The organism is Parapedobacter flavus, assembly GCF_035818675.1.
Lineage (GTDB): Bacteria > Bacteroidota > Bacteroidia > Sphingobacteriales > Sphingobacteriaceae > Parapedobacter > Parapedobacter flavus.
The window spans coordinates 115,344-173,014 of sequence record NZ_JAYKZZ010000011.1 but is presented as its reverse complement, the minus strand read 5'-3'; the positions used below and the strand labels follow the sequence as shown (position 1 = coordinate 173,014).

General features: G+C 51.1%; 32 protein-coding genes (2 of these 32 cut by a window edge). 4 read left to right on the top strand and 28 right to left on the bottom strand.

Going from position 1 to position 57,671, the window contains the following annotated elements; genetic code table 11:
- On the top strand, positions 1-35 hold the 3' portion of the coding sequence (locus U9S71_RS10485) for an RrF2 family transcriptional regulator (RefSeq protein ID WP_326327327.1). Its footprint begins 403 nt before the window's first position; 35 of the gene's 438 nt are visible here — the last part of the coding sequence; its start codon lies off the left edge, out of view; the stop codon is at positions 33-35.
- A 14-nt stretch (positions 36-49) separates the two neighbouring features.
- Here U9S71_RS10485 and U9S71_RS10480 read toward each other — a convergent pair whose 3' ends face one another.
- From U9S71_RS10480 to U9S71_RS10380, 21 genes are all read right to left on the bottom strand, one after another.
- Positions 50-1,537 carry a sodium:solute symporter gene (locus U9S71_RS10480; protein ID WP_326327326.1) on the bottom strand — a complete coding sequence of 496 codons (1,488 nt, stop codon included), beginning with the start codon at positions 1,535-1,537 and terminating at the stop codon, positions 50-52.
- 12 nt (positions 1,538-1,549) lie between these two features.
- Positions 1,550-2,365 (bottom strand): N-acetylmuramic acid 6-phosphate etherase, encoded by an 816-nt coding sequence (gene murQ, locus U9S71_RS10475; RefSeq protein ID WP_326327324.1) that lies wholly within the window; start codon positions 2,363-2,365, stop codon positions 1,550-1,552.
- Between the two features lie 177 nt (positions 2,366-2,542).
- Entirely contained in the window at positions 2,543-4,846 is a 2,304-nt protein-coding gene (locus U9S71_RS10470; protein WP_326327322.1) for a DUF6259 domain-containing protein, read from the bottom strand.
- A gap of 5 nt (positions 4,847-4,851) precedes the next feature.
- Positions 4,852-6,846, bottom strand: a complete 1,995-nt coding sequence (locus tag U9S71_RS10465) for a hypothetical protein (protein ID WP_326327320.1) — start codon at positions 6,844-6,846, stop codon at positions 4,852-4,854.
- Positions 6,843-8,546 carry a RagB/SusD family nutrient uptake outer membrane protein gene (locus U9S71_RS10460; RefSeq protein ID WP_326327319.1) on the bottom strand — a complete coding sequence of 568 codons (1,704 nt, stop codon included), beginning with the start codon at positions 8,544-8,546 and terminating at the stop codon, positions 6,843-6,845. The genes U9S71_RS10465 and U9S71_RS10460 overlap by 4 nt, the downstream gene beginning before the upstream one ends.
- Positions 8,547-8,564: 18 nt before the next feature.
- Positions 8,565-11,561 (bottom strand): SusC/RagA family TonB-linked outer membrane protein, encoded by a 2,997-nt coding sequence (locus U9S71_RS10455; protein WP_326327318.1) that lies wholly within the window; start codon positions 11,559-11,561, stop codon positions 8,565-8,567.
- Positions 11,562-11,840: 279 nt separating this feature from the next.
- Positions 11,841-12,647, bottom strand: a complete 807-nt coding sequence (gene murQ / locus U9S71_RS10450; RefSeq protein WP_326327317.1) for an N-acetylmuramic acid 6-phosphate etherase — start codon at positions 12,645-12,647, stop codon at positions 11,841-11,843.
- Between the two features lie 64 nt (positions 12,648-12,711).
- Complete coding sequence (locus U9S71_RS10445) at positions 12,712-16,332, bottom strand: glycoside hydrolase family 9 protein (RefSeq protein WP_326327316.1); 3,621 nt, start codon at positions 16,330-16,332, stop codon at positions 12,712-12,714.
- Positions 16,333-16,382: 50 nt separating this feature from the next.
- Positions 16,383-17,843 carry a glycoside hydrolase family 10-like protein gene (locus U9S71_RS10440; protein ID WP_326327314.1) on the bottom strand — a complete coding sequence of 487 codons (1,461 nt, stop codon included), beginning with the start codon at positions 17,841-17,843 and terminating at the stop codon, positions 16,383-16,385.
- 143 nt (positions 17,844-17,986) lie between these two features.
- On the bottom strand, positions 17,987-19,420 hold the full coding sequence (locus U9S71_RS10435) for a DUF4623 domain-containing protein (protein WP_326327312.1): 1,434 nt from the start codon (positions 19,418-19,420) through the stop codon (positions 17,987-17,989).
- A 35-nt stretch (positions 19,421-19,455) separates the two neighbouring features.
- On the bottom strand, positions 19,456-21,252 hold the full coding sequence (locus U9S71_RS10430; protein WP_326327311.1) for a RagB/SusD family nutrient uptake outer membrane protein: 1,797 nt from the start codon (positions 21,250-21,252) through the stop codon (positions 19,456-19,458).
- 17 nt (positions 21,253-21,269) lie between these two features.
- On the bottom strand, positions 21,270-24,737 hold the full coding sequence (locus U9S71_RS10425) for a SusC/RagA family TonB-linked outer membrane protein (protein ID WP_326327309.1): 3,468 nt from the start codon (positions 24,735-24,737) through the stop codon (positions 21,270-21,272).
- A gap of 79 nt (positions 24,738-24,816) precedes the next feature.
- Positions 24,817-26,064: an exo-beta-N-acetylmuramidase NamZ family protein gene (locus U9S71_RS10420; RefSeq protein WP_326327307.1), complete on the bottom strand. Its 1,248-nt coding sequence runs from the start codon at positions 26,062-26,064 to the stop codon at positions 24,817-24,819.
- 285 nt (positions 26,065-26,349) lie between these two features.
- On the bottom strand, positions 26,350-27,786 hold the full coding sequence (locus U9S71_RS10415; RefSeq protein WP_326327305.1) for a SusD/RagB family nutrient-binding outer membrane lipoprotein: 1,437 nt from the start codon (positions 27,784-27,786) through the stop codon (positions 26,350-26,352).
- A gap of 15 nt (positions 27,787-27,801) precedes the next feature.
- Positions 27,802-30,969 (bottom strand): SusC/RagA family TonB-linked outer membrane protein, encoded by a 3,168-nt coding sequence (locus U9S71_RS10410; protein ID WP_326327303.1) that lies wholly within the window; start codon positions 30,967-30,969, stop codon positions 27,802-27,804.
- Between the two features lie 210 nt (positions 30,970-31,179).
- Positions 31,180-33,585, bottom strand: a complete 2,406-nt coding sequence (locus U9S71_RS10405; RefSeq protein WP_326327302.1) for a serine hydrolase — start codon at positions 33,583-33,585, stop codon at positions 31,180-31,182.
- 17 nt (positions 33,586-33,602) lie between these two features.
- The gene (locus tag U9S71_RS10400; RefSeq protein WP_326327301.1) at positions 33,603-35,714 is read right to left on the bottom strand and encodes a S9 family peptidase; all 2,112 of its coding nucleotides are present in this window, start codon (positions 35,712-35,714) and stop codon (positions 33,603-33,605) included.
- A 21-nt stretch (positions 35,715-35,735) separates the two neighbouring features.
- Positions 35,736-37,283, bottom strand: a complete 1,548-nt coding sequence (locus U9S71_RS10395) for a glycoside hydrolase family 10-like protein (RefSeq protein WP_326327299.1) — start codon at positions 37,281-37,283, stop codon at positions 35,736-35,738.
- Between the two features lie 179 nt (positions 37,284-37,462).
- Positions 37,463-38,830: an NYN domain-containing protein gene (locus U9S71_RS10390; protein ID WP_326327297.1), complete on the bottom strand. Its 1,368-nt coding sequence runs from the start codon at positions 38,828-38,830 to the stop codon at positions 37,463-37,465.
- Positions 38,831-38,838: 8 nt separating this feature from the next.
- A complete protein-coding gene (locus U9S71_RS10385) occupies positions 38,839-39,873 on the bottom strand; it encodes a hypothetical protein (protein WP_326327296.1) in 1,035 nt (344 codons plus the stop codon).
- 186 nt (positions 39,874-40,059) lie between these two features.
- The gene (locus tag U9S71_RS10380; RefSeq protein WP_326327295.1) at positions 40,060-41,838 is read right to left on the bottom strand and encodes an N-acetylmuramoyl-L-alanine amidase; all 1,779 of its coding nucleotides are present in this window, start codon (positions 41,836-41,838) and stop codon (positions 40,060-40,062) included.
- A 72-nt stretch (positions 41,839-41,910) separates the two neighbouring features.
- Between U9S71_RS10380 and U9S71_RS10375 the strand changes: the two genes are divergently transcribed.
- The 3 genes from U9S71_RS10375 (at position 41,911) to U9S71_RS10365 (ending at position 46,879) form a co-directional block, all read left to right on the top strand.
- Positions 41,911-43,215: a UDP-N-acetylmuramoyl-tripeptide--D-alanyl-D-alanine ligase gene (locus U9S71_RS10375; protein WP_326327294.1), complete on the top strand. Its 1,305-nt coding sequence runs from the start codon at positions 41,911-41,913 to the stop codon at positions 43,213-43,215.
- A gap of 154 nt (positions 43,216-43,369) precedes the next feature.
- Positions 43,370-44,626: an efflux RND transporter periplasmic adaptor subunit gene (locus tag U9S71_RS10370; RefSeq protein WP_326327293.1), complete on the top strand. Its 1,257-nt coding sequence runs from the start codon at positions 43,370-43,372 to the stop codon at positions 44,624-44,626.
- Positions 44,627-44,746: 120 nt separating this feature from the next.
- Entirely contained in the window at positions 44,747-46,879 is a 2,133-nt protein-coding gene (locus U9S71_RS10365) for a glycoside hydrolase family 88 protein (RefSeq protein ID WP_326327292.1), read from the top strand.
- A gap of 19 nt (positions 46,880-46,898) precedes the next feature.
- Here the strand turns inward: U9S71_RS10365 and U9S71_RS10360 are convergent, their stop codons facing one another.
- The 7 genes from U9S71_RS10360 to U9S71_RS10330 all read right to left on the bottom strand — a co-directional run.
- Positions 46,899-47,981, bottom strand: coding sequence for a Gfo/Idh/MocA family protein (locus tag U9S71_RS10360; protein ID WP_326327290.1), 1,083 nt, complete (start codon positions 47,979-47,981; stop codon positions 46,899-46,901).
- Between the two features lie 45 nt (positions 47,982-48,026).
- On the bottom strand, positions 48,027-49,241 hold the full coding sequence (locus U9S71_RS10355) for a nucleoside permease (protein ID WP_326327287.1): 1,215 nt from the start codon (positions 49,239-49,241) through the stop codon (positions 48,027-48,029).
- 12 nt (positions 49,242-49,253) lie between these two features.
- Positions 49,254-51,923 (bottom strand): PQQ-dependent sugar dehydrogenase, encoded by a 2,670-nt coding sequence (locus tag U9S71_RS10350; RefSeq protein ID WP_326327286.1) that lies wholly within the window; start codon positions 51,921-51,923, stop codon positions 49,254-49,256.
- Between the two features lie 84 nt (positions 51,924-52,007).
- Entirely contained in the window at positions 52,008-53,723 is a 1,716-nt protein-coding gene (locus tag U9S71_RS10345) for an FAD-dependent oxidoreductase (protein WP_326327284.1), read from the bottom strand.
- A gap of 106 nt (positions 53,724-53,829) precedes the next feature.
- On the bottom strand, positions 53,830-55,950 hold the full coding sequence (locus U9S71_RS10340) for a hypothetical protein (RefSeq protein WP_326327283.1): 2,121 nt from the start codon (positions 55,948-55,950) through the stop codon (positions 53,830-53,832).
- Between the two features lie 15 nt (positions 55,951-55,965).
- The gene (locus U9S71_RS10335; protein WP_326327281.1) at positions 55,966-57,054 is read right to left on the bottom strand and encodes a DUF4855 domain-containing protein; all 1,089 of its coding nucleotides are present in this window, start codon (positions 57,052-57,054) and stop codon (positions 55,966-55,968) included.
- A 26-nt stretch (positions 57,055-57,080) separates the two neighbouring features.
- Positions 57,081-57,671 carry the 3' portion of a DUF4855 domain-containing protein gene (locus tag U9S71_RS10330; protein WP_326327280.1) on the bottom strand. 522 nt of this gene lie beyond the right edge of the window, so only the last 591 of its 1,113 coding nucleotides appear in the window; its start codon lies beyond the right edge, outside the window; the stop codon is at positions 57,081-57,083.

Sequence of the window (57,671 nt, the reverse complement as noted above, 5' to 3'; positions counted from 1 at the left end):
TCAACAAGGAGACCCGGCTATCCTTAGACGATTGAAGGCGCCCGCGATATTAGGCGGTGGCCTGTGGTGCAGGCTTGCCTAAAAATGAGGTGGCCCACAGCAACAATCCGGTAATCAACCCGTTGTAGATAATCAATTCAAAACCTACCGCATACGCCGTATAGGGTACGACCACGTACGTGTTGATCACATAGCACAGCAACGGCGACAGCACGCAGATGTAAGGCACCAGTCGATCCGCTACCGGCAGTTTGGTAAGGATACCGAAAGCGAAAAGCCCCAACAACGGCCCGTACGTGTAGCTGGCAGCGGTGAAAATCGCAGTAACCACCGAATCGTTGTTGATGACCCGGAACACCAAAATAACCAGCATCATCACAATCGAAAAGCCAAAATGTACGCGATTGCGCGTGCGCACCAGTGCACGGTCGTTGGGATTTTCCTTTTTATTGAAGTTGAGGAAATCGACACAGAACGATGTGGTCAGCGCGGTCAGTGCCGAATCGGTCGTGGCAAATGTAGCGGCGGTGAGCCCCATCATAAACACAATACCGGGTACAATGGCCAGATGGTGGAGGGCAATCTCCGGATATAGGTAATCGGGTGTGGGCATATTGGCCAAGTCTATCCCATTTTGGCCGGCATAGACATACAACAGCGCCCCTACCGAAAGGAAAAAAAGATTAATGACCACAAAAATACCCGTAAAGGTGAGCATATTTTTCTGCGCCTCGCCGATGGTTTTCATGCTCAGGTTCTTTTGCATCAGGTCTTGATCTAGACCGGTCATGGCCACCGTAACGAAGATACCACCGAGGAAATGCTTCCAAAAGTGGATGCGGTCGCCCAACAGGTCATCCCAAAAGAAAATTTTGGAGTAGCTGCTTTCCTTCACCGTTTCGATGGTTTCCACCAGACCCAGACCTAAGCTATCGGCCATGAAATAAATGGAGAGGATGACCGCCAGCACCAAAAAGAAGGTCTGCATCATGTCGGTAATGATGATGGTTTTAAGCCCGCCCTTATTGGTGTATAGCCAAATGAGCAGCAGGCACAGCGCAATGGTGACCGCAAACGGCACGTTCCATGCATCAAAAATAAACCACTGCAAAATGATGGCCACCAGGTAGAGGCGGAATGCCGAACCGATGGTGCGTGATATCAAGAAAATCATGGCCCCCGTCTTATAGCTCCGGTGGCCCAAACGTTCCTCCAGGTAGGTGTAGATGGAGGTGAGGTTCATCCGGTAGTATAGGGGCAGCAGCACATAGGCGATGATGATAAACCCCACCGCATTGCCGAGGATGAATTGGAAATAACCGAAATCGCTGTTACCCACGGCTCCCGGCACGGAGATGAATGTTACACCCGAGAGGGCCGTGCCGATCATGCCGAATGCCACCATGTACCACTTGGCACTGCGGTTGGCCACGAAGAACGTAGCGTTATCGGCCGACTTGCGCGACGTGAAGTAGGCCACGCCAAGTAGCAGGCAAAAATAAACCACCAAAAAAAGAAGGAGGACGGCAGGGGTCATGCTATAAGGGGTTTAATGGTCCGTCACGCGTGAGTGTTCAATGGCTTTACGTACGCTGCCGTGTTTTTCGAGTAAATCCGACGCGGTCTGCGCGTCGATACCGGTCTCCTCCATGATAATCCGGATGCCCCGGCTGAACAATTTGTTGTTGGTTAGTTGCATATCGACCATTTTATTTCCCTTTACGCGGCCCAGCTGAATCATCACCGTGGTGCTGAGCATATTAAGCACCAGCTTCTGGGCCGTGCCGGCTTTCATGCGGGTAGAGCCCGTTACGAACTCGGGGCCCACGATGACCTCAACGGGATAGGTAGCTGCCTCGGCGATGGACGAACCGGAGTTGCAGACGATACATCCCGTAACGAGACCCGCCGCGTTGGCTTGATTGAGGGCGCCCAGCACATAAGGTGTGCCTCCCGAAGCGGCGATGCCCACCACCACATCTTTACTATTGATGCCGTGTTCCTGCAGATCGATCCAAGCTTGTTCCACGTCGTCTTCCGCAAACTCCACCGCCTTGCGGATGGCGGTATCACCACCAGCAATAATGCCGATAATCCAGTCGTAGGGCACCCCAAATGTCGGCGGGCATTCCGACGCGTCGAGGATACCCAACCGGCCGCTGGTACCGGCACCAATATAAAACAACCGTCCACCCTCTTTCATCGAGGCCACAGTAGCCTCGATGAGGCGCTCAATCTGGGGGATAGCCCGTTGTACCGCCCCCGGCACCGTCTGGTCTTCGTTGTTAATGTTGACCAGTAACTCGCCTACTGTCATTTGGTCCAAATCCTGGTAATTTGATTCTTTCTCCGTCGTATTTGTCATCTCACTCTCATTGTATTTATAGTAATCGGCAACGGGTAACGGCGGTCCATAAACCATCCTGTCTTGCCATTGTCCGTTATTTCGCATTGGGTAACCAAAATGTCGATAAAGTAAAGAAAAAACGATTAGAAATCGGTTAAATTATTAAATCGGAATAGCATTATGTGGAACTATTATTCATCCCGTAGGCGACGCGGGTACAAACTCCACAAAACAAATTCCTCGCGGCGGCAGCGAAAACTTAATTTCCGAGCGCTTGCCGCCATACGCACCGAGCTTGCGCTTTCCGCTTTCATCATGTAGATAAATCGTACCGCTACTCCCTATGCTATATTCTTCCGCGTCTATTTCAAAATCCACCTCATAATCCGCCCTGCTGATACTAGCCAACGCTACTGCAACATTCCCTTCTTTTGATCGCCAGGCCGAAGCATACACCAAAGGGAACTCGTTTTCGAAACGGGTAACATTCCCACTGCGGCCAGCATAGATCGAAAGGCGAGATATTGCTATGTTTTCCGTTGGAATGTCGAGAGACGGTGACCGCAGGAATTCACCGAAAACAAAATAGTCCAACCCCGCTTGGCGGACATGAGCCAACCGTTCAAGGAAATCAATCTCGTCCTTCCGGATAGTATCCAAAAAGGGCTGGTAGTTGGCGATCATGGGTTGCATTCCCCAAACAAATGAACGTGCCTGCTCCATCAGGAACTGACTATTGAACTCGGGGTCCAATGGTGTTTCGGTATCGTCAGGAGCCTGGTCCTGGGGCCACTTCTCATCGTAAGGGGGGGTAAGCAACGACGAATAATTCCCGAAGGTGATGCCATACTCATGATAGACAGCCTGAAAAAGTGGAATCGTTTGCCAATGGTGTACCCCGGCGTAGCGTTCTTTACTCACTTGCAGTGCGAGAAACGCATCTAGGTGAGGCAACCAATTTTCTCCCACGCCTTCGCCGGCCAATGCCTGCGTGCCGCCTTTCGGAAAGTTGGCCCGTATCAAGTGATCTTTTTGTGCCACATGCTGCATCCAATAATTCCCGCCGCCTATGGCATGCCCATGAATGGGATCATAGCATCTCCTGTTGAGGCATATCTGGTCCATATAGACGCCCCCCAGCCCGTACTGGTTAACCGCGGTATCCACCAATGAGGCATATTTCTGCTTCCAGAAATCGGTTGCTTCACACATGTTGGTCAGCGCCTTTTTAGTGAAGATGTTATAAACATGGCTAAGCATGTTACCATCGATGTCTTTCGCGGCAAAGCGTTCGGCCCCTTCATCTACCCAACTTTGGGTCGAGGGGCCCCATTTCAGGGCATTCATATATACCAGCGCATTGATACCCTGTTGTTGCGCCTTGCTTACCGCTGCTTTAAAAACCTCATCGCCGTCTCGCGGTGGGAAATACTCCGGAAACGAATCATCGTAGGATTTGCCATGCCACCAATGCCACAACACGCTAACGCGACTATCGAGACGCTCGCTCAACGCTACGGCCGGCGGCAGTACATTCGCCGCACGCCCCCTATTCCACACCCAATAGCTGGTGTTTTGCACCCAATCGGGCACCTTTCCATTAACCAAGCGGCTATCCCTGCTCCAGTGCTGTTTTTCGGCCCAACGTTTGTATAGCTGGGCTGCTGTAAACCAATCGCCCTGAAACCCTCCGATTAAAAATGCATAAGGCGGCTCATAGGAGGACAAGTGCTTTTCATAGGAAGGATAGTTGTCCACCCCGTAAACCAGCATCCCCGTGGTGTCTTTCGATAAGGTAAATGTTTTGCTGTGCGCCAACGTATCATCACTGGCTAAATATATACCCGCGCCATGTGGGTTATATAAGGAGATAAATTGCATGGACATATGGCCGGGGTACTCCCATCCGAAACCGCTCCCGCCTGGTGTCATCGCCTCACGTGGTGATTTGAGCAGCGATCCCATCCAGTCTGGCACTGCCAGCTCTTCTTCATCTAAATCTGCTAAGCCGGCGATACGCGGAAAGGTTACTTTACGAATCAACGTTCCTTCGGTGCCATCCACCCGGATACGCCAGACCGACATCGCCGAATCTGGAATCAGATCAATAGAAGCCGTAACACGGAAATCTTTCGGAAGCCCTTCAAACCCAGCCCAGGTGAGCTCCAGTCCGGCCGCGGTTCGCGAGGTCGAGAAATTGGAAGCCGCACCTGCATCAATACGGCTGGATTTCTCCACTCCATCGATGATAATCTCCCAAGGCGATCCACTGGAGACGATGTTATCGACCAAGAACGATGCGCTATCTTTCACAGACGTCAATTCTTGGAGTTCGCCAGTGGTGCGCTCGAATGCCAACGTAAATTTACCGTTTGACAAACGTTCAACGTTTCCGTCAATCTGCGCGTAGCCGCCACGGATACCAACGAACGTTGCCATCAGTAAGAACGCGGAAAACAGCACCTTGCTTCGACACCCGGAATATACATAAAACATCATAACCATTACTTTAAGTCTTTCTGTACGAGTTTGAATAGCCTTGTTGAATTCGCATCCATGGCTACTTTAAAAGAATCCCCGTCGGTAATCACCGCGTCAGCAATCGGATCAATGATCGTGGCACTGAACGGCAAGTTAATTAACTTGTCACCGCCCGCCACGGAATGCAGGCATATCCATCCCCTTCCCGCGTATAGTACGTCTTTTCCGCCTTCCAGGTAACGGTGTACACCGGCTTTACCAAATAGGTCGCCGAGCTCCGATGCGCTCCATTGTATTTTAGCATCCATGTGGTCCACCCCATCGTCGGATTGGTATACCGTTGACTCATAGCCGTCGGTCCAGATCATCCATATGTCACGGCTCGCGGCTTCATCCAAAAAGGATCGCTCTTCCTCGGTCAGCGACAACAGTCCCAAATACCACACTACTTGATATCCACCATCTTTAACGGCATCCAGGTCTTCGCGCAAATACAGGTCATAAGGTACCCCCGTTTTGCCCAACGCGTACCGGTTATGGAGTAGACCTCCTGTAAGCGCACCAAATGAGGCATCCATCGCCCCTAACTTCTCGTCAACGACTACAGCCACCCGGGGTGCCATGGCCGGAAATGCTTCGTCAGGGTAGCGTTCGAAGAAGCGTTGTCCCGCGGCAAGGATATCTATCAACTTCGGATCACTAAACCAGCCACCCCACATATCAAACCACCAACCGCCGTAACCATACGCCAACATACGGCCGAGATTCTTCCACAGCAAGGCCTCCGATTCTTCCATCGAATCGGGACCTAACCATACGCCGTCTGTATAGGCATTTCCTTCTGGTTGGACATGCGGTGCACGGTCACGCAATAACGTCGTAATAGACGTACGCGTATCGTTTTCTGCCAACCACAGCTTGCCGTGCAACTGCACGGATTTAATTGCGGCGAAGGGTGCCCAATCCTCTCCGATCACCCTGTGGTAATCATTTGGGCTAGACAGGTAATCTAGGTCGGGGCACCGGAGTAATTTAGCCAATGCACCATGGCCGCGACGCAGGTCTCCCACAAAGTAATGGTAACCGTAAAATGCCCCCGTAAGCAGCCGGCCATTGCTCGCCTCCTTAACGATGCGACAGAAGTGCGCGATATGGTCAGCCATGTTTTCACCGTGAAAAACAAAGGTATCGAATACCTGGCCGGCAGTATCGGGGTGGCGCCACTGACGGGCTTTCGTCTTTCCGCTGATGTCGCCCAATTGGGCGCTATCAAACGTCACATCATCGCGGTTCCACGATTGCCTCAGTCGCGCCACATTGTCCATATAACGCGTCCGCAGCCATTCCCTGAAACGTTCAAGCCTTACGGAACTTTCATCATAAAACTCATCTTTGAAGTGGTACATCCACTCCTCGGTAAAGCCCCCTGCCACATGGATGCCCACGAGATGCTTTGCATAAGGTGATTGCTCTAGCCACTGCACCAGTTGAACAAGCACCTTGCTGGCATCATCCCTCCAAAGCGCGCTATACAAGCTCGTGCGGAACGTAGAACCATCGGGCTGTAGGCTTGCATGCTCGGGATGCGACGATTCCCACCACTCCGGTGCATCCAGGTGAATCCGGATAATTGCCAAGGCCTGTGGGTCTGCGGCAATGAGCTCTTCAAAATCGGCTATGATGCTGGTATAGTCCAACTCATCGTGCCCCACCCAAATGGGCGACCGGAACGGTTTGATACCCGAGACCGAATTGATACCCCGATCACCGAGATAGGCAGGAATATTGTATAAGTGTAGTCCAGCTTCCTCCATCTCCTCATAGAACTGGGATTCGCCAAGGTATGACATATAAGCGTACGGCGGATAGGGGGTGCCGTTTACAAATAGCGTAGGTACACCTTCCCTGTCTTTCACCTCTGCCCGCGGTAATTGCTCCCTAGAGCCAACACACTGCGCACAAAGCAAACCTATGAATAACCAAGCGATACGATAAACCATCTTTGTGTCGTCTGTCAATAATAACCGAGGTTTTGTTCCAGAACCGCATCTTTATTCGCTTCGATTTCCGAATAAGGGATCGGCCATAGCTTATGGTAATCCTGAATTTCATCCTTATTCACGGTGTTGTATTTGCGGACACGCTCCACCAATTTACCCGTACGTTGCAGGGTGATGCGTCGATGCTCCTCGTAGACCAGCTCCCTCGCTCGTTCATCCAGTATGTAATCCAATGTCACATCGCCCGCTGCCACAGGTGTGGCATTTGACCGCAGCCTTACTTCATTAATGTCATCGGCCGCATTTTGCTGGTCCCCCTTCCCTAGGTAGGCTTCAGCCCGCAGTAAATAGGTTTCCGCTAAACGCATCATATAGCGATCGCGGTATAAGGCACCTGCCGTGTTCTTAATCGTGTTTTGGCTTTTATCGATATATACGTCATCGGGGTGTTGCCCGGGGGTCGTGATTTTAGAGGGATGGGGATACCACCTCCACGGCTGTTCAATCAATGTCGAACCCGGATTTTCCACGGCACTTTTGCCGTACCACGCCGATGCCGGATTGGTATAGACCAAATCGCGCACAATGTTGTGCGGTGCATTCCGAATATCGTTGTCCCAGTCGCTCTCCCATAGATCATAAAGAAAAAAATCGGTGTTCATCATGAGCGAAACACCTGCACCGCCGGTATTATAGTCGGACATAGGAATACCGATAACGCCTTCTTCACCGTCGGGATCTCGGAGCGTCAACCAAGATGCGGGGCCTGCCACCCGTTCCAGGGTGTGCAAGTGCGCATAGCCACCGGCGGACGATAATACCCCCCCAGGTATATCCAATTCATACTGAATTACCCATAACGCTTCGCGATTACCACTGCTGCGATTCTGATTACCCGCGCGGAACAAGTCCCAGTAAACATCACCCGACTGTGTAAAATTCAAGAGACCATCCTGCGGGTTTTGCGTAGCCATACTACCAAAGCGTTGCTGCATCAAATCAGTATTGGGGTCATCAATTACTATAGAGGCAGCAGAAATGGCTTCGTCATACCTTTCCAAAGCGATATAGGTTTCTGCCAGCAATTGCTGTGCAACCAGATTAGACACCTTACCCTGCTCCACCTGGTCAATCGATGGTAAGTTATTCGCTGCTTCCGATGCATCGGAAACAATCTGTTCAAGAACCTCTGTTCGGGAAGCCCGTACGAAATCGGTCTTGGGAGCGGTGATTTCTTCTGTCACGAGTGGCACACCGCCCCAAAGATACACCAGGAAACGGTAGGCAAAGGCCCTAAAGAATTTTGCCTCCGCGGTGATCAGTATTTTTTCGTCATCTGAAAGCTTAGAGCTACCGATTCTCGAAATGATCGTATTGGCATTACTGACAATCTTGTACCAGCTCCTCCAATGCAACAAGACGTCCCCATTCGTGGGAACCAGAAAATTGGTGTGCCCTCCAAAACGGGCGGTAAGCTGATAACGGCCATCCTGAGCGATGTCGGTAGCGGTGAGGTAGGGCTTATATTCTGTAGCCCCGTAGCAGATCGTTCTTACCTTGGCGTACAAATCGGTCAGCCCTCGTTGATAATCATCATAGCTCACGAAGCTATTTTCTGGGCTATAAAAATCCAGTGGTTTTTCCTCTAAAATATCCTTACAGGAGAAGCATACCGAAAGGAAAGCGATACAAGAAAAGCAAACTAATATCTTTTTCATCAGAATAAATTTCTAAAATTATAAACTCAACTCGAGACCTGCATTAAACGATTTCATGACGGGATAAGCGTCGCTATTGATGCCTTGCCCGGTTTCCGGATCCCACCCGTCCCACTTCGTAAAGGTGAGCAGGTTTTTACCACTTACGATCAGCTTGAGGCCCCGAATACCTATTCGGTTAATCAGTGAACTATTAAATTGATAGGCAATCGAAATGTCCTGTAACCTCACAAAACTCCGGGCATAATAAGGGGTGGGATTAATTTGCGGCACATTCCATCCGGTTGCATATTTGCCGGTTGGATTGCTCACAGACCATAAATCATAGTTAAAGGTATTCAAATTGGCGAAATTCCCGGTCGATTCTACATTGGCCGGACTATTACCCCCAAGATAACCGTTCTTTCCCCCTTGGATGGCATTCACGAAAAATCGGAAAGTCACATTTTTATACGTTAATCCACTTTGTATACCGAATGTGTATGCCGGCTCGGTTTGCCCCAGGAAAACACGGTCGTCTGCCGTTATCCTCCCATCTTCGTTTTGATCGACAATACGATAATTACCTGGTTGGTAACCCGTCATCACGTCGTCGTTAAGCTGCCAAATGCCATCAATTTGGTAATGATATATAGCACCTATTGATTTTCCGATAAACAGTCCGCTACCCACTAAATCGTCTTCTTTTCCATCACCATCCTTGTCCTCACCCAATAGACTCATGATTTTATTGGTGTTGCGGCCGAAATTGAGGTTCACATCCCAAACCAAGTCATCGGTTTTTACCGGTGTGGTTGACAATATCACTTCAATTCCTTGATTTTTAAGTTTGCCGACATTACTTGAGATGTCCGAAAACCCAGTAATTTCTGGGATGATCACATTCCATAACAAATCGGTTGTTTCTGTATTGTAATAGTCTACGTTACCACCAACCCTGTTATTAAACAAGCTGAAATCCAAACCGATATTAATACCTCTTGTCTTCTCCCAACTCAAGTTATCGTTAGAAAGGGAGCCTATCGACTGTCCCATGGCCGTACCGGACCCGTCACCGAAGACATACTTGGATCCGTCACCTGTCGTTACCCGGGCAAGTGAGCTATAACGCGCCGTCATGTTGCCATTTACGCCATACGTTCCTCTTAATTTCAGGTACTCGAGGTGGGGAATGGCTATGAACGGCTCATTGGAAAGCACCCAGCTCGCACCCACAGAGGGGAATAGTGCAGATTTGTTATTTTTGGAGAACCCGCTGAAACCATCGTTGCGCAAAGTCGCGGTAAGCATATAGGTATTCCGGAAATTATAATTGACCCTCCCCATCTGATATAGGAACGTTTCGTTCCATGCTCCCGAATTTATACGTTGGATCTCCGCCTGTTGCAGGCTGTTATAGGAAAGCGAAATGTTTGACACGTTGGTTCCTTCGGCTCCTGTAGCCTCAAGCTGGTTTTTCCTATAACCGGCAACGAACGTAGCTGATATCCCATGATCGCCGAACCGGTTGTCGTAAGAAAGGATGTTATCGAAGGTCATGTCGTACCGCTGCTGGTTACTTTTTGATACCAATCCGGCCAAGTCCGCCCCGTACGGGCTGCTGTAATAATAGTTATCCAAGTAGAAATCGTTACCAAAATTCACCCGGTACTCAAGGCCCGGAACCTGATGGACCTTTACGATCCCGTAAAATGTTCCGTTCATCCGGGTTTTCACATCCTTATTATCCGCTTCCGAATCAATAAACGGGTTAATGATGTTGGTTGCGCCCGTCGGATAGATGATGTATTCCCCGTTTTCGTCACGCGGCCCTGCAAACGGACTGGTCAACCGCATGGTATACATATTCGGATAAATGCCCGAATAATCAGTAAATGTACCGAACGTGTTTGCTCCCACGGTCAACCAGTCGGCAAGTTCCGTACTCAGATTGATTCTTACCGAGTTTCGTTTATAGTTATCATTCCTAAGGAAGCCTTTCTGCTTCGTAAATCCTCCCGAAAGATAATAGGATGTTTTCTCCGTACCCCCATTTACCGTTAAGGCATGGTCTGTGATATACCCTGGGTTCGTTAATGCCCCCCACCAGTCGAAGTCGGTACCAGCCTCAATACCCCGCACATTTTCGGGGACGAGTTCCGTGTTTGAAAAATCCCAATCTGGGTTGGGCTGGGTATAATCCGGCGCCAAGTAGGAATTTTCGTAGTAGATATCCCTAATAATCTGCTTCTTTTCCTCAGCGTTGCGCAACCGCATGTCTACGGTCGGTGTTTGGGAAGCCAAATACGTCGAATAGCTGATTACCGGTTTATCTCCCTTCTTTCCGCCCTTGGTGGTAATCAGCATAACCCCATTCGCCGCCTGCGCTCCGTAAATGGCTTTACTGCTGGCATCTTTCAATATATTTACGGATTCAATATCCACGGGATTCAAGTCACCCAGTCTCCCGTTATAGATGATCCCATCCACCACGATCAGTACCGAGGTATTCCCATTAATGGTGTTCCTTCCCCGGATTTCGATGGCTGGCTCCGCTCCGGCCTGATTGGTTTGGCCGATTTGTAACCCAGGTACCGTTCCTTTTACAGATTGTAAAATATTGGTATTTGGCGCCTCCCGGAATGCCTCGATGTCAGCCGTCACAATAGCTCCTGTCAGGTCAGACTTCCTCATCGTACCGTAACCTACCACTACGACCTCTTCTAAGCTTTGGTCGCTAGGTATTAATGTGACGTTTAAGGTAGCCGTGCTGACAATGGCATCTTTAGACGTATAGCCTATCATCGTGAAACGGAGCGTGGCGCCCCCCTCGGCGGCAATGCTGTAATCACCACTTTCGTCGGTACTTGTTGCAACTTGGCTACCAACAACGGAGACGCTGACACCGGCTAATGGCCCTCCGTCTGCACCAGTCACCGTGCCGCGTACGGTTTGCTGCACCGCGGTGGCAACACCGAAGCTCCACAGCGGTATACTTAACACCATCATCATCGAAAATAATATCGACTTTCTCATTTTCTTTAAGCGTTTAATTAGTGAATGCTATCCATTAAGGATTTAAAAAAGTTAACTAATATCCCCTTGCTTAACTCCATCCAAAAAGCGAATTCGCTTTGTTAATGGAATGTTAAATAGGCACCAATGATAAGTATTATTTTTCGACAACATGCACGTTTATGCGTTTTTGTTACAAGAACACGAAAACAAGCCAATTCACGTTAACAAAATCGGCACTCAGACTGATTATTGATGTTTAAGTTAAAAGGAATCACAAAACTTATGCGTTTTTATGCGTTAACTCCCTGCTTGCTCGATTGCTTTCCGTACGCCCCCGTACTGCTCGAGCATATCCGAAGCGGTTTGTGGATCGACACCGATCTCTTCCATGATGATGCGGATACCCCGGCTAAATAGTTTGTTGTTGGTCAGTTGCATATCGACCATTTTATTTCCCTTTACGCGGCCCAGCTGAATCATCACCGTGGTGCTGAGCATATTGAGTACCAGCTTCTGGGCCGTGCCGGCTTTCATGCGGGTAGAGCCCGTCACGAACTCGGGGCCCACGATGACCTCAATGGGATAGGTAGCTGCCTCGGCGATGGACGAGCCGGCGTTGCAGACGACACACCCCGTAACGAGACCCGCCGCGTTGGCTTGTTTGAGAGCACCCAGCACATAGGGCGTACCCCCGGAAGCGGCGATGCCCACTACCACGTCCTTACTATTAATGCCGTGTTCCTGCAGATCGATCCAGGCTTGTTCCACATCGTCTTCCGCAAACTCCACGGCCTTGCGGATGGCGGTATCACCACCGGCAATGATGCCGATGATCCAGTCGTAGGGCACCCCAAATGTCGGCGGGCATTCCGATGCGTCGAGGATACCTAGCCGGCCGCTGGTACCGGCACCAATATAAAACAGCCGTCCACCCTCTTTCATCGAGGCCACAGTGGCTTCGATGAGGCGCTCAATCTGGGGGATAGCCCGTTGTACCGCCACTGCGACCGTTTGATCCTCGTTGTTGATGTTGACCAGTAACTCGCCTACTGTCATTTGGTCCAAATCCTGATAATTTGATTCTTTCTCCGTCGTATTTGTCATTTCGCTCTCGTTGTATTAATCGAAATCACGCGGCACATAACCCGCATACCCCGCCAGCAAGCAGCTACTGGTCAGGCTGCGCCTCCTCACGCGCCTGCTGCTCTTTAGCTGCCAACAGGTAAATCAGCGATGCCGTGCCATCCATGGTCGGTTCGTTGGTGCTGTAGTCACCATAGTCATCGTGGTACACCGCCAGGTCCGATTGGAACGGCGCATGCGCATCGGGCTTAGTGAGCCGGATGCCGATCAGATTGTTGAATATGCTGCCGAATACCGGGCCATCCACCAGCCCGCCGTCTATAGGGAAACTATCCAAGTGGGTGAAGGCCGAGTGCGGATCGGTGGGCGTATCGCCCCACGCCGGCAGGCCGTACACCATGCTCGTGCCCCAGGGGTTGCATCCGAAGAGCCAGTCGAAGTTGGCCTGCTCCAGCTGCGCATAGGTGTCGTCGTTTGCCAGCTCACGGTACCACTGGCACTGGATGGCGAAGGCCGTGGTGAGGTTGTTGCTGCACCAGATGAACGGCACGCCACGGTAGAAGGCGTTCTGCCCCGCACGCGCCCATACCTGTTCAATACCTTGGCGGTAGTAGGCAACCACCTCATCACGCCGGTTTCCTTCCAGGTGCTGGGCCAGCTCGCGGTGCCCCAAGTTGATGAACGGATACCACTGGTAATGTGCTGCCGTGTCGTTCGCCATCCACGGCGTTACGGGCTCCTGCTCCACATAGTGAAGGGCTTCATCCAGGAACCGATTGTTGCCCGTGACCTGCCACTGGGTGACCGCTGCCAGTGCCATATCATCCACCCAATTTTCCTCGGCATAGATGTAAGGTGACTTTACCGAGGCCGTCTGTGTAACGCCAAGTTTCTTGTTGGCAAAAGCATAGGCGGTGGTAGCCTTGTCGCGCAGCAGTTGGGCATAGGGCTGGTTTACCCGCTCGAAAACCGCACTGCCCAGATTGAAGGCACTCGTGAACTTGGCTGCGGTAGAACTGGTGCCTGTGGTATTGTTCATGAACTTGCCGCGCTGTTGCGGCTCGCCGCTCACAAAGTACACCGGCCGTTCGTAACCGCGGCCATAAAAATCGTCTTCGCCCGGCATGCGCATGCCAGCGTGATCCCTGTCGTCGGCAATCTGGTTGAACAGCAGTTGGGATTGCGGATGCATTTTCAGCAGCCAATCGAGCCCCCATTTGGCTTCATCGAGCACGTCGGCCACGTTGTTGCTGCCGTTCAGGCCATTAGCTTGCTTATGATCTTGGAACACCCCGGGAAAATCGCGGTAGGCAGCCAAGAGGTGATACGTAGCATTGGCCGAGGTAGTGGAATATTGCAAATAGTCGGATGCATCGTGCCAGCCACCGGCCACATCGATGTGTGTGCTATCGGGCAGGCCCGCGTCTGTAGCATAGAGCGTGAACCCATCGTGTGTATGGCAGCTATCCTGCAGGAACGGGTTGAACAGCGTGCGCTGCTGCCGCATGTAGCGAAGCGCGAAGTCGGCCGCACCGGCATACACATCGGCCGCGATGCGGAACTGGGGCGAGCGTGCGCCGTCCACCTCGAGGTAGTAAGTGCCCGTATCGGCATGAGCCGAAAAATCAAGCCGATAGGAGGTACGGAACGGTCCGTAGGCCCCAAAGTTCCTGCCCGTCCGAGCAGTATAAACGACATCGCCGGTCTGCGCATCGATGAGTGCAAACTTGCGGAAACGCTGCTTGCCTTTGCTGCCCAATACGGCGACCTTAATGCCTTGGGGCGTGTAGCCCAGCTGGTTGATGCGGATCCAGGCCCGTTCTTCGGGATCGCCATAGGCCAGGCAGACCACCTTTCCATCCATGGTGCTGGCCACCAGCCGCTGTTTGTTGAGCGGGAGCATGGGGTTCACCATGGCATTAGATAGCTTATACTGCCAGGCCACTGCCCCGCTGGCGGCATCGAGGCCGCTCACAAGGCCCGAATGGCTGGGTACGAATACCTGTCCGTCGTTAGCCGCAATAGCCGAGGGTGTAAGTTCGTAGGGAAGCTGTAGGGCCGATGTCCAATCGATCTGCATGGTGTCGGCCGTGGTAGAGACACCCAGCACCTGGCCGTCCATCGTTTTCACATACACGAGTTTTCCATCTTCCGATAAGCCCATGGACTCGCGGACGCGGATGCTATCGATTTTCTTGCGCCATACCTCCGCACCGGTGCGTGCATCGAGCGCGGTCATGTACCGGTCGGGTGCCACGATAAACACGCGGCCATTGGCCCCCACCGGGTAGCAGGCCGCCGGCGAGAGCATGCGACTGGAGGCGCCGTTGGACCATTCCCATTTCAGCCGGCCATCGGCCGGGTCTAGTGCGTAGAAACCGTTGCCCCACGAACCGAAATATAGCGTGTTATCATATAGTAGCGGTTTGCCTGACACATAGCCTTTTACAGCATCGAACGACCAGCGCAGTTGGCCCGACTTGATATCGATGGCGCGGAACACGCCGTCTGATGCGCCGATGTAGGCAACGCCTTTGTGTATTAACGGGGAGCCCAGCACGGCTTTGTCCGTAGCGTACTGCCACCGCTCGGCCCCTGTTTTGGCATCCAGTCCGTAGATGTGCCTGTCGGTGGAACCCACCACGACATAATCTCTCCATACGGCGGGGGTAGAGTACACCTTGCCACCGGTTTGGAAACTCCATACCTTACGGCCCGTCTGCACATCGAGCGCATAGACTTGGCCGGCAGTATTGGCGGTAATGACCAGTTGCTTATAAGTAGCGAGTCCGGCACCGATATCGCTATCATCTTGGAACGACCACACTTCACGCACAGCGGCATGCCGCGTATTCACGTCGTAGCTCGGTCGATGATAGTACCGGCGTTCCGTTTGGAAACGGTGGTTGACCAGGGGAATAGTTGCCCAAGCGGGCTGGGTACCTACGCCGGGATTGCGTTCCTGGTAAGTGGCTTGGCCGTTGCCGATGGTAACGATGTTGTAGCCACCTACGGTGTCTTTGGCCCGCAGGTTGGAGCGCCCCATGATACCGGGGATACCCTCGAAATCGTATTCATGGTTCTGGTGCCCGTGGCCACAGAAAAAGAGCTGCACATTGCGGGTCTTTACGCGGTCGAGTGCCTCGAACCAGTTGTTAAGCGAAGAGTCTTGCGGGTAGTGGTTTACATAAATGAGCGGCATATCCACGTCGGCGTTCGCGGCGAAGAGGGAATCCATCCACACCAGGTTTTCGCGGGGCACCTGCCCGGGGCTCATCCGCATATTGGGGCCCGAGTTGGTCCCTACGAAAAAGTACCCCTTATGCACGAAGGCGAAGGTTTCGCCGCCAAATACCTCGCGGAAGCTGTTGCCCCCGCTTTCGGACCAGTTGGTGTCGTGGTTGCCCGGAATGACATACCACGGAACGGTGAGGCTATCCAGGATTTGTTTAGCTAACCGCAGCTCGTCGTCCGAACCGAATTCGGTCACGTCGCCCGACAGGATGACGAAATCAAGGCCGGGGTTGGCATTGATGTCGGCTACCGTGCGCCGCAGGTCGTCCACGCCGGTGGCACCGCCCACATGCGTATCGGTCACATGCGCGAATTGGAAGGGCTGGGCATGCACGGCCAGTACCGTAAACAGCACCAGCACCTTCAACAGCGCTATCGGTTTTAACAGATAGGATCGTTTATAAGCCGTCATATGATACAATCACGCTACCACTCAATACAAAAAACTGAATAAAGGTATACTTATTCATATTCCACCACATCCGATGGTATACTTTCTTCATTATCTATGTTTATCGTCGATACACAATAATGCCCCGCTTTATCTAACGCTATATTCTCTTGTTCTGTTATGGCGTACACGATGCCTTGTTTTGTCAAATCCGAGAAATAATAAACCACCGATCTAACATTACCCGATGTACTCCATTTAAGTTCGTTACCGGTTATTGTGACGCCCGATACTGCCTGCGGAGCCGCCGAAACCGATCGCCCCACCATCGGAATTACCGCGGGATTAGCATAAAGCGTAGCTAACTTGTCTGTAATATTAATTTTATTCTCCAGTACGTAGCGAGCGCTATATAGGGCATTGCCCAACACTTTTTGATTGCGTCTGGTGAGCTCAAATTGCTTTTCCAGCTCGGCTGTCGACTGAAACGCCGCCGGCATCGACGGGTCTCCAAACTTATAATAACCGTGTCCCACCATTAATGTCGCTTCATAATGATATTGGGACCAATAATCAAGGTTCATCTGGAAATCATTATACGCATTCCCTATTTCTTGGTAAAGCTGCGGTATTACAATGTCGACCCAACCTTCCTTGCACCATTTGGTCACATCTGCAAAAACCGTATTGTAATTATAATCCCGATTAGGCGCTGGCGACACTGAAAACACGACCTCTGGCCGGGTCGCCACAATATGGTCATAGACCGCGTTGATTGCTTGGTCCACATTCCCCCGCCTGAAATCCTCGATGGTACTGTAGCTTGCGCCATATTGCGCGAAATCATCTTCGTCCGATACCATTTGGCCAGCGGAAGAAGCCGCCGGATAAAAATAATCGTCGAAGTGGATACCGTCTACAGGATATGAAGTAATCAGTTCGTTAACGATATCGACTAATCGTTCCCTCACCTCGGGTAAGGCAGGGTTGTATATCTGAATTTTTTCATGACTAACCACCCAGTCGGGGTTAACCGATTCATGAAGCGGTGGGTAAGACGTACTGGTGTTGGCCCGCGTCGCTATACGGTAAGGGTTCATCCAAGCATGGAATTCGATGCCCCGTGCATGAGCTTCACTGATCATGAATTCAAGAATATCGTAACCGGGGTTTTTTCCCCGTGTCCCTGTGATAGAAACACTCCATGGTTCGTATGACGACGTATAATACGCATCGCCCATCGCCTTCACCTGAAAAAATATTGCATTGATGTTCAGGTCCTCGAACCGATCAAGGTAGGCCATGTATTGCTGCTTCTGGCTGGCCGCGTTATAATCCCCGCGGGGCCAATCAAGTCCCCACGCTGTGGTAACCCATACCGCACGCATCTCCTTTTCGGGAAATAAAAGTTCGTCCTCCGGCTCCGGCGGCTCCGGCTCTGGCGTATCGATACCACCGGGATCCTTTTTACAACTGTTGAATAATAGCAGTAAAACCACGACTACACGTGTGCATAAATAAAATCGGCTCATTCGTTTACTTTTTTTTGACGCGCGCTCAACTTATCGTTTTCTCATACGTCTTTATTGCAAGATAGAAAACCGGATAGACGCGAAGGCCCTCCTCTCTCGATGAGGGGCGCATCTATCCAGTCATCGTTAATCCATACCCTGACCTAATCCTCAGCTTGCTTTTTACCGAATTCAACCAACGCAAAACCCGCATCTGCAGATGCGCTGTATAACATCAGCTTTTCATCATTTCCCTCACTATCCTTGGTCACATACCAATTGGTCTGTGTTGAAGGAGCAGAAACAGCAGCTCCCCCAATGGAATAGTGATATACATCATCGGCACCAGATTCATCGAAAATTTCCAATGCCTCTGCAATACTTTCACCAGCTGTAATATTATATACATAGAGAACGGTCGCGTCTGAACCCGAGCGCGCAGCGGTGGTCAAGATCAGGTACCTCTCGCCATTAAAGGTAATCACACGCGCATCAGACCCCCTATTAGGCACCACGGTACTACTTAACCGATAAGCTATTGCACCGCCATCGTTGGCGAGCATAACAGGAGCGTCATAGCCGGTAAAGATGTATTGGTCGGAATTACCGATCCGATTGTAAGACATGAACGATGAGACCCCTGTTTGGGAATCAAAAACAAACGGGTCCGAGACGCTCGTGTAGTTTGCTATTTTTAAACGCAATACTTTAGTGGCTGCATTGTCACCGAAAAAGATATAGCCGTTCCCGTTATTGTCTAAATTCACCGATAAATTGTCTCCGTGCCGTACACCCGCTCCAGCAATGCTCGCCACATTAATATTGGCTATTACCTCGGGTGCGGCGGCCGGATCGGTCCAATGATAGATTTTCAACGGCGACACTTGTCCACCAGATAAGCTGGCGATATAGGTGTGTCCATTAATTAATGCCCCACAATTTACAGGGTAGGTGCCGCCCGACACGCCTTCCAAATTCAGCGGAATGGGTTCAATCTTACCGTCTTTCAAATCCTGAACATCCAATAAATGTGATCCCCCTTCCGCTCGGGTTACAATAAGAACTCGTGATCCGTCAAACCCAGACCCGCGGGTCAGCAACGATTGAAATGTCGGGTAAATTGGCAGCCCCTCCGGGCTATTAGAAAAATCGAATATCATCGGGTTCTCGAAATCCGCACCAAAAACCGGCACGCGTAGTCGGATGTTGACCAAATATTCGCGATATCTCGGTCCATTGACGACTTTGATCACGAGGGTCCGCTGGGATTCGCCTTCATCAAAAGGAACAAGATACGACTCTTGGTCCAGCGTGGCACCTTGTGAACCTTCCATTTCGAAACGTATTGCTGAAAAATCCGTTTCGGGATCGATTCGCGGAAAGGATACCGTTTTTGTAAATTCATCGACGGTGCCCTCCAAAACCGTTGAGCCGTCTACACCGGCATTAAGGATTTTGATTGATGTCAATACCGTTTCTGCAGAAGACTCGATGTTTTCTGGAAAATCATCGGAACAGGCACTGAACGCCGTTAGTCCGACAATAACTGTCACCAGTTGCCAGGTTAAACCCTTTAATCCATTTTTTAATTGTTTCATAACATGATATCTTTTAGCATAAGCTTCTAAACGTTCTATTCTTGCGGCCAACCTTCCGTCTGTTTCAACTCATAACCCCGTGCTGCGTACTCATCCATCTGCACGCGACCTACCGGCGAAAGGTATGGGTTCACGTTGGAAAGGTTAAGATAGGGTAGCCGTCCGGCGTTACTTGTACTCCGGTAAAAGCCGACCATTTCCTCATCATTTGCCCCGTTGTATGGCGTGATTTCACCATCCACGGACACGACCGAAAGTGTATTCTTGATCATAGCCGGTAATTCCTCCGGAAAATCCACCCATGCTCCCGACAATAGATCCGGGTTGGCATCGGTATCCATGTAGTCCAATTTATGCCAACGCTCCAAGTCCGCTATACGAGACGACTCGAACGTGAACTCCATGCGCCGCTCCCGGCGGATTTCCCACAATAACGGCGACACACTCGCGTCTCGCTCAGGATCCTCAGGTAACGCGCTCAACGTTAATGGTGCTGTCTTTTGAACGCCTCTTTCAACCGCAACGGTTGCCAGCGGCCTGTCTCTAATTTTATTGATAGATTTGTCGATATCCTCTTGGGTCACGGCAGCACCGCCGACACTTGCCAACTCAGTTTTTGCCTCAATCCAATTCAACAACACCTCAGCATACCGCAGTACGGGATAATCGGTTACGTTGGTAGCACCCACAAAATCGGCAGGAAGTTTACCACCCGCTTCAACAATCGCTTCGACATCCCGCGGCAGGAATTTAACGATATATAACAATGAGCCCCTATTCGTTTGCCTAGGTTCCCTATGGAATGATGCCTCAAAACGGGAATCCCGTGTTTGGATCAAACTGGCTATATCAAACTCCTCGGCATCGGTTACCGAAGAGTTTTGCCAAGCTTCTCCATCGTGACAAATGAATGATTTAATCAAGTCGGTAGACGGGCCAAAGATCAGCGACTCGGTAAGGTTGCTGTTCGAAGCGATGGCATGCCGTACACCTACCGCCCCATCATAATGTCGATACAATATGCAATCCTTGTTTCCACTCAAATTCAGCGAGGTAAACAAGGTACGGTAGTCTGTTACGATATCATATCGCCCGCTCTCCATAACCAAATCGCCCGCCTCTACCGCCAATTCAAAGAATTTGCGCGCCTGTTCGTCATCGTTGTAATAATACTTTTGCCAAGTACCTTCGTACAGTGCTAAGCGGGAGACGACACCCGCAACTACGTAGCGGTTTACATACTGATCACCGTCATTTAAGCGTACGTTCTCAAGTGCATACCGGAAATCGTCGTAAACGGCGTTCATTACCTCGTTGCGCGGTGTACGGGGCTTATACAATTCATCCAGTTCAGTATCCGCCACCACATAGTCGTAATAAGGGACGTCTCCATACTGTTGTACAAGCTGTGCATAGCGGAACCCTCGAAAAAAGCGCCCTATACCCATCCAGTGGTTATATGCTTCCGTTTCCAGAACGCCCTCCATCTTGTTCTGAACACGGTCGATCATAATGTTAATCGATCGAACAAGCGAATAGCTCCAAATACCACTGTTCGGAACGGATCGGGTAAAATTGCTTTGGTTTCCCAGGCTCACGGCATCGTCACTAAATGTAAAGCCCATTAAAGCGGCGCCAGAATAACCGAAACCGGAATTGTACCCCACGAAGAAATCGGTGTAATACTTGTTTGCGTACATTCGCACATTTTCTTCATTTACCCAAGCGGTTTCGTCGGTAAAGTCTGTCAACGGCGGTCGATCCAAAAATTTGTCACATCCCATGTGGATCATGGCAAAAGATGCCGCCAAAATGATATGTTTGATTTTCATCTTGCTGTCTCTTGAAGTTATAAACCTATTTGTATCCCTACCGAAGCCGACTTAAACGTCGGGTTCGACGTCCCCGTTCGACCTAGGTTGTAATTACCATCCTCCCGTAGTATCGAGTGCCCACTGATTGTTTCAGGATCGATGGGGAGGCCTCGCAAATTATCAAACGTAAACATGTTCTCCAGGGAAACATAAATGCGCGCGTTGGCTAAATGAATGCTCCGCAGCAACCGTGAAGGCAACGTGTAACCCACCATGATGTTCTTAATCCTGAAATACGACATATCCAAAAGATATCGCGTTTGTGGTACCATTACGTAACCTGAGTTTGCTCCGCCCAGGTGCCACGCCCTGGGATAAAATGCATCCGTCCGGTCTTCCTTCCAAAAATCCTCCGCAATAGCCTGTGGCATGGCGCCGTCCTTCACATGAAAGCCAGGAATAGCTAATTGACCGCCGCCCCAGATGTCGCGCCTGCCAACTCCTTGGCAAAATACAGACACGTCTATACCTTTGTAATCGGCAGCAAGACGGAAACCATACTGATAGCGCGGCGTGGAATTACCGATTACCACACGATCCCCCGGATCACCGAATGTGTTTTTGCCCGGAGTGATGTATCCGTCACCATTGACATCAACAAATTTCACATCGCCCGGACTGATTAGCATCGTTTGATTGCCATCTTCAAAATAAGTTTGATAAACCGGGTTAGTGCCAACCTGCTGATTGGTCAATTTTGAAGTCCCCTCGAATACAATCCAAGTCTGCTCAAAATTCCCCTCCGAATCATACACGAAATCCTCTTTTTGATATAACCTATCCGTCACGTAGCCATAAACGTCCCCATATCTTTTCCCGGTGGTGAATGTATTATTAATATTCCTGTTCTCCCAGGGTGTCTGCCAGTCTGCTCCTTTGGTGATGATGGTAGTCGCATCCGAAATGTTGGCATTCACACTCAACCGCAATCCATTATCAAAACTATGGCTGTAATCGCCCTCCAGCTCCCAACCCCGCGTTCTTAAATTACCGAAGTTGCCCTGCGGGGCGTTTGCACCATATGTCGCCGGCAAATCGTCGCCCGGAATAATCATGTTTCGCGTATCACGTTGGAAAAGCTCTACCACAAGACCTAGCTGATTTCCGAAAAATCGCAGATCAGCACCGATATTAGCATGCTCAATATCCTGCCATCCAATACCTGCAGACACTGGATTAGGAGTCCCAATTTGGAAGAATTGCTCACCACTGCTGTTCAACCACGAATTCCTTGAGATACCCATTCTCGGTAAATAAAGTCCGTTATCAACCGACTGGTCACCAATGCGCCCCCACGATCCGCGGATTTTGGCAAAGCTCAACACCGGATCAACTGATTCCATAAACGATTCGTTCGACAACACCCAACCTCCTGAAAATGATGGATACCAGCGCCATCTCAGATCAGCAGGGAAAAGTGATGTGGCGTCATAACGCAGATTGCCTTCCAATAAATACTTATCATCAAACGCATAATTCGCCCGGCCAAAAAAACCAGCCTGCGCTTCCCAATCAGCGCCTCCACCTACGTCTGGCGTACCCACCGTGAAATCAAATTGCGGGTTGTCGAAATTGATCAGCTCGCTCCGCCTAGACCAATGGCTGTCCCAGTTGTATCCGACAATATTTGATCCCAACATAAACTTTAGTGCATGCTTGTCCTGGAGATTCAAGCGGTACGTCGAAAACGCGTTGATCGTGTGCTTTTGTGAGGAGAACGTGCTTTTATAGAAGTTACTCTGATCCTTATTGATATATTCCGTAATCGGAAAACGATAGCCGGGAACACCTCCTGAATCCGTTATATTCCCTTCCTCATCAACATAAACCCGGCTTCCTCCTTCGTCTACCCAAGGCTCCGGCGCATACCAATGGAACGCACCTTCAAACGTAGGCATCGAAGAAGTAAATGAGTTAATCTCCGTACTGTAGGTATAATCTGCCTGCAAATCCCAATTACTGGTAAAATCGATGGTCGTTCCCAGATTCAAATTTGTAAATCGCTCCTGATCGATCGCATCGTGGGCCTTTTTCGTATCGAAATAGGGGTCCCGAATGTCTTCTCCAAGTTCCTGAACACCTGTTGGGAATAATCGGCTCCAACGGTACAGATACAGCCATGGATCGGCACCAAAACCTGTTGCGGAATTGGGATAGCGTTTGGTGGCATCTGTATACATCGCCCGACCCCTCACTGTCATAAAGTCCGTAACTTTAGTAGATAAACTCAGTGTCGACGTGAACCGATTAAAATCGTCATGATTGGCTGGTTTCATCATGCCTTCCTGCCCGGTGTATCCAAGGCTTAAATTATAATCAGTGTCACCGCGTTTGCCCAGCAATCCAAGATTATGAATTTGGGAAAACGCATTGTCCTTGATCATCGTCTTTACCGGATCATAAATCCGCAATCCATATTTATCTACTCCATCGTAATACCAGTCACGGTTGTAGACCACCGGATCATTGTAATCCACAACACCGCCATATTTCTCCTGCCATTCCTTAATCTGCTCAAAACTTTCGCGGCTAATACGCCAGAATCCCCCTGCTGCAGTACCCGATTGATTCATATTCTCATGAGCCTCCAGCGTATATTCCAACCCGTCGATCCCTGCCACTTCAATATCCTTAAATGGAGATTGCCAGGATGAATTATTTGAATAAGTAATGTTGGTCACTTCAGATTTCGCCCCTTTTTTGGTGGTAATCAACACCACACCGAAGGCAGCCTTAGCCCCATAAATTGCGCTCGAAGCGGCATCTTTAAGAATGGTAATCGTTTCGATGTCATTGGGGTTAATCATTTGGATGCTGGGAATTTCAACATTATCGACCAAAATAAGTGGGTTTGCCGAACCTGCAATGGAGCCAATTTGCCCACGTATCCTGATGATCGGATTGGAGCCTACCTCACCGCTTGGAACGACCACGGATAACCCCGGCACAGCTCCCTGAAGACCGCGCCCCGCATCCGTTATAGGCCTGCTTCCCAATACTTCATCCACATTAACGGATGACACCGCTCCGGTTAAGTGCGATTTTTTCTGGGTACCATAACCTACCACAACGACCTCTTCCAAACTTCGGTCGCTGACTTCCAGAGTAATGTCCAGATTGCTGCCACTTACATTGATTTCCCTGCTCGTATAGCCAATCATCGTAAACCGTAGTTTACTCCCTGTAGAGGCCTCAATTGTATAATTGCCGTTTTCGTCCGTGCTGGTAGCCTCCTTCCCGCCTATCACAGACACACTTACACCCGGCAATGGTATGCCGTCCGCACCTGTCACCCTTCCTTGTACTGTCTGTTGGCTTGCTACTGTAGCTTTGCTTTCAACAGTTTTCGCAACAACGTCCGGGAATGCCGCTGCTCCGAAAGCAAAATTTCCAAAGCAAACGCCACCCGCAATCATTACCGCGAATCGTAGTAGTCTTCTCATAATGAACCTGTTTTAATCGTTAGTAAAATCCATTTTTTTGTTTCTATACGGTTAGTTGTTTGTCGCTATATTAGTTGAGTTATTCAAAATCAGGATACAACAAGTGCTGCTTACGCATGGTTTTGTACGTGGCCAAATCGGCAGCCCACGATTCGCGTATTTCGGCTTCGCTCTTCCCGGCAATGATCTGCTTACGCAGTTCGTCCGTACCGGCCAGTTTGTCGAAAAACTCGGGGCGCGAGAAGAACGTGTCTTTGAATGGCGCTTTCTTATAGAAATCAATGAGGTATTTGAGTGTAAAGGTCTGCTCTTGGGGGTCCAGTCCGCGGAAGTCGAGCCCATAACATTCATTACCCTGCTGCTCTACGTGGGCAGCCATGCCGGGGCGCGTGCCCGGCGTAAACGTGAAGTCGCCAAATACCGGATCAGGGTAGCCTAACACCTGGAAAGGCCAATCCGTGCCACGGCCCACGCTAATATCGGTACCCTCAAACAGGCACAACGACATGTATAGCCTTACCGACAGCTGGTTGGGCAGGCTGGGTGAAGGGATAACCGGCAGCTCGTAGGGCGTATTGTGGTCGTAGTTCTGCACGGTGATGACTTCGAGGTCGCACTGCGCACCGCCATCGAGCCAGCCTTCGCCATTGATCATCTTGGCCAGCTCGCCCACCGTGAGGCCATGGATCATCGCGATTTTATGGTAACTTACATTCGATTTGAACTTGTCGTCTTTCCGTACGGGCCCGTCTACCTGGTCGCCATTCGGGTTGGGGCGGTCCAACACAATCAATTTCGTTCCGTTGTTGGCACACAGCTGCATCACCCGGTGCATGGAGGTGATATAGGTATAAAACCGCGCCCCCACGTCTTGCAGATCAAACAGCATTACATCCACGGCAGCAACGATGGAGTCGGCCTTTTCGTTTTTGCCATACAGCGAATACAACGGCAGGCCGGTTTCCTCATCAACCTCGTTCGATACCTTCTCCCCGCGCTCAATTTTGCCCCGGAAGCCATGTTCAGGCGCAAAGGCAAACTGCAGGTCCACCCCTTTTTCAAGTAGCACATCCACCAGATGACGGTCGCCCACCACCGAGGTTTGGTTACCCATCATACCCACCTTCTTACCGGCAAGCAGCGGCAGGTAACGATCGAGCTGCTCGGCGCCGGTATGGATACCGGCATCGCCGGAGGTGTCGGCAGCATCGCTATCGCGCTGTTGGGCATTGCCCCCACAGGCTAGTATGGTTACCAAAGGAAGCAACACCAAAGCGAAAAGCCACCCTTGCTTCGCGTTGTTTTTAGTTGTCGTAAAAAAACCCATGCGTCAATTTTAAGGTCTACACTAAATTGGATATACAATATTAGACAATATTCTTCAAAGTCGTGCATGTTTTTGCATGTTTTTTATATAAAACACGAAAACAGACAGTCAACCGCATTTTTCGTCTTTCTGAGCGCGCTATAATGACTTGTTTTATAGCTAAATAGTTTTTAACGATTTTATGTCGTGAGTTTTTATGCGTCTTTATGCGCTATGCAAGATAAAAAAAGAGCCTGTAATCGTTTATCGACCCAAGCTCTTTCTGATTTAATTCGGTATTGATCGCTACGGCTGGTCCCACCATAGGGGGGTATCCAACGATTCCTGCTCGGGGATGTTGACCCGGTTGCTTACGATCTCGGTATTGGGGATAGCAACACGCCGGATAAATGCGGGAAGCACTGCTCCCTGGGGCATCTGGAAGCCTTCATATCCGTAATCGTGCCGACGGGCATCGTTCCAAGCTTCGTGGTTAAGGTAAGTGACCACGTATTTTTCTTTGAAAACCAAATCGAGCGTCAGACTGGCCGCACCGACACCCACCGAAGCATGTGCTTTATAGGCTGCTGCTTCGTCTCCCGGCACACCAAGCATATCCATGCTTGCCTGTATCCCGTCGAGGTAAGCGGCATATGCGCGGGCCTGCAGGTTAGCGCGGAGCGCCGCCTCTGCTTCAACGAACTTCAGCTCGGCATAGGTCATGATATAGATCGGCGCGGTCTCGCTGCTGATCGGACTATTGGCCGATATATAACATTCGTCGTAAACCGTATTCGCTAAGGGGCCTTGGTTACCGCCGCCATTGGGCGTGCCCTTGTAATCACCATTCACCGTCAAGTCGGTAATCCGGCTTACCCGGGGGTCTACAAGGCCATAGGTAACGCCATTCAGATGGTTCACCCAATTGGCGGACAACCAACCGCCCAGCAAGCCACCTAAATTACTGCTCGCAATGCCCGACCACGGATTGTCTCCATTAAACACACCCATTTTCATGTCATCGTCTGCAGAAGCATAAGCATTGTCCAGAGCGGCGAGCACCGCCTGCGGGTCGTAACTTGCCTTTTTCGAAATCTTATTGAGGTGCCGCGCCTTCAGCCCGTAAGCGGTACGTACCCAACGCTCCACATCGCCGCCATGGATGACATCAAGATCGGCATCGAGCTCCATGGTGGCATCGGTACTGCCCAGCGCCACAATCGCTTCGTCAATCAGCTGCCCGATCGACGCATACAGTTGTTCCGGCGAATCATAGGCGGGTGTAAAGGTTTCCACCTTGTTAAATGCTTCCGAATAGGGGGCCGAACCCCAAGTACCAAAGACCAAGCTCAGCTGATAGGCAATGAGCAACTTGCCTACGCCAACATGCAGGTCTGCACCTGCTTCTTCGGCCAACATCACCATGTCGTGCGCATCGGACATGCCGTAGTAGGCCTGCGACCACGAAGTGGACAAATCGGTGATGTCGTATATGTCCGTGGCCGATGCTTCGGTGGGGCTAGCGATATACTGCGCATAGTTGGCCACCGCACTGCCATACCGATAAGCATTCATACCCACGCGGTGGGTTGTCGATGCCAACAAAGAGTTCACGTTGGGTGCCGTTACCAGGTTTGGATTATTGCCCACATCGAAATAATCCCCGCAACTATGGAAGGCCAAGGCCATCGTAAGCACCCCTACCACCAGTCTTTTTGTTGTTTTCGTTATTGAGGTTTTCATGATTCTGTCTCCCGATTAAAATCCAACATTCAGTGTAAACAAGTAACTCCGCAACGCCGGGTAAGTCATCCCCGCGAACCCTTCTGCACTGGAGCCACTGCTGCTCGTTGAGTTCTCGGGGTCGTATCCGTTGTAATCGGTAAACACCAATAGGTTATTCCCGGTCAAGCCAACGGAGGCGTTCCTGATGAACCGAGTGCCGAACCACTTGGCTGGCAGGCTATAATTGAGCGATACCGACCGCAACTTCACCCAACTGGCATTCTGCACGAAATATTCGGAGTTGCCGCGGTAATAGTTACGGTAATACCCATTGCCGTAGTCCCTGCCCGTTACCGCATCCTCACCCTGCCCTAGCCACACTTGCTGGGTGTTGGGCGAACCGTCGGCCAGTACCCCTTCGAAAACCATATGGTCATTGCGGTTCAGCGTGTAGTCGGCCATACCGAAGGCCGCCAAGAAATTATCCATCTGGTTATAATATTTCTGACCGAATTGACCATCGATCAATACAGAAACAGACAGGTCTTTATACTGGAAGTTATTGTACCACCCGCCGATGAGTTTCGGAAACACACTCCCCAGTTGCTTCGCATCGGAAACGGAGCTCAGCATCGGGAATCCATTATCGCCGATAAGCAGCGGCCGGTCTTCGTCTAACTTCAGCGATTCGTCCACATCCGCCTCGATCTCTTCCGGCGTGTAATACCGTTGGTAGGTACGGCCGTACAACACCCCGTAGGGCTGCCCGGGGATAACGCGCATTTCCACATTAGAGCTCAGGTAGCCGAATTCCGAAGCGACCACCAACTCGCCGCCAAGATCTTCATTGAGCGACAGCACCTTATTCCGGTTGGCCGACAGGTTCAGTTCGGTATCCCATGTGAAGTGCTGGTTTTTCACCGGCGTACCACCGAGTGTCAGCTCTATACCCGTATTGCGGATATCACCCACATTGAGGGAGGCGATAACATATCCCGTAGTGGTTGATATGGGCGCCTGCATGATCTGATCCTTGGAAATGGAGTGGTAGAAGTTACCATCGAAGCGAAGCCGGTTGCCAAAGAAATGCATAACCAGGCCGGCCTCGAAGGTGTTGGTGAATTCGGGCCGTAGATCCGGATTGCCGAGCAACGCGTCCCGAGTAAATCCTGTAAGGCCGGTGGGCAGCAAATCATAGCCCGTATAGCCCAAGCTGGTGGCATAGGGCAATGCATCCTTACCGATCTGTGCATACGAAAAGCGCAACCGGGTATAATCCATCACGGCAGGCAGCGACAGGTGGTCAGACATCACGTAGCTGAGGCTTGCCGACGGGTAAAAGAATGAATTGTTCGGTGCGAGCAGCGACGAGGTCATATCGTTTCGGAGGGTCGCATTCAGATAAAGGTATTCCCTGAAGCTTAGCGTCGCATCGGCAAATGTACCCATGAGCCGGTAATCCTCCCGGTAGGTATCCGTCCTCAGCTCATTCACATTGCTCATATGGTACCAGTTCCAGATGGTGAGGTCCCAGCCTTCGGTAGCCGAGCGATAGATTTTCCGATCGAAGATTTCGTTACCCAACCGCAACGAGCCGTGGAAGTCTGACGACAGCTGATGGGAGAGGTTGACCATAAACGTACTGTTGAAGGTGCGGTATTTGGTATCATACACGTTGTAGAATCCAAGTCCGCCCGCGCCATCCACATCGGCACCGTTCGCGCCTACCAGTATCTCGCCTTCCAATCCCTGAAAGCCAGGGGCCGTTCCCTGCCTGTTGTCGCGGTAAGCGTCTACGCCGAGTGTATAGGTAAGACCCAGCCACTCATACGGATGGTAATTGAGCGTGGTATTGCCGATGAAACGCAGCACATCGTCTTCAAACCGATTGGTCTTGGCTACGTAAATCGGGTTTTCGGAAAGGCCCGGGAAGGCCATATATAACGTGCCATCTTCCTTTTGGTAGTGCCGCACATCATACCGCGGCACCCAATAAGCCAACTGCTCATTATACAGCCCTGCATTGCCTCGGTTGCCACCACTGTTGTTGATGCTCATATTGGTCGTTATACTGAACTTTTCACTGGCTTTCACCTGGGTATTCAGCCGTGCTTGCAGGTTCTTGAAGTCTGTAAACGGCATGATGCCCTGTTGCTTGAATTGCGACAGGGACGAATAGTAAGTGAGGCGTTCGGACCCGCCCGATATGCTTAACGTGTTTTTATATTGATGACCCGTATCAAAGGCGTCTTCCAGGTAATTGTATAGCTTGGCCGGATGGGTGGGATCGATTTCACGGGCTTCCTCCACCGTAGGCCCGTAGGCGGGCCAAAAAGAATCGGTATCATACACGCCTCCCCAGCCTTGGGTATAGACATCCTGCATCTGCGGAAATTTATTCACCTCATCAATGCCTACCGAGCCCTGGTAATTGATGCGGATGTCCCCAACCTTCCCGTGTTTGGTGGTGATAACCACCACGCCGTTTGAGCCACGCAGGCCATACAGTGCCGTTGCCGCCCCACCGCGCAGGATGTTCATCGACTCGATATCGTCGGGATTGATATCTACCGCCCGGTTACTCATGCCGCGCCCAGCAGCCGAAGAAAACTGCGTAGACGTACTATTATCCATAATCACCCCGTCGATGACAAACAACGGGGAGTTCCCCCGACTCGGGTCCAACGAATTGACCCCCCGAATCTGGATCTTTGCTCCTTGGCCGGGTGCGCCACCCGTATTTCGGATCTGGACACCGGCGATTTTTCCCTGCAACGCGTTCACCATGTTAGGCTGTTTATTGACGGTTAGTTCCTCGGCCGTGACCGACTGGGCCGTATAACCCAGCGACCGTTCCTCCCGTTTGATACCGAAGGCGGTCACGGCTACTTCACCCAGGGTTTCTGATGATGGAACCAACGTAATGTTGATGGTTGACCGGTTGCCGACGGCCACTTCTTGAGATTCCATGCCCACAAGCGAGAATACCAGCGTATGCGGCGAGGTTGCCGCAATGCTGTAATTCCCGTTGTTGTCCGTTACGGTCTGCCGACCCAGGTTTCGCACGGTCACGGTGACCCCCTCGAGCGGTTGCCCCTGCTGGTCTTCAACAAGGCCGCTTACCGTACCCTGCTGGGCATAACTTGCCGGCAAGAACCACAGCAGGGCCAGCAGGATGCCACTTAACTGTTTTAGTTGCATTCGAATCATCATATTCGTGTTATTAAGTTTGATAATCGGTGAACTCAATGGTCCATACAATTGGTCGCTTTTCGCAACACAAGGTTACAAAAAAAAGCATGTTTATGCAAATGTGTTATTATTTTTTTCACAAAAATGCAACAACCCGCCAACACCCCCCTCCAATCGCGCTAAAAGCGGTTTACCCGAGCATAAAGATGCATGGAGGGATTATCGTTTCCCGTCCATATAGTCATAAAATAATTTAGACACCGAGGAGAGGGCTGCTTTCGCCTTTCCTTCTTCCAGCCCGCCGGACAGCAGCACCAGCACATACCGGCGGCCATCGGGGAGGTAAACGATGCCCGAATCGTGCAGGATGTGGGTGATCGATCCCGTTTTATTGGCTACTTTTACGTCGTCGGGCAGTTTAGCGGGGATGATGCCCCGGTGGTGCTGGTCCATCAAAATTGCTAACATCTGCTTGCAGGCATCGTCGCTGACCACGCCACCGGTGGCCAGCTGCTCGAAGATAAGCATGAGGTCATATGCCGTAGTGGTGTTATTGAGGCCTTTTTCATAAGCCTTGATGTCTTCCACGCCGCGCAACACGCGGATGTCGTTCGCACCGATGCTTTTCATCGTCTTCATCACGTTCTTAGCCCCTACCTGGTCGATGACGATGTTGGTGGCCAGATTGCTGCTTTCGGTGATCATCCGATAAAGCAGGTCGTTCCAGCTGACGTTATCGCCCACTTCGGCGTATAACGCCTGCTCGCTATCACTCTCGGGCGACAGCGCATATCGGCTCTTGTCCACGATGCTCCTGAACGTGTTGTAAACGGTGATGGAATCCGTAAGGGCGAACTTGCCCTGTTTGGCTTGCTTGAACGCTTCGATCATCACCGGCGTTTTCATGGTGCTGGCCGCGTGGAATGATTCGTTTCCGTGGAAAAGCACCTGCTGGCCGCTTTCCACGTCCATAAACGCATAGGCAAAGCGCCCTTCGGGGTATTTATCCAGCTCCTTGTGGATGCGCTTCCGCAGCGCCGTGGTATCGAGGATAGCATCTTTGTCCGGCCGTAGCACGATGCGCGACAGGGAGGTCCGGTCGGTCGACCGTTCGGCGACGAACCGTCCTTCGCGGATGGACTTATCGGCATTGAGCAAAAAGGTCAGGTACGCATCACCATCCCGCTCGGGATTGTCGGTTACGAGACGGAACAGGTCGCCATGGAAGGGCAAAAGTGTGCCGCTGTATTGCGGCGAACGGACGAAATCCAGCCGTAAGGCGGTATCTCCCTGATGGCCCACCACGATGCGGCCGATGAAGTCGTCGTGATAGACCCCTACGTATGCCTCGAGCGGCAAAGCCGGTTTCATCGTGGCATCGGCAACCACGGGCTCCTCGGCCCTGCGGACGGAATCTTGCCGCGCCAGCGAGCGGTCTACCCCTTTCTTATAGCCCGCCAGCCAGTCGAACGGCTCCGCACCGAGGTAGTGATCCAAAATGTGGTGGATGAGGGCCCAATAGGCACTGGATACCGATTGATTGGTGAGCACCACTACGCCCAGCCCTTGTTCCGGCAGCATGGCAATCTGTGATACGAACCCCGTGAGCGCACCGCCATGGCCCACGACCTGCTCACCGCGGTAATCGTAGGTGCGGAAGCCGAGTGCATAGCCATAAAAATGCTTCTGCGCGGGTTTGAGCCATGCAGGCTCCTTGCTGATGGGCATGGGACGCACCACCTTCCAGAGTTCCTTCGTGGTTTGGGGGCCGAACAACCGTCCTTTTTCGGGGGTCCGCCCGGAGTCGAGCTGGGTAACCAGCCAGTTGGCCATGTCTGCGGCCGAGGCGGCGATGCCGCCAGCGGGATTGCCCGGATCGCCGATGTTGGAGTCGAAAAATTGTTCGATAACTTTTACCTTCCCACCGCGGCGGGCATGGGAATAGGCTACATTGGGCTGTTGCCGCAGTTCGGAAAACCGGCTGATGCTGTGAACCATTCCCACCTTATCGAATATACGCTGCTTAACGAAGTCTTCCCAGCTCATGCCCGAAACGGCTTCCACCACTTCGCCCGCGGCGAGGTAAAGGATATTATCATAAGCATATACCGAACGGAAATCGTAGGCCAGGGGCACATCTTTCAACTTGAGGAGCAGTTTCTTACGGGTAAGATTGGCGGGCGGGAATAGGAGCATGTCGTTCACGTAGGCCGGGAGGCCGCTGTGGTGCACCAGTAGGTCGCGCACGGTGAGGTGATGGGTCACATAACTATCGGAAAGTGCAAACCATGGCAGATACTTCGTTACGCGGTCCTCCCACTTCAGCTTGCCTTCTTCCACCAGCATGCCCAGGGCCGTGGCCGTGAATGCCTTGCTGTTGGAGGCGATACTAAACAGGGTATTCTCGTCGATCTTGTCTGGATACCCCAGGCGTTTGATGCCATAGCCTTTGGCCAGCACCACCTCCCCATCCTTAACGATGCCCAGTCCCAACCCCGGGACGTCAAACTCGCGGAGTATGCGCTCCACATAGGCATCCAAATCGGGCGGCACGCCCGCAGGCTGGGCAAGCGCTGAAGCCCCTAGTAAAACCCCGAAAACCACGGAAAAAAGCGTATACTTCATGGTATGGTGTCTATTATCTAGTGTCTGTTGTCTAATAAATGCCTTTCCAAAAACTCCGCTACCGCCCGGTCTACCTGTACTTGGTGCTTATACAGCATCCAGTGATGGGTATCGTCGGGAATCATAAGTGTTTCATGCGGCACGCCCTTACGCTTCAAGCGATTCAGCAGGTCGATCGTTTGTTCGAAGTCGACATTGGCATCGTCGTCGCCATGGATAAGCAATACCGGCGATCGCCAGGTGTCTACATAGGATACGGGCGACGAGGTTTTGGCCAATTCGATGGCTTTATCGGCGTCGGGGGCAGGCTCAGCACTCACCGGGGGGATGCGGCCGATATAGTTGTGCACACCGTGGATATCCACCCCGGCCGCAAACAGATCGGAATCCTTGCCCAGCGCGAGTGCGGTAAGATACCCGCCATATGATCCACCATATACGCCGATGCGGCTGGCATCAACCTGCGGCTGCGCAGCCAGCCATTCGCCCGCAGCCTTGATGTCTTGATACTCGGCGGCACCATACCGGCCAGCGAAGAGCGGCTTATGGAAATCGAAACCGTAACCGATGCCCAGTCGGTAATTGACCGATAATACGACAAACCCGCGGCTCACGAGGTATTGGTTCAGGGCATAGGTATTTGAATAATAGTCGCCATAGTGCCAGCCCAGCAGCATCTGCCGTTGCGGACCGCCATGGATGAAAACGATGGCGGGCTTCTTTGCCGCACTGCCTTCGGGTTCAAAAAGCTGGCCGTAAACCGTCACACCATCGGCAGCTTTGAACTCCACGCGGCTGGGGGTTACCAGCGGTGCATTTTTCAGCGCTGCGGGGATGAGGTGGTCGCCCAGCGGGCGGATATCGCCCTTAGCGCCAGGCCAGGACAGTACCGCTGGCACGTTAGGCCGCGTCGCGGTGGCACTCAGGAACACCAGATGGCTACCATCTCCCGTGATATGGGGAAAAGTTTCGATCCCCTCCCCAGGGGAGATGATGCGCATATCGGTCTTATCCACCGGCACGGCAATGAGATGGCGGCGGTCTATATCGTCGCTGTCCGGACCGGTATTGGCGCTAGCCAGCAGCCACTTCCTATCGGGTGAAGGCTTTACGTGCTCCACCATGAAATCGCCGGGAGTGAGCAAAAGCGCTTCCCCACCCGTATCGGATATGGAGTATAAATGGGGCCAACTGTCGTGGTACGAGACGAAGGCGATACGGTCATTCCCTACCCAATGCAGGTTGGTGCCCCCATTGGTGGTGGGCACGGCACCCTGCGGTGTGCGGGGCGCATGCCATAGGGGAGCTGCCGTGCCGTCTTCTACGTTGGCCGTCCATATCGCCCATGGATTAATGACCGGGTTGAGGAGAGAATCCGGTGCTCCGCCCCACGCATCGCGCCGGACGAAGGCGATTCGTTTTCCATCGGGCGACCATCGTGGTGAACCGTCCCTCGCGAATGCTGGGGCAATCCACTGGATCGGCGTTTGCGCGTCCCGGAATATGCCAATCAATGAATGGCTGCCCCGCGACGACACAAAGGCCAGCGCGGTGCCATCGGGCGACCATTGCAGGGAGCCATTGGAACCCCGCGCATAGAACAGTTGCTCGGCTTTGGCCGAACCGTCAATGGCACTTACCCATACCTGTCCCTGGCGAATGAACGCGACCCGATCACCGGCGGGTGAAACAACCGGCGAGTCGCCGTCTGTCAATAAAACGGGATCACCACCCGCGAAAGGCACACTCCACACCTGCACTTTCGTGGCTACAGGAAGCGAAGCCGGGTTACGCGGCGTGCTGGCGTTGCTACCACCATGGTCGCCGCCCTTCACATAAACCACCCATTGCCCATCGGCCGAAAGCTGCACACTGGTGATCTCATCGCCCAGGTCGTGGTCATAATGGGTGAGTTTGCGTAGCGTAAAATCAGGCCCTTCAGCCACGTAGAGATTGCGCCGCCCTTGTTCGTTGATGGCCACGGCCATCCGGTTGCCTTGCGCCGACGTGGCTAATTCGGAGGGAAAGGGGTACGATGTAACCGTCTCCATGGTAAGCTGCTGGGCGGAAATGGAGTGCCCTACCAACACCCAGGCCAAACTCAACAACCAATAAGTTAATTTCTTCATACGTCTAACGTCTGTTGTCTATTATCTAATGTCTGTCGCCTCACTTTCATTGCCAAGCCGGTCTACCGCCGTCACTTTAACATCCGCCAACGCGGTTTTGCCATCGGCAGTGTAGCCAGCCAACTTCAGTTCCTGTGCATCATGCGGCAGGACGGTGTATTCCCAATCTTCGCGGTAGCGGTAGTACACCACCCACTTGAACACATCGTCGGGGTCGGCGTGCGACCAGCTTACGGCCACTTCACTTCCCCGCTTCTCTTGACTAACCGTGGGCGCATCGGGCGCCTCATTGCCCAGCCACGGGCTGGCGGGTACCAGTGCGTCTTTCTTATAGGGCCCGTCAAGCAGCCCCTGTGCCAATATCGGGTTGCGCGTGAGCGACGAGATGCTCCAGTGCACGGCGCCCTTGCTGGCCGGAACCATGCCACGCGTAATCATGATCTGGTTGGTCACCTCTTTCAGGCCCGCCTCGCCGTCGCCCCGCCCCACGCTCATGCCCGGCCAAAGGTGGCGACCCAGCGTATTTTCCTGCTGCCACCAGCCCAGCAACACGGGGAAGCTTTGCGGTATCTGGGATATCGGCCAATACAGTTGCGGCGTGAAGTAGTCTATCCAGCCCTTGTTCAACCACAGCTTGGCATCGGCGTAAAGCTTGTCGTACTGGTCCATGCCCGCGATACCGGCCGGGTGGCCGGGCCGCCAGATGCCGAAGGGACTCAATCCGAACTTCACGTGCTTCTTAGTAGCTTTGATTTCACGGTACACCCGCTCAATAAATTGGTTCACCTGGCTCCGACGCCAGTCGCCGCGCGAAAGCTTACCGCCGGCCTGTTGGTAGGCTGCCCACGAATCATCATCGGGGAAATCCACACCGCCATTGTACGATTCATACGGATAAAAGTAATCATCGAAATGCACACCATCAATATCATAGCGCTTCACGATGTCCATCACCACCGCTGCCGAGTGGTCTTGCGTGGCTTTCTTTGCCGGGTCGAACCACCAGTAGCCTTCCTTCAGCTTCACCACCGACTCGGGCATCCGGTTAACCATCGATGACGACTCTACCCTACCCGCCGCTATGTGATGGGCGCGGTACGGGTTGAGCCACACGTGCAGTTCTAGTCCGCGTTTGTGCGCTTCGTCTACCCAAAAGGCCAGTGGATCGTAATAGGGGTCGGGCGGCGTACCCTGTGCACCGGTGAGGTAATACGACCAAGGTTCGAGCGCACTATCGTATAGCGCGTCGGCTTGTGGCCGTACCTGGAAAATAACGGTATTGAAGTGGTGGTCTTTGAGGAAATCGAGGAGCACAAGGGCCTCTGCCTGCTGATCGGCGGTGCTCAGGCCGGGTTTGCTCGGCCAGTTGATGTTGGCAACGGTAGCCACCCAAGCCGCCCGGAATTCGCGCATAGCCGGTGGAGGTGCGTTGCGGGCCGATGAATCCGCGGGTATATGGGGTTGCCCTACCGCATAGGAACCGATGAGCCCAACACCAAAAGGAAGTAATACCAAAGCGAAGAACCACCTTTGTTTCGCGCTGTTTTTATTCGCCGTAAAGAAACCCATACGTCAATTTTAAGGTCTATACTCAATTGGACATACAATGGTAGGAACTATTTTTTTAAATTATGCATGTTTTTGCATGTTCTTTAAAAAACAACAACGAAACAGACATTATGGTCAGTGCATTGAATCCGAAAGACGCTCACCTCAGCTCTTGCGGTATCAAAATCGGTCGTGGGACATCAATCCAATCCGTGAATCATCGCCGCCTTACCGTCAATCATAAAGGATAGCCGGTAATGGTCAATATTCAACGACACCCAAGCGTCCTTGAGTTTCCATTCGCGGAATAGGTCGTTGGTGACCACCTTGCACTGGTGATTGCGGACGTAATCGATCAGAAATACATCGGCCGGTATATTGGCAGGCGCTTCGCGGTAGTCGGCAAGTTTCTTCAGTTCACCCATTTTTTTCTTGTCTTTGCCGTCCGTCATCCGGTGTTTCAACGAGGCATCCACGATGATGACCATTTGCTCAAAGCCCAATTCACGTAAGCGCTGGGTAATAAGTAACAGGTTTTGCAGGGTTGGTCTACGATTGGCATGATTGTCGGAACCGTGGGCGACATTAGCGCCATCGATGACCACCTGCCGTTCGTTGAGCTGGTTAACCTCGAAAAACTCTCCGTCGGGATCATAAGATCCGAACGCAGCGATATCGCGGTTGTCGGCAAAGTACTGTTCAATGGCTTCTTTGGAGGTAAGCGACTCACGGAACCAACCGGGTAACATAACCTCGTTAGTAGGGAGGTATGCTTCTTTCTTTTTGGCCAGAAAACCGATGATCTTGTTGATCGATAGTCTTTTGCCGGGCTCGAAAGTGGCCAACAGCGAACGAAGTAACTGCTCGTCATGGCTAGGCGCGGCCTCGTCATGCAGGAGACTTTGATACTGTTGGTACCCCTGGCGGTCCGATAGGCTCGCTTTTTTTGCCGCATGGTATTCATCCGCATGGAGGAATCCGCCATCATGGCCGGCGGTATAATCGGTATAGTTTTCGTATCCCTTGCTTTTGGCGGCGTCATACTCATGGGCATCGTCAAAGCCTTGCTTGTATCCGATGAAGAACGCTTCGAAATCTGCGTAGTCTCCCTTTTCGCCAGCAAGGAAAAGTTCGTGGGGAGTTTGGATGGCGGTCGGGCCGCCAGGCAACTCCTTGAACTGTTCAAAGCCCTGCACATATCCTTTTTCGTTCATCTGGCGGATAATCTCCGGGTCATTCACACCCGTAGCTTTGAGCAATTGGTAGTCGGCATACGTTGTGCACGCCCAAGCCGCGCCTTCGTAATAGCTTGGGGCATCAGGATACCCGGCTTGTCGGGCATCCGTGTAATCTTCTAACGTTTTATAGTCACCGGCAGCAACACTGTAGCACACCCCCTCGTGGATGAGCATGAAGTGGCGACCTGCTTTGTTGGTATATACCATGATGTTCTTGCCGTGCTGCAACTCGGCAAACCGGAGGAACTCAATGAGGTCATCAAATAGCACTTGAAGCCCGCCGGATGGCTCATGGATGGAGAAATAGCGAAAGGTGGATGTTTTTGCCATGGAAATGATCAAGATAAATCGGTAGCCGGTTTTATTATTATTACAGGTACCGCTGCGACCAATGCGTTGCTTTCTTCAACACATTGCTGCAGCAATGCCCATGTTTCGTCGGGCACTAACCCGATACGGCGGTAGTATTGCCAAATGATTTGCAACGGTGCCACCGCCAGCGTGACCTGTATGGGAGGGGCATCTGTGGCCTTGGATAGGGTTTGCAGCGTCCGGTTTTGCTGCAACGCTTCACCCAACTCCTGCAAGCGCGCCGCATATTGATCTGGGGGCGCCGGACGCGCCGACGAGGGAATGTTTGGAATGGAAGATACCGCAGCAATGAAATCGGCACGGATCTCACGGGTTTGCTTGCGCACCAACCGAATTTCTTCGACAGTAAGCGGTGAAGGTTCGGGTAACTCGATGACCCCAATGGAGCGGAAATCAGGCGATTCCATTAATTCAGCACAGTCTCCGGGCAACATGAGTATATCGCGGGTAGGAAGCGACGAGTCGGCAGGACACATCATAACATCGCTAACCCGACCATATTTCCCGCCATCGATCGATTCGGGGATATCCAATGCCATGGGAACCATCTCCATGGGTGCATCGGTGTCCGTATTCAGTTTTTTGAGCTGGCCAATCCGAATAGCGGAAAACCCTTTGGTCATCCATTGTCGGAAATCGTCAAACTGTTTGGCAATCGCGCGCAGGGCTTTGGTCCGCAATACAAGCAGCTGGGCAGAGGGGTGCTTATCTTTCATAGCCCGATCAAGCATATGGGTTAATTGATCGATTGTTTGGACAGCCTTGGCTTGCCCCATGCCTTCGTAAATAACCCGCATATAGGCCAATTGACTCTTGGGCTTCGTGATATTCAGTTCAACGTCGGAGACAACGATGAGATGCATATCACCGGCAACGACTACTTTGTCACCCAAAAAAAGCCCGGCCCCGATAATCGTGGCCGAAATGTCGTGCGAAATCTGACTATTGAGGTTATAAAAGATAAATTCTACAGGTTTTTCTACGGGTATCGGTATTTCCATATGTAGCCTTTTGGTTACTCGGTGTGCGTAAACTTAAGAAAAACTCTTCGATTTCACCCAAATTTATCAAATCAAGCAGCATTTAGCTTGATAAAAAACCCTGTTTTGGAAGGTAATCAGGGACAGTTTTAATATCGTTGCATTTGTATAATTATTTGTATTTTTGCGTAATGCTATTTTAATTCCTCACCCACCACCTACGCCCTTAAAAAACCCCCGTACACCTTCCACAATACGCCCCGCCACCTCATCGTGGAACGCCGGGTCCAACAACCGTTCTTCATCGGCCGGATTGGAAAGGAAACCCACCTCCACCAACACCGTGGGTAATTCCGTAGGCGCATTCAACGTGAAGTTAAATCCGCCTACATTGCCGAAATCGGCCAACCCAAGCTTCCGCATCTCCGACAGGATATGCGTCGACAGCGGGCGGTACGCGTGGTGACGGTAGTAGGTAGACACGCCCTGCACCAACGGGTTGCGCGACGAGTTACAGTGTATACTAATCAACAGGTCGGCTTCCGATTGCCGGAACCGCTGCAGGCGGTAGCTGTTCCTGACCGACTGGTCGCGCGTGCGCGTCATGAGCACGTTACTCCCCGCCGCCTCCAGTGCAGCCTTCAGCTTCAACGCCATCGCTAGATTTAAATCTTTCTCCACTACACCCGTCATACCTGCTGCGCCACTGTTGCTGCCTCCGTGACCGGCATCCACGGCAACGGTAAGTCCGCGAAGGTCGAGCGTATCCGGCTGCGGTTTTACCCGGACCACCAACCGGTTATCTTCATAACCCACCTGGTAGCCCCAAAGCTGTTCCTCCTTCAGCTCGATGAATACCCGAAACACGTCTTTGCTTACCTGCTCATACCACACGTTCTCAATCGCTACGAGCCCTTCTTTTTGAGTCATCCAATTGCTGTTTGACACCGCCCCGTAAATATCCACGACAATACGCGTGGGATGCTGCCGCACCACGTGGGTATAAGGAAGCCGCTCTGCTAAGCCGATCCGCACGAAGTCGTACACGCTATCTGTCGTGACCGACCAGCTTCCCGTCAGCGAATAGGGCCTGAAATTTACCCCCTCCTGCAAACGCACGCTATTCAAGGGAATGTAAGCCTGCGCCTGTCCCGAAAGCCGCACCCGGTACATGTCATTCATCCGTCCGGTTACTTCCAGCTTCACCAAGCTATCCAGGTAGCCCATCTTGGCCCCGCCCAGCCGGTCGGAACCCAGTCCGTAATAGAGTGGGGCTTCGCCGGTAGTGCGCCCGGTAAGCACGTGCGACTGATTCAATACGGTGAGGCGTTGGTCGCTCTTTACCGCCACGGTCTTCCCGCTCGTCTTATCGTGCAGGGAAAATGAAACCGGCGCACTGGTCAGATGGTCTGACGATTGGAGAATGTATTCACCCCGGTAGATTCCGGCTACGCCGGTTTCAGCGGTATCGACTTCAAAAAGGGGAGTCCCGTTGTAAAACGTAGCCTCCATTCCCGGTGTTGCCTTCATCTCCACCTGCAACAGATCGCCGGGTTGCAACCATAGATCGCCCCCAGGCAATATCCGGGCGTGCTCGATGGCGAAACCGGCAGTGGGGTGTGGCGGGGCCGGTTTCTCAAACACAACCACGATAGGCCGACGCAACGTATCGGCACCCATCACGTGCCATACTTGCAATTCATTGGTTCCTTCCTGCAACGGCAATGGTGCCGCGAAAACGCCCGTGCTGTAAACGGGTACCTCAATGCCGTTGAGGAACAGCGTACCCGAAGGGTCGGCAAAGCCGCGGAAATAGGCCGGTGTGTCAGTTACGATGCTGTTGTCTCTTGCCGGCGATGTTATTTCAAGTCGGGCCTTCTGCTGGCCGTGCACATTAAACAGACCGATGCTGACCAAAACCAAGACGCCTGCACATAGCCGCACGAGGTACGATTTCCACTTATTTTCATTCGTATATTTTTCCATTATATTTAACCGGCCTACCTTTTAGTAAAGCAAGGATAAGAAAAATAGACCAAACTTTTTCCCTAAACTTGCATGATGGAAGCTGAGTCATTGTATTCATATTACCTTAAACACCCTGTTATCAGTACAGATACCCGCAACATCATACCGGGTAGCCTCTTTTTCGCCCTAAAGGGCGAACGGTTCAACGGGAACCAGTTTGCGGCGCAAGCGCTCGACAACGGTGCCCGTTATGCCGTAGTGGATGAACCACAGGATGGCGATGACGAGCGCTATTTGTACGTGCCGGATGTGCTCTCGGCCCTCCAGGTGTTGGCGCGGCACCACCGCAGCCAGCTTACGATCCCTGTTATCGGCATTACGGGCACCAATGGAAAAACCACAACGAAGGAATTGATGCAGGCGGTATTGGCCCAGCGGTTCAACACTTATGCAACCAAAGGTAACCTCAACAACCACATCGGTGTGCCGCTGACCATCCTTTCCATCACCGCACAGACGGAAATCGCAATCATCGAGATGGGCGCTAACCATGTGGGTGAAATCGCTTTTCTCTGTGGGATTGCCCAGCCCACGCATGGATTGATTACCAATGTGGGGAAAGCGCATTTGGAAGGATTCGGGAGTTTCGAAGGGGTGAAGAAAGCAAAAGGGGAACTCTATGATCATCTGGCGGCACATGGTGGTACATTGTTTCTACAAAACGACAACCCCAAACTCCGTGAAATGGTTGCCGAACGCCACGTACGGCAACTGGTAACCTATGGCTCTTCGCCGGAAAACAGCGTTTCGGGGAAGTTAGTCGGGGCAAATCCGCTGCTGGATATCCAGTGGGCAACCTCCGAAAGCCATGGCTATCATGCCGTGCACACCCAATTGACCGGTGCTTACAATACCGAAAACATCCTCGCTGCCATTGCCATCGGTCAATATTTCAAGGTATCGCCGGAACAGATCAGCGAGGGGATAAATGCGTACAAGCCTAACAATAACCGGTCGCAACTCAAAAAGACCGATCGTAACACCCTCATCTGCGATTATTACAATGCCAATGCCAGTAGTATGGCAGCAGCGCTCGAAAACCTGCGCACATTGGCGGCAGATCGGAAGGCCATCGTGCTGGGCGACATGTTTGAAATGGGCAACGACAGCCATGAAGAGCACCGCCAAGTGATTGAAACAGCCCTTTCGGTAGAAGCGACTCGGAGGTTGTTCGTGGGCAAAGCATTTTACGAACACCGGCAAGACGACGCCGAATTCTACGAAACCACCGAAGCAGCGAAAGCGGCCCTCAAGCAGCGACCGATCCAAAACGCATTGGTACTACTAAAAGCCTCAAGGGGAATGGCCTTTGAAAAATTGGTAGACACGTTGTAATCGCTGTCCGCAACCGCACATTAGGTGTTCGATATCGAACAGTTAGATTTCACCAATTACCATAAGCCACTGTTTAAAAGAACGTTATTTTTTTGGCACGGCATTATATGGTAGTGCTCGGTGGTCATCAACCACCGAGCATGAGAACTAGCAAATGGATAGAGCATTACCGAAAAAACGATGGAACAGCAAACGCATCACGATGGTTGCGGGTGGAGCGGGGATTCTGGCGCTTATCGCTGCCAGCTATTATTTCACCTCCGGCAACGCCCGGCTTAATGTAGATGCCGAACGGATTACCATATCCGAAGTAAAAGAAGACTCGTTCCGTGAGTTCATTCCGGTAAATGGCACCGTACTGCCCATCACCAGCATTTTCCTCGACGCCTCGGTAGGTGGCCGCGTGGAAGAAAAGTTCGTTGAAGACGGCGCTAAACTCAAAAAAGGCGACCCGATCATGCGCCTTTCCAACACCGATCTGGAGTTAAGCCTCGTCACACAGGAAACGCAAGTATATAATAACCTCACCCAAATGCAGATTGCCCAGACCGCGGCACAGCAAACCTCCATCGCCAACCGTAACCAGATGGCCGATGCTGAAAATGCATTGAAGGAAGCCAAAAGGGTGTTCGACCTCAATAAAACCCTCTACGAAAAGAAGGCTGTCGGGAAGCAGGAATATTTACAAGCAAAAAATAATTACGACTACCAAGTGGAGCGCATCAAGCTGACCCGCGAGAACATCGCCCAAGATTCCATACGCAGCGCCCAGACACTCAACCAGAACAAACAATTGTACGCCAGCGGCATGTCGGCCCTGGAATTGATGCGACGTAAGGTGGGCGACCTCATCCTGAGGGCGCCAGTGGATGGACAGCTAACGTCGTTCGATGCCGAAATCGGACAAAGCAAAAGCCCCGGCGAACGCCTCGGGCAGATTGACGTACTGACGGGCTTCAAGGTCCGTGCAGATATCGACGAGCACTATATCTCCCGTATTTATCCCGACCTCGAAGGGGAATTCACCTTCGCCGGTAAAAGCTACAAGCTCGTCATCAAGAAAGTATACACCCAAGTGACCAACGGCCGTTTCCAGGTGGATATGGAGTTTGTAAACGAGGTACCCGATGGCATCCGCCGCGGGCAGACCCTACAGATCCGGCTCGCCCTTAGCGATGAAACCAAAGCCATTCTGTTGGCCAAAGGCGGTTTCTACCAGCAAACCGGTGGCAACTGGGTATTCAAACTCACCGAAGATGGCAAAACCGCCTACCGCGTAGATGTACAGCTCGGCCGTCAGAATCCCGATTATTATGAGGTAATTGGCGGCTTGGAACCGGGCGATAAGGTAGTGACGTCGAGCTACGAAACCTATGACCGGGTACAGGAATTGAGCATCAACGATCGATGAAAACGGGATGGTACAGGTTGCCGTAGCCCCTTATATCAGCTAAGTTTGACCATTGTCGAGTGAAGGAGCCCCTTTCAGGCACCTTTGTACTAATCGTATAGATACTAAAAGATTTGGACCATGAGAAGAATTAGCAGCAGACCCCGCCTGCCCATTGCGACCACCTTGGTGGTCTGGTTTATTTTGGCCTCGCTGACCCAACAGACCACTGCCCAAAGTAAGCTGGAACCCGCCTATCAGCGGACGAGTTACACAGGTGAATCAACCGTGTTGGAAAATGCGTTCGTACAACTGAAAATCTTCAAACGGATAGATGGATGGGCTTGGGGCGAACTTTCAACCGCATCCGGCAAAATGATGGGCGTGCTGGACCATCTGGGAGAAATCATGCTTCGCGACCAGGATATCCCCATGCGGCTTACTGCAGATACCTTCCGACGGACATCGGGGCCCGAAGGTGAGTCGATTCATTTCGACGTTAAATCGATCGTGGTGCGGGAAAAGCTGGAGGGCACTTCATTTGAAGAGTGGATGAGATACCCATTTACAGAGCCCTGTCTGGTAGGCGAGGTAACCCTTACCCTGCTGTCCGACCAGCCTGTGGTACGCTTGGCATACCGATTGACTGCCACCGGCAACTACTATGCGAAGTATATCAGGGGGCCGTGGCTTAAAGTGGGCGAAGGATCTTTCGGCGTGGCGAAAGACGATTCCATGTTCCCGGGTGTGGAATGGACCATCGGTGATGAATGGTCTAGCGGAACCGACTATTTCAAGGACCCGTGGGCACTCCGCGTGGCACCCCACCCAAATCAGGTAACCATTCCGCTGATGGCTTTGAGCCACGCAGGAACAGGCATCGGATTGTCATGGAATCCCAACCAAGTGGCAACGCGGTGGTTCAACTATCGGTCACACATCCCTCAACCGGTATTCGCCACACCCAATTTCGTAGACCGCATGAACAACAATCTCATGGGCTTAATGATTCCGGATGCCACAGTGGAAGGCCATCAAAACGAAATATACGCATCCCAACCCTTGGAGCTACGTATCGGGCAGCAAGTCAATTTCGACGCGGAAATTTGGCTTAGCGAAGGAAACAGTCTCGACGTGGTGACCGATTGGGTGAAGCGGAACGGCTTGCCCGAACCGCCGGCACCGAAGTGGGATTTCCAAGAGACGCTGGACCGCATAGCAAACGCATACAATACTCACCTATGGCACGAAGGCAAGGGCTTCGGCATCCCCCAGAAAAACCAGATCGGCACTGGGGTACCAGGCTTCCTCGAGCGGTACGTACGCGAACACAAAGGCACCAAACTGGCAAAGGAGCTGCGGGCCAAAATGGATTGGTGCTACCAGCAGCGGAAACAGTCAAGCAGTGCGCAGGAACGGCTGGACGCTCAGCGGAAACGTGGCGATGAATTGTTGGAAATCCAACGGGAGGACGGTTCGTTCTATTTCGACCCGCACGGACGCCATTATCGAAAAGATGATTTCATCGTGGCAACATCGTTTGTTGAGCCGATGGGCCGTGAATATGATACCGCACTGGACATCGTCATCCTACCGGCCTTGAACCTGCTTGACATCGCAGCAACGACGGGCGACGACAAATACAGCGTTGCCGCACGGAAAGCGTTGGATTATGCCATGGAGATGATGCGCCCTGAAGGAGGCGATTTTTGGGAGACACCGTTGCACGCGGCAAACCTGCTGGCGGCGGGGCATGCGGCGATTGCCTATTATGAAGGTTACAAAGCTTTTAACGACGAGCGTTATAAAGAAAAGGCCATCTACTGGATGCGGTCCATCATCCCGTTCACCCACCTTTGGCAACCCATGGCTCACCACAGTATGATGTACAATACCAAACCGGTGTTATCTTCGAGCGATTGGTATTTTGCAAACTGGGTTCGCGACCACGTGCAATGGGAAGTGCTTTCCGTATTCCGCGACCTCACCAGTCGTGGCATCCAATGGGGGGATGTAGATCCGGAGATCGATTGGCGCCGATTCCACGAAGGCATTACGGTGGCCGCCGTGGAATGGTTGGTGGTACATACCGATAACAGCTGGCGCCCGCATAACGTCCCTTCGACATTTGAAGACTACCAAAAGGGGGCATTCGACTACACCTACCCCGATACCCATAACAGCATCACGGGGAATTATGGCGGAATGTTCATCATGCCCGATCCTATCGCGGCGAATATATACGGGGTGCTAGACGAGCGTAAGAAGAATTAGGTCAACCAGGCAAACCCGATCAAAGGTCTACGGGTTTGCCTGTTCTTACCGATTCATCGCAGGCGATGGCGATTCGCAGGCTGTCCACGGCATGTCGGGTCAATTCGTCCAAATCCAGATCAGATCTGATTGCCTCGAGGAAAAACCGCTGTTCGCGGTTGCACAGTTCCTGGTGGTCCGGTTCGTCTTTCAGGTCAATCCATTCATCGGGCTTTACGAACGCATTGTTATCATCGATTGCCGCGTGATGCACACGCAACGATTCTGTTTTCGTATGGGCTGCTACGTTGTCGGAGTGGCCACCCCCACCGGCCTCCCTTGCTACGATGGAAACCGAGCCCTTCGGCCCGATCACATCCTTGATGAAAAAGGCGGTCTCGCTGATCATCGGCCCCCACCCGGCCTCGTACCAGCCCACCGAACCGTCTTCAAAGCGGATCTGCAGCTGGCCATAATTATAGTTGCTTTGCGGAATATCTTCGGTAAGGCGCGCGCCAATCGCATTCACCTGCACGGGTTTGCTGTTGGTCATTTGGCACATCACATCAATGTAATGCACGCCGCAGTCGACGATGGGGCTTAGACTTTCCATGAGATTGCGGTGCACATCCCACATGCGGCCATGGCTTTGCTGGTTGAGGTTCATCCGCATCACTAACGGCTTACCCAATTGTCCGCTGAGTTGTACGAACCGCTGCCAAGACGGGTGGTAGCGAAGGATATAGCCGATTACCAGTTTCTTCCCCGTGCGCCTGGCGGCTTCAGCCACCCGCTCCGCCCCTTCGACGGTGTCTGCCAGTGGCTTCTCGATGAACACGTGGCAACCCTGCTCCATCGCCGCGATAGCGTATGCCTCGTGGGTGTCAGGATACGTGGATATACAAACAGCATCCGGCTTGGCGGCTTGGAGCGCCTCCCTATAATCGTTGTAAAGTGGGTAGTCACCGCCCAGCTGCTCGTTTAAACCCACATTGCTGTCGCCCCGGGATACTAGTCCGCAGATTTCGAAACCATCCATTTCGTGATACGCATGTGCATGCGAAGCACCCATATTACCGCAGCCGACAACCAATACACGCACCTTACTACCCGTTTTTTTCATTTTTATTTTCTTTGTTTATTTTCCTTACGCCCTTCTTGGCAACATCTATTGCCTACCATGCTGTTCATCCACCGGTCGGTCTCTGAACGAAATCAGGAATACAACCAGCACCACGGCGGCGATACCCGCCGGAACTAGCCAAACCCCTTGCCAATTGAACTGCGCGGCCGACCCTTCCGGCAACATAAACCATTCGGTAATCAATCCCGCAATGTACGAACCAATCAGCATACCTACTCCGTACGTTGCAACAGTAATCAATCCCTGCGCAGAACTACGGATACGGTCACCAGCCGTACGATCCACATAGATCTGACCGGATACAAAAAAGAAGTCATAGCATACCCCATGCAGTAAGATACCTAGATACAGCAGTCCCATGCCACTGTCGGCATCACCAAAAGCAAACAGTATATAGCGCACAATCCATGCAATGATCCCGATGACTAAAATCATTTTGATGCCAAGGCGCCTGAAAGCAAAAGGTATAACGAGCAAAAACAGAAATTCTGAAAGTTGTCCTAAGGTCATCTTTCCTGCTGCATTCGTTATCCCGAGATCATTCAGATAGGGGTTGGCGAAACTGTAATAAAAGGATAACGGGATGCAGATAGCCAATGATGCCAGGAAAAAAACCGAAAACGATCGCTGTTTGAATAACACCAGTGCCTCTTTTCCTAACACAGCGCCTAAGCTGGTTGTTGCAGTCCGGTCTGGCGGCGTTTCGGGAAGTGTAAAGCTCACTAATCCAAGCACCGCCGACGCTCCTCCTGCAAGGTAAAACATGGAAGTGCTGCTTTCCATGCCGAAGTAACCTAACAACAGACCCGCAACAATCCAGCCGACCGTACCAAACACCCGGATAAGCGGAAATTCCCTGCCAGCATCTTTGAGCTGGCGGAAGGTGACGGAATTCATTAATGCCATGGTTGGCGCGAACAACAATGCGTAAAGTAACAACAGCCACCAGAACACGCCGTAATCGGCCGTATTTGCCAGTATAAGCAGAACGCCGGCACCGAGCAGGTGTAGTACACCGAGCACCCGTTGTGCTGCGAAATAACGGTCGGCCACCAGCCCTACAAATACCGGCGACAACGCCGCAGCGATAGAAAAGTTGGCATAAGCCGAGCCCACCTGTACAGCGCTCGCACCGAGCTGGTCGAACAGGTAGGTGCCCAGTGTAACATACCAGGCCCCCCACGTGAAAAATTCCAGGAACATGGCCAGCGAGAGCCGGACCCGAAGCCATAACGGCATATCTATTTCTCCCTATCGATTATAAAATTTCAGCCAATCGATGCTGAACAGCGCCTTATCCCCCGCCTCGTCCTTTACAAATACAAAATAGAGGTCATGCACGCCACCGATGTCATCCACTAATCCCATCACTTCTTTCCAGCCATTTTCCGCGCCGCTGAAATTACCCGCTGGTACTTCCAAACGGGAAACCACCGGTCCGACGATACTGTCCAGGTGTACCTCGATGGTACCTCCCGCACCGCTGGCCTGCGCCCTGTAGCCGATCTGCCGCACATGTGTCAGGTCGATATTCCGGAAAGAAATATAACTTCCGTTCTGGATGCCGTACACGTAGGACATAAATGCCGTGGTGACGGTGGCAATCCGTACATTTCCTGCATCGAAATCCTCTGCCTGGATCTGCGGGTTGCGTAGCAGGATATGGTCGCTGCCATTCAATGGGGGTATCCCATGGGCTCCCTGATCGGTATAACGAGCACTAAGCAGGTAGGCGCCGTCTGTGTCTCCCTCGCTATGGCCGTCAAGCTGCAGTACGCCATGTGGCGGCAACTTCTGCCGCCCGGCTCCGAGCGATAGAATATAACGGACCATTTCCCGCGCATCGCCCTCGGCCAACTCGGGATGTGGCGACATCGCCCGCTCTCCCCAGTTGCCGCTACCGCCATCGATTATTTTGTTGACCAGGAGCGCTTCGGCCCCCGGCTTATCCACATAGCGGGCAGCCACGGCCTGATAAGTAGGGCCTACGGATTCTTTATCGATGGAATGGCACGACTTGCAATCCAGGTTGGCAATCAGCTGCTGCCCTTTCAGGTAACGCAAGCTGTTCGGATCCTGTCCGCCACTCAGCACCAGCGCTGCGTCTTTGCCATGGGGTATATAGCCGAATGCCACGTCTACATCGTCCATGGATACACTGTCTTCTTTATCCGTTGCTTCTACCGTATAATCCAGCGTACCGCCGTCCCAGTAAAAGCTGCGGTTGGCTGAGGTACGGATGTGTACATCCGGTGGCGTATTGCCTACATAAATCCGGGTCGAAGTGGTTCCTTCACCGCCGTGGCCATCCCTCACGGTCAGCTCCACGTCGTAGATTCCCGGCTTGGCAAATGTATGCGAGACGGTCTCGCCGTGATTATCTTCATCCTCCATGCGCCAACGGAAGGACAGCTTGTCGCCGTCGTCATGGTCCATGGATCCACCGGCCGATAAAGACACGGTTAATGGTGCTGCTCCATATTGTTTGTCTACCGCTATCGACGCAACCGGCTTACGGTTCCCCTCCGCGTATTCAATCCGCACCAAGCGGGCGTTGGTATTCTTCGAGAACCAGTTTGTACCGTACTCCAACAGATAAATCGCGCCGTCAGATGCAAATTGCATGTCCACCGGCGCATCGAATTTCCAATGGTCCAGGAAAGGTTCCATTTCTTTGAAGTTTCCAGCCTCATCGAAGCTTACGGCCATAATCCACCCCCTGATCCATTCGAAGATGAAAAGTTTCCCGTCGTAATATTCAGAAAGCTTATACGGCGCATTTTTAAAATGCTTGCTGTGATAAACCGGACCCGCCATGGCGCTCGCTCCGCCGTTGCCTACCAGCGGAAAGTATGTTGAGTTGTTCTTCCCATACCAGATCATTGCGGGCCTAGCCGGGGGCAGTTCCTTCAGCCCCGTGTTGTTGGGCGATTCATTCATCGGCTTCGACGGATCCTTTCCGGGACCGAGTTCCCCTGTCGCATAATCGTACTTTCCGAAGACCTGGTTATTGCCCAGGAAATAAGGCCAGCCGTAATACCCCGGTTTCCGCACTTGGTTGATCTCGTCGAAGCTCATCAGCTCGCCGTCCGAGGCCTTCAGCTTGGTATCCGGACCGACATCCCCGAAATACAGGTAGCCCGTTTCGGCATCGATGCTATAACGGTAGGGGTTGCGAGCACCCATCACATAGATTTCCGGGCGTGTGCCCGCTGTGCCCTCGGGAAACAGGTTGCCCTCCGGGATGGCATAGCCCCCTTCCGGCAGCGGTTTGATCCGCAGGATTTTCCCTCGCAGGTCGTTCGTATTGGCCGTGGTAGCCTGGTCGTCAGAAAGCTCCCTCCCCGGGCGTTCATCTACGGGCGTATAGCCATTCGTTTCCTCGGCATTGGTATTATCGCCCGTAGACAGGTAGAGGTTCCCATGCGTGTCGAACTTCAGGTACCCTGCAGAATGGCAGCAGTAGATACGCTGCGTTGGGATTTCAAGGATGACGGTTTCCGTCGACCGCAGCAAGCTGTCGTTGCGAAACTCCATCCGCGACAATCGGCTCACCGCCTTCTCTCCCGCCACCGCGTAATAGAAATACAGCCAGTGGTTCTTCTCGTAATCCGGATCGGCAACGACCCCCAACAACCCATCTTCGATGCCGCTGAACACCTCGAAATTCGCCACCGCACGGAGCTCCTTCGTGGCGTCTTTGTACAACCGTACCCCGCCCTTACGCTCTACGAAAAGCACATCGTTTCCGGGAAGGATAACCATTTCCATCGGCTCATCGAGGCCTTCGGCCAATACGGTACGCGTATAACGGCTGCTGTCGGGCTTCACGGTCGGATCGCTACTGCCGGCGTTGCTGCAGGATGCCAGCGAAGCAGACAAAATAATTCCCAGACAAAAGAAAATCAATGGTTGGTTCATCTTTCTAAAAGATACTAATAACTTGTTTCTAAGTTATACTGATTATTTGAATGTTGCTGAAACTTATCGCTGGGATAGTCGATTTCAATCCGTAGGCCAAGCCGTTTCAACACCTTGGCTTCGAATAAATGATTGAAAATCCGCAAGGATCTTTCCTTCTTTCCGTACTTCAGCAGGTGTTAACGCTTTCTTGCGGGCATACGAAATAAGTAGCCCGACCGCTTCTCCGATACTCCACTCAACGGGGTGGAGGCGATAACATCCGTTGGTGATGTGGGTTGTCCCGATATTTTTATTGGCCGGCAGCAAATTCTTCATCCGGATGGGAAGCAAGGCTCCCAAAGGAATCTGAAAACGCAAGGAATCAAAATCAACGTAATTTACCCGGTTGCTGCTGGGATGTAAATCAATGTGATAATAGCCGATCCCGACGCTATCAGAGAATTCCGCGGCCCTGTCCTTCTCGGTTTGAGCCACCATTTGGCGGTTTGCCTTACCCACATGTTCCTCACGTATGGTAAACAGCGCTTTGATACGCCGCGATTCCCGTACATAGGGGTATTTCGCCAATCCGTCCGCTGTACCCATCACATCTTTCCGCAGCCGCAGCCCCGGCCATCCTTTTCCACCGTCGGGTCTGGGAGCCTCGGTTTGAAGCCAGTAAAGCAACGAAAGGCTCAGTGCTTTGGCCGCAGTGACATGTTTGTCGAATTCCTCTTCGGAAACACCGACAATATTCCCCAGCATGTAGTCGTTCTGTGGCCAGTTTACCAGGGAAATATCTCCCGGATACGTTCCAGGCACAAAATTATCTTTGCTAATGATTTTCCGGTAGTTCCAAAGGTTGAGTGCATCGCCAGTCTGCTCTCCACGGGGATCAAACCCCAATTTTTTCGGTTGAAGTGTTTTCGGATTGGAGTAGTGCAATTCCAATAACCTTCCCGGCCACGGCGGCGTAAGATTCGGCACGTGATTTCTCCAGAAGGCATAATTGTCAGGCTTCTTAATGGTATGATCTTCCCCCGGCACATAATCCATTGCGAAGCACATGGTAAACGCCTGATTGTTGGACGGGTCGGCTTTTTCAGGCGCGTGTAACTCATCGGTGTCCGTTTTCGACTCCGTACCTGTAACGAACTCCGTTCCTGTAAGCGGCAATAAGTCTCCCAGCTCTGTCGCGTCCACAAAAAATGGCGCCGCCAGCTTCTTCATGGCTCCGGTCCGGCTTTCTCTGACATGGATTGCTTTCACTCGATCGTCATCTGTATCCGCGGCGGTGACCTTGTGCTCCAACAACAGTGTTAGCTGTCCGGTGCTGAGGTACGGATTTAGCATATCAGTCAGCACGGCCAGGGCCACGCGTGGTTCGTGGCATAGTCTCGAAACCGCACCGTTGCCCGGGTTCAGCAGCGGATCACCCATTGCAGTTTCCGTTAACGGGTAATTTCTCCGGTAGTAATTCCGCACGCCGTTCCGGAAGTCGCGATATAGCTGCGTAGCACCGGTCGTTTCGATCCATGCGTGCTCATCGGGCGGCACCCCTTGCTGGGTCAACTGCCCACCAATCCAATCGGTTTCTTCGGTCATGATAACCGACTGTCCATTACGGAGGGCAGCCATCGCTGCTGCAAAGCCACCCAAGCCGCCGCCTGCAATGACGACATCTGCTTCCAGCTGTTCCGTCCCATCGGATTTCTTGATCTGTTTAACCGCTGCCTGTGCAGATAAGCTCGATAACGGAGCGACAGCAAAAAGGCCGCTACTCACTGCTAATGTTTCTAAAAAATTCCTACGTCTCACGATCTTTTAGTTAAGGACTCGACATCAAGATTTATCTCAGCCTCAAATGTGCGGTTCCAAGATAGGAAAAAAACGAATAGGGCCTCTGTTATGCAACGCATCAACACTAATTTTCTTTAACATTCAGCATGTGAGAAACAACGGATTCAAAATCCTCTTCCGCTATCTCCAATGTGGAAATAAGTTCCCACAATGACTCGTCTTTTTCTATCAATACCTGAGTAGAAATAATCCAGCTTTGGATCCACCCGGTTAATGTGGACCAAGCGCCCCAACCAGCGTCCGCATTCGACGCCCAGTAATCCCAGTTTTCATAATTAAAAGCTCGGAACCAGGCCCCATCAATACTTTTAAACTTTTCACTCTTCACCTGTATTCTAGTTAAAAAATCAGATAACTTTAGAAGAGCTTCTTTATACTCGAGATTAGATGTTGCCTTGGCCGCTTCGTTTAAACCTATAAAAGCAAAATTTGTAGTGTACAACATATCGGCTATTGGATCTCCGTTTTCAAATATCAAAGGAGCCTCATGATTACCATACTCATTATTCGATTGAGGTCTACCAAACAAACCCAAAGTCGCATCGCCTAGTTCTTCTCTAATAGCTCCTGACTCCACTTGATTTTTAAGCACGTCACGAACCATCGTATCAAGCCATTCAATGTGTTGACGGCTTGGGTTTACCTGCACCAACCAAGCTAAGGGCAATAACATTCGAGCGCGTTCTTGTTGAATTCCATTCGTCCATTTCCATTTTGAAGGATATGCATCCATCGTATTCCCAATTCCTTCAACTGCCTTTTCATATAAAGGTTCGTAGCCTATCTTATGATACAGCCATAAATAACACGCCCATAACCAGGATTCAAAATGTGGGTGAGGGTTAATGTTCTCTCTATTCCAGTAATATTCCCATCCGTTTTTTTGAATATCTTCTTCTTCCAGCCGGGCCTCCCGGAAACCTTTTTTTCCGGTCGTTCGAAAGTTGGCAATAACGGCTTCCATTACTTTTCTATTCCATCGTGTTTCTCGCATTAAAGCTGAAGCTGTAGCCATTCCCAAAATTGAACGTGCATTATCATCACCGTAGTAAACCCACTGATGCGTAGCTGACCAACCCAAAAGCCCAAACGTCGGACTATTAGGGTCACCCCTTGGTCCAAGACGAAAATGATCGAATGAAAAGTCAATCAGATTTGCGGCAATTTCAGCATACTTTTCATTCTCCAGCAAGTCTGCCGATAGAGCGAATGCCATAGCGGACTCTCCTTGGACATCATTTCTCAACCAGTATCTGTACTTTTGCAATCCGTCAGGATAAATATACGATGAGTGTCCTTCTAAAACGCCAAGCGAGCCATCTCCATCTTTTAAAGTTGCTGGAAGTTCCGGTCCAACGGGCATAAGTCCATCTCCCATATATTTTTCTACCCAGTCTTTTTTCCAGGATTCATCAATTAAAAAGTGTCCATTAAAAAACCATTTGATCCCTTTTTCTACGGACTTTTTTCTGGCATTATGAGAGAGTTTTTCTTCTTTCTGGAAGGAAGGGTGTACGTAGGACAACCAAGTGCCAAACTCAAATGTAGAACCTGTTAAATGAGATAAAATCTCTTCCCAAGCTATTTGCCAATCTTTTTCCGGCATAAACCTGCTTACTGCATACCTACTTAAAGGAGATGTTGAAATCAAAATGTTATCAGTCAACTTATACAATAGAGGCAATTTATGAGTACCCTCTAATCCAAACACCGCTTTATCAAAGCCGGCCACCTTAGCTATAGATAACAATTGATTGTCTGATATGGAGGGTATAATTGGGCTTGAGTTGACCGTGAGCAGCGATAAATAAGGCAAGTTTTTAAAAAAAGAAGTGTCCGTAACGACCACTCTTTCTATTCCAATCGTATCAACCTTCAACGGCTGGATGGCTGCTATATCCGAATACTCGACATATACTTTAAGTTCCTTTTCTTCAATCAAACTTATTTGATAATCCTTTAGCTTATTTATATTTGCTCCATCAGATAAAAACAAAACCATCCCTTTTGAGGGTACTTTTTGCAACGCCTCATCAAGTGTATTATGTTTTTTTACATTAACGCCCTCGTTCTTTAGGTTTAATATTAAATCGTTCTCCGGTCCTATGTAATGGATATAACCCTTATCGCCACAAGACAAAAAAAACATGAAAATCAAAAAAACATATAGCGGTTTATTTCTCATCGTATCATCATGTTACTATCGTCGATGACTGAATTCTGACTCCTTTTTTTGTCTTTTAGCAATTATCTCTGCTAAATAGTAATACAGCTGGTTATCATCAGGATTATCAGAGTGAAATAATTGATAAAAAGCATCTCCTCCCTGATAATAAGCAACCTCCATGGTATCCCATACGTTATACTCATCGAATACGCGAATATAATCTCTCATGCGATAGCCCCACCCATTCTTTGCCAAAGCTCTTTCATCAAACTCCATTTCCATACTCATACCGTATTTCAACGCATCTTCACAAGCCTTCTCTATTTGAGAAATCTGACGGTCTTCGTTAAAAAAATAATTTGGTTGATAAAAAGCCTGATTAAAACCTAGCTTTTCCCATTCATTGAATCCATCTGAATTAAAATAAGGGATCCAATATAATTTATAGCCTATATCATTAGCGTAATTTATAACATCCGTAACCAAATCTCTACTGTTTGTCGCTTCTTCAGCAACCCAATAAAATCCGGCTAACGCTAAATTTTCGGGGTTAGCATCATTAAAACGTTCAATTACATAATCTATAAACCATTTACATGCAGCAAGCCGATGCTCTTGTTTCGAAAAATCCATTGCGACCCCACCTATTTCACCCCAGTCTCTTTGATTCGGGATAGGTTCAGGAACGGTAATTACAACTTTTCTTTTTGTGAATCCATTCCTATTCGAATCGGTTAGGACATCCGAAACTTGATCATTCAAAGCCATAATAGCGTTTCCGTCTTTAAAATAATTGTCAACCAGATTTTTCCATTCAACTTTGCGCGCAGGCAAATCTTTGTAATATGACGCAAAACCTCTGGTTCCATCATGAATTTCTAGAAACAAAAAGCCATCAAATAACCAATCCCTTTCCCCTTCTTCATTTACAAGCGAGACATAAGGTTCAAAGTGTTCTTTATTCCATTTTATGGATCTATGTGCACCGCCATCATATATCAAAACTAAATCTCGGATAGAAGAGGTCGTCTTATCATCTTTAACATCAGGTTGCGAATGTGAGGTTAGCGGTATTACCAGTAATAAGTATAAAGTTTTCTGTAAAAGCTTAAATTTAATCATATTGATGCTTTTTTAATGGTTTACAATTACTTGGGTCGTTCTACTACAAACTTGGAAAACTTATGATATAGCGCTATATCTTTGCTATTATCGGAATTGGCCAACTCATAAATTGCTTTATCTCCTTGATAATATGCAATTCTTTTATCCCAAACGCCATACTCTTCAAAAGCTTCGATATAGTCTTCTAGCCTATACCCCCACCCGTATTTATCTAAAGCTCTATCATCAAACTCGATCTCCATATCCATGTCGTAACGGATAGCATCTTCACACGCTTTAGTTAAAAACGAATGTGGGGTTTGATCGCTAAAAAAATAGTTCGGTTGATAGTATGCAAAATTAAAAGTTAACTGTTTCCACTGAAAAGCTCCGTCAGAGCCGTGATAAGGAATCCATATAAACCCATATTTTAAGTCATTTAAGTAGTGACTAATATCGGAGAGTATACTTCGCGTATTTGTAGCTTCTTCGGCAATCCAATAAAACCCCGATAGTTCAAGGTTCTTATAATCAAATTCATTAAACTTGCTCCTCACATAATCTATATACCATTTACACGCTTCAATTCTATCCTCAGCTTTCGAGAAGTCCAGCATTTGCCCATCTCTTAGGCT

Coding starts and splice junctions, on each gene's coding strand:
- U9S71_RS10355 (WP_326327287.1), bottom strand. CDS start 49,241: ATGCCGTTATGGCTTCGGGTCCGGCTCTCGCTGGCCATGTTCCTGGAA.
- U9S71_RS10395 (WP_326327299.1), bottom strand. CDS start 37,283: ATGGGTTTCTTTACGGCGAATAAAAACAGCGCGAAACAAAGGTGGTTC.
- U9S71_RS10420 (WP_326327307.1), bottom strand. CDS start 26,064: ATGGGTTTTTTTACGACAACTAAAAACAACGCGAAGCAAGGGTGGCTT.
- U9S71_RS10360 (WP_326327290.1), bottom strand. CDS start 47,981: ATGAAAAAAACGGGTAGTAAGGTGCGTGTATTGGTTGTCGGCTGCGGT.
- U9S71_RS10390 (WP_326327297.1), bottom strand. CDS start 38,830: ATGGCAAAAACATCCACCTTTCGCTATTTCTCCATCCATGAGCCATCC.
- murQ (WP_326327324.1), bottom strand. CDS start 2,365: ATGACAAATACGACGGAGAAAGAATCAAATTACCAGGATTTGGACCAA.
- murQ (WP_326327317.1), bottom strand. CDS start 12,647: ATGACAAATACGACGGAGAAAGAATCAAATTATCAGGATTTGGACCAA.
- U9S71_RS10470 (WP_326327322.1), bottom strand. CDS start 4,846: ATGATGTTTTATGTATATTCCGGGTGTCGAAGCAAGGTGCTGTTTTCC.
- U9S71_RS10365 (WP_326327292.1), top strand. CDS start 44,747: ATGAGAAGAATTAGCAGCAGACCCCGCCTGCCCATTGCGACCACCTTG.
- U9S71_RS10370 (WP_326327293.1), top strand. CDS start 43,370: ATGGATAGAGCATTACCGAAAAAACGATGGAACAGCAAACGCATCACG.
- U9S71_RS10425 (WP_326327309.1), bottom strand. CDS start 24,737: ATGAGAAGACTACTACGATTCGCGGTAATGATTGCGGGTGGCGTTTGC.
- U9S71_RS10410 (WP_326327303.1), bottom strand. CDS start 30,969: ATGCAACTAAAACAGTTAAGTGGCATCCTGCTGGCCCTGCTGTGGTTC.
- U9S71_RS10400 (WP_326327301.1), bottom strand. CDS start 35,714: ATGAAGAAATTAACTTATTGGTTGTTGAGTTTGGCCTGGGTGTTGGTA.
- U9S71_RS10460 (WP_326327319.1), bottom strand. CDS start 8,546: ATGAAAAAGATATTAGTTTGCTTTTCTTGTATCGCTTTCCTTTCGGTA.
- U9S71_RS10405 (WP_326327302.1), bottom strand. CDS start 33,585: ATGAAGTATACGCTTTTTTCCGTGGTTTTCGGGGTTTTACTAGGGGCT.
- U9S71_RS10350 (WP_326327286.1), bottom strand. CDS start 51,923: ATGAACCAACCATTGATTTTCTTTTGTCTGGGAATTATTTTGTCTGCT.
- U9S71_RS10445 (WP_326327316.1), bottom strand. CDS start 16,332: ATGACGGCTTATAAACGATCCTATCTGTTAAAACCGATAGCGCTGTTG.
- U9S71_RS10385 (WP_326327296.1), bottom strand. CDS start 39,873: ATGGAAATACCGATACCCGTAGAAAAACCTGTAGAATTTATCTTTTAT.
- U9S71_RS10415 (WP_326327305.1), bottom strand. CDS start 27,786: ATGAAAACCTCAATAACGAAAACAACAAAAAGACTGGTGGTAGGGGTG.
- U9S71_RS10435 (WP_326327312.1), bottom strand. CDS start 19,420: ATGAAACAATTAAAAAATGGATTAAAGGGTTTAACCTGGCAACTGGTG.
- U9S71_RS10440 (WP_326327314.1), bottom strand. CDS start 17,843: ATGAGCCGATTTTATTTATGCACACGTGTAGTCGTGGTTTTACTGCTA.
- U9S71_RS10430 (WP_326327311.1), bottom strand. CDS start 21,252: ATGAAAATCAAACATATCATTTTGGCGGCATCTTTTGCCATGATCCAC.
- U9S71_RS10380 (WP_326327295.1), bottom strand. CDS start 41,838: ATGGAAAAATATACGAATGAAAATAAGTGGAAATCGTACCTCGTGCGG.
- U9S71_RS10480 (WP_326327326.1), bottom strand. CDS start 1,537: ATGACCCCTGCCGTCCTCCTTCTTTTTTTGGTGGTTTATTTTTGCCTG.
- U9S71_RS10455 (WP_326327318.1), bottom strand. CDS start 11,561: ATGAGAAAGTCGATATTATTTTCGATGATGATGGTGTTAAGTATACCG.
- U9S71_RS10340 (WP_326327283.1), bottom strand. CDS start 55,950: ATGAGAAATAAACCGCTATATGTTTTTTTGATTTTCATGTTTTTTTTG.
- U9S71_RS10375 (WP_326327294.1), top strand. CDS start 41,911: ATGATGGAAGCTGAGTCATTGTATTCATATTACCTTAAACACCCTGTT.
- U9S71_RS10335 (WP_326327281.1), bottom strand. CDS start 57,054: ATGATTAAATTTAAGCTTTTACAGAAAACTTTATACTTATTACTGGTA.